At 71.8% G+C, this 56,388-nt stretch carries 54 protein-coding genes (2 of these 54 only partly in view); 24 read left to right on the forward strand and 30 right to left on the reverse strand.

Annotated elements, in window-relative coordinates; all coding sequences use genetic code 11:
• Window positions 1-247: the 5' end (the start) of a class I SAM-dependent methyltransferase gene (locus OP04_RS26115; protein WP_033342591.1), read on the reverse strand. 416 nt of this gene lie to the left of the window's left edge; 247 of the gene's 663 nt are visible here — the first part of the coding sequence; its start codon is at window positions 245-247; its stop codon lies off the left edge, out of view.
• An 81-nt stretch (window positions 248-328) separates the two neighbouring features.
• Between OP04_RS26115 and OP04_RS26120 the strand changes: the two genes are divergently transcribed.
• Window positions 329-1,489, forward strand: coding sequence for a PQQ-dependent sugar dehydrogenase (locus tag OP04_RS26120; RefSeq protein ID WP_033342484.1), 1,161 nt, complete (start codon window positions 329-331; stop codon window positions 1,487-1,489).
• A 44-nt stretch (window positions 1,490-1,533) separates the two neighbouring features.
• Here OP04_RS26120 and OP04_RS26125 read toward each other — a convergent pair whose 3' ends face one another.
• Window positions 1,534-2,667 (reverse strand): serine hydrolase domain-containing protein, encoded by a 1,134-nt coding sequence (locus OP04_RS26125; RefSeq protein ID WP_033342485.1) that lies wholly within the window; start codon window positions 2,665-2,667, stop codon window positions 1,534-1,536.
• 70 nt (window positions 2,668-2,737) lie between these two features.
• Window positions 2,738-3,934, reverse strand: a complete 1,197-nt coding sequence (locus OP04_RS26130) for a serine hydrolase domain-containing protein (RefSeq protein WP_085066776.1) — start codon at window positions 3,932-3,934, stop codon at window positions 2,738-2,740.
• Window positions 3,935-4,042: 108 nt separating this feature from the next.
• Between OP04_RS26130 and OP04_RS26135 the strand changes: the two genes are divergently transcribed.
• Together OP04_RS26135 and OP04_RS26140 are read left to right on the forward strand one after the other, a co-directional pair.
• On the forward strand, window positions 4,043-4,846 hold the full coding sequence (locus OP04_RS26135) for an SAM-dependent methyltransferase (RefSeq protein WP_033342486.1): 804 nt from the start codon (window positions 4,043-4,045) through the stop codon (window positions 4,844-4,846).
• Between the two features lie 9 nt (window positions 4,847-4,855).
• Window positions 4,856-5,635: an aldo/keto reductase gene (locus OP04_RS26140; protein ID WP_033342487.1), complete on the forward strand. Its 780-nt coding sequence runs from the start codon at window positions 4,856-4,858 to the stop codon at window positions 5,633-5,635.
• On the opposite strand, the gene OP04_RS26145 is transcribed toward OP04_RS26140, so the two are convergent.
• Together OP04_RS26145 and OP04_RS26150 are read right to left on the reverse strand one after the other, a co-directional pair.
• Complete coding sequence (locus tag OP04_RS26145; RefSeq protein ID WP_051799031.1) at window positions 5,632-6,960, reverse strand: glycosyltransferase family 2 protein; 1,329 nt, start codon at window positions 6,958-6,960, stop codon at window positions 5,632-5,634. The genes OP04_RS26140 and OP04_RS26145 overlap by 4 nt on opposite strands.
• Before the next feature lie 11 nt (window positions 6,961-6,971).
• The gene (locus tag OP04_RS26150) at window positions 6,972-7,898 is read right to left on the reverse strand and encodes a glycosyltransferase family 2 protein (RefSeq protein ID WP_085066778.1); all 927 of its coding nucleotides are present in this window, start codon (window positions 7,896-7,898) and stop codon (window positions 6,972-6,974) included.
• A gap of 540 nt (window positions 7,899-8,438) precedes the next feature.
• Here OP04_RS26150 and OP04_RS26155 point away from each other — a divergent pair.
• Both OP04_RS26155 and OP04_RS26160 read left to right on the forward strand, forming a co-directional pair.
• Complete coding sequence (locus tag OP04_RS26155; protein ID WP_033342488.1) at window positions 8,439-9,308, forward strand: LLM class F420-dependent oxidoreductase; 870 nt, start codon at window positions 8,439-8,441, stop codon at window positions 9,306-9,308.
• Between the two features lie 49 nt (window positions 9,309-9,357).
• Entirely contained in the window at window positions 9,358-10,752 is a 1,395-nt protein-coding gene (locus OP04_RS26160; RefSeq protein WP_051799034.1) for a M20/M25/M40 family metallo-hydrolase, read from the forward strand.
• Between the two features lie 112 nt (window positions 10,753-10,864).
• Here OP04_RS26160 and OP04_RS26165 read toward each other — a convergent pair whose 3' ends face one another.
• Together OP04_RS26165 and OP04_RS26170 are read right to left on the reverse strand one after the other, a co-directional pair.
• Window positions 10,865-11,986 (reverse strand): acyltransferase family protein, encoded by a 1,122-nt coding sequence (locus OP04_RS26165; protein WP_051799037.1) that lies wholly within the window; start codon window positions 11,984-11,986, stop codon window positions 10,865-10,867.
• Window positions 11,987-12,178: 192 nt separating this feature from the next.
• A complete protein-coding gene (locus OP04_RS26170; protein ID WP_157240350.1) occupies window positions 12,179-12,766 on the reverse strand; it encodes a hypothetical protein in 588 nt (195 codons plus the stop codon).
• 150 nt (window positions 12,767-12,916) lie between these two features.
• Here OP04_RS26170 and OP04_RS26175 point away from each other — a divergent pair, with 150 nt between their 5' ends.
• Window positions 12,917-13,423 (forward strand): hypothetical protein, encoded by a 507-nt coding sequence (locus OP04_RS26175; RefSeq protein ID WP_033342490.1) that lies wholly within the window; start codon window positions 12,917-12,919, stop codon window positions 13,421-13,423.
• A 16-nt stretch (window positions 13,424-13,439) separates the two neighbouring features.
• On the opposite strand, the gene OP04_RS26180 is transcribed toward OP04_RS26175, so the two are convergent.
• A complete protein-coding gene (locus tag OP04_RS26180; protein WP_033342597.1) occupies window positions 13,440-14,732 on the reverse strand; it encodes an FAD-dependent oxidoreductase in 1,293 nt (430 codons plus the stop codon).
• A 139-nt stretch (window positions 14,733-14,871) separates the two neighbouring features.
• On the opposite strand from OP04_RS26180, the gene OP04_RS26185 reads away from it, so the two are divergent.
• A complete protein-coding gene (locus OP04_RS26185) occupies window positions 14,872-15,804 on the forward strand; it encodes a serine hydrolase (protein ID WP_051799041.1) in 933 nt (310 codons plus the stop codon).
• Between the two features lie 59 nt (window positions 15,805-15,863).
• The gene (gene pcaF / locus OP04_RS26190) at window positions 15,864-17,066 is read left to right on the forward strand and encodes a 3-oxoadipyl-CoA thiolase (protein ID WP_033342491.1); all 1,203 of its coding nucleotides are present in this window, start codon (window positions 15,864-15,866) and stop codon (window positions 17,064-17,066) included.
• Window positions 17,067-17,350: 284 nt separating this feature from the next.
• Here the strand turns inward: pcaF and OP04_RS26195 are convergent, their stop codons facing one another.
• The 7 genes from OP04_RS26195 to OP04_RS26225 are packed head-to-tail and all read right to left on the reverse strand — an operon-like array spanning window position 17,351 to window position 23,419.
• On the reverse strand, window positions 17,351-18,151 hold the full coding sequence (locus tag OP04_RS26195; RefSeq protein WP_033342492.1) for an IclR family transcriptional regulator domain-containing protein: 801 nt from the start codon (window positions 18,149-18,151) through the stop codon (window positions 17,351-17,353).
• A gap of 11 nt (window positions 18,152-18,162) precedes the next feature.
• Window positions 18,163-19,302 carry a bifunctional 3-oxoadipate enol-lactonase/4-carboxymuconolactone decarboxylase PcaDC gene (gene pcaDC, locus OP04_RS26200; RefSeq protein ID WP_033342493.1) on the reverse strand — a complete coding sequence of 380 codons (1,140 nt, stop codon included), beginning with the start codon at window positions 19,300-19,302 and terminating at the stop codon, window positions 18,163-18,165.
• On the reverse strand, window positions 19,299-20,603 hold the full coding sequence (gene pcaB / locus OP04_RS26205; RefSeq protein WP_232323743.1) for a 3-carboxy-cis,cis-muconate cycloisomerase: 1,305 nt from the start codon (window positions 20,601-20,603) through the stop codon (window positions 19,299-19,301). The genes pcaDC and pcaB overlap by 4 nt, the downstream gene beginning before the upstream one ends.
• A 19-nt stretch (window positions 20,604-20,622) precedes the next feature.
• Window positions 20,623-21,159 (reverse strand): protocatechuate 3,4-dioxygenase subunit alpha, encoded by a 537-nt coding sequence (pcaG, locus tag OP04_RS26210; protein WP_033342495.1) that lies wholly within the window; start codon window positions 21,157-21,159, stop codon window positions 20,623-20,625.
• Window positions 21,152-21,859, reverse strand: coding sequence for a protocatechuate 3,4-dioxygenase subunit beta (gene pcaH / locus OP04_RS26215; protein WP_033342496.1), 708 nt, complete (start codon window positions 21,857-21,859; stop codon window positions 21,152-21,154). Before pcaH ends, pcaG begins: the two co-directional genes overlap by 8 nt.
• Before the next feature lies 1 nt (window position 21,860).
• Window positions 21,861-22,619, reverse strand: a complete 759-nt coding sequence (locus OP04_RS26220) for a CoA-transferase subunit beta (RefSeq protein WP_232323744.1) — start codon at window positions 22,617-22,619, stop codon at window positions 21,861-21,863.
• Complete coding sequence (locus OP04_RS26225) at window positions 22,616-23,419, reverse strand: CoA transferase subunit A (RefSeq protein WP_033342599.1); 804 nt, start codon at window positions 23,417-23,419, stop codon at window positions 22,616-22,618. Before OP04_RS26225 ends, OP04_RS26220 begins: the two co-directional genes overlap by 4 nt.
• 252 nt (window positions 23,420-23,671) lie before the next feature.
• Here OP04_RS26225 and OP04_RS26230 point away from each other — a divergent pair, with 252 nt between their 5' ends.
• From OP04_RS26230 to OP04_RS26245, 4 genes are read left to right on the forward strand one after another with little or no spacing between them, the layout of a single operon-like run.
• Window positions 23,672-24,643: an ABC transporter substrate-binding protein gene (locus OP04_RS26230; RefSeq protein WP_033342498.1), complete on the forward strand. Its 972-nt coding sequence runs from the start codon at window positions 23,672-23,674 to the stop codon at window positions 24,641-24,643.
• On the forward strand, window positions 24,640-25,410 hold the full coding sequence (locus tag OP04_RS26235; RefSeq protein WP_033342499.1) for an ABC transporter permease: 771 nt from the start codon (window positions 24,640-24,642) through the stop codon (window positions 25,408-25,410). Before OP04_RS26230 ends, OP04_RS26235 begins: the two co-directional genes overlap by 4 nt.
• On the forward strand, window positions 25,410-26,168 hold the full coding sequence (locus OP04_RS26240; RefSeq protein WP_033342500.1) for an ABC transporter permease: 759 nt from the start codon (window positions 25,410-25,412) through the stop codon (window positions 26,166-26,168). Before OP04_RS26235 ends, OP04_RS26240 begins: the two co-directional genes overlap by 1 nt.
• Window position 26,169: 1 nt before the next feature.
• On the forward strand, window positions 26,170-26,952 hold the full coding sequence (locus OP04_RS26245) for an ABC transporter ATP-binding protein (RefSeq protein WP_033342501.1): 783 nt from the start codon (window positions 26,170-26,172) through the stop codon (window positions 26,950-26,952).
• A 354-nt stretch (window positions 26,953-27,306) separates the two neighbouring features.
• Here the strand turns inward: OP04_RS26245 and OP04_RS26250 are convergent, their stop codons facing one another.
• From OP04_RS26250 to OP04_RS26265, 6 genes are all read right to left on the reverse strand, one after another.
• A complete protein-coding gene (locus OP04_RS26250) occupies window positions 27,307-28,767 on the reverse strand; it encodes an aldehyde dehydrogenase family protein (RefSeq protein ID WP_033342502.1) in 1,461 nt (486 codons plus the stop codon).
• Window positions 28,768-29,016: 249 nt separating this feature from the next.
• Entirely contained in the window at window positions 29,017-29,835 is an 819-nt protein-coding gene (locus OP04_RS50110) for a hypothetical protein (RefSeq protein WP_051799043.1), read from the reverse strand.
• Window positions 29,832-30,311 (reverse strand): hypothetical protein, encoded by a 480-nt coding sequence (locus tag OP04_RS50115; RefSeq protein ID WP_051799045.1) that lies wholly within the window; start codon window positions 30,309-30,311, stop codon window positions 29,832-29,834. Before OP04_RS50115 ends, OP04_RS50110 begins: the two co-directional genes overlap by 4 nt.
• Before the next feature lie 2 nt (window positions 30,312-30,313).
• A complete protein-coding gene (locus OP04_RS56520; RefSeq protein ID WP_051799047.1) occupies window positions 30,314-30,751 on the reverse strand; it encodes a calcium-binding protein in 438 nt (145 codons plus the stop codon).
• Window positions 30,752-30,941: 190 nt separating this feature from the next.
• On the reverse strand, window positions 30,942-31,448 hold the full coding sequence (locus OP04_RS26260) for a hypothetical protein (protein WP_033342503.1): 507 nt from the start codon (window positions 31,446-31,448) through the stop codon (window positions 30,942-30,944).
• A 270-nt stretch (window positions 31,449-31,718) separates the two neighbouring features.
• The gene (locus OP04_RS26265; RefSeq protein ID WP_198153980.1) at window positions 31,719-32,201 is read right to left on the reverse strand and encodes a MarR family winged helix-turn-helix transcriptional regulator; all 483 of its coding nucleotides are present in this window, start codon (window positions 32,199-32,201) and stop codon (window positions 31,719-31,721) included.
• Window positions 32,202-32,492: 291 nt separating this feature from the next.
• Here OP04_RS26265 and OP04_RS26270 point away from each other — a divergent pair, with 291 nt between their 5' ends.
• Entirely contained in the window at window positions 32,493-34,703 is a 2,211-nt protein-coding gene (locus tag OP04_RS26270; protein ID WP_085066781.1) for an alkaline phosphatase family protein, read from the forward strand.
• A gap of 112 nt (window positions 34,704-34,815) precedes the next feature.
• On the opposite strand, the gene OP04_RS26275 is transcribed toward OP04_RS26270, so the two are convergent.
• The 3 genes from OP04_RS26275 to OP04_RS26285 are packed head-to-tail and all read right to left on the reverse strand — an operon-like array spanning window position 34,816 to window position 36,795.
• Window positions 34,816-35,379, reverse strand: a complete 564-nt coding sequence (locus tag OP04_RS26275) for a DedA family protein (protein WP_033342504.1) — start codon at window positions 35,377-35,379, stop codon at window positions 34,816-34,818.
• Complete coding sequence (locus tag OP04_RS26280; protein ID WP_033342602.1) at window positions 35,376-36,155, reverse strand: MBL fold metallo-hydrolase; 780 nt, start codon at window positions 36,153-36,155, stop codon at window positions 35,376-35,378. Before OP04_RS26280 ends, OP04_RS26275 begins: the two co-directional genes overlap by 4 nt.
• Before the next feature lie 31 nt (window positions 36,156-36,186).
• A complete protein-coding gene (locus tag OP04_RS26285) occupies window positions 36,187-36,795 on the reverse strand; it encodes a TetR/AcrR family transcriptional regulator (protein WP_051799052.1) in 609 nt (202 codons plus the stop codon).
• Between the two features lie 80 nt (window positions 36,796-36,875).
• On the opposite strand from OP04_RS26285, the gene OP04_RS26290 reads away from it, so the two are divergent.
• The 4 genes from OP04_RS26290 (at window position 36,876) to OP04_RS26305 (ending at window position 41,965) form a co-directional block, all read left to right on the forward strand.
• Window positions 36,876-37,595: a GAP family protein gene (locus OP04_RS26290; RefSeq protein ID WP_033342506.1), complete on the forward strand. Its 720-nt coding sequence runs from the start codon at window positions 36,876-36,878 to the stop codon at window positions 37,593-37,595.
• 152 nt (window positions 37,596-37,747) lie between these two features.
• Window positions 37,748-39,670 (forward strand): endo-1,4-beta-xylanase, encoded by a 1,923-nt coding sequence (locus OP04_RS26295; protein ID WP_033342507.1) that lies wholly within the window; start codon window positions 37,748-37,750, stop codon window positions 39,668-39,670.
• Window positions 39,671-39,783: 113 nt separating this feature from the next.
• A complete protein-coding gene (locus tag OP04_RS26300) occupies window positions 39,784-40,776 on the forward strand; it encodes a diacylglycerol/lipid kinase family protein (RefSeq protein ID WP_232323745.1) in 993 nt (330 codons plus the stop codon).
• A gap of 73 nt (window positions 40,777-40,849) precedes the next feature.
• Window positions 40,850-41,965 (forward strand): YihY/virulence factor BrkB family protein, encoded by a 1,116-nt coding sequence (locus OP04_RS26305; RefSeq protein WP_085066793.1) that lies wholly within the window; start codon window positions 40,850-40,852, stop codon window positions 41,963-41,965.
• Window positions 41,966-42,119: 154 nt separating this feature from the next.
• Here OP04_RS26305 and OP04_RS26310 read toward each other — a convergent pair whose 3' ends face one another.
• Both OP04_RS26310 and OP04_RS26315 read right to left on the reverse strand, forming a co-directional pair.
• The gene (locus OP04_RS26310; RefSeq protein ID WP_157240359.1) at window positions 42,120-43,040 is read right to left on the reverse strand and encodes a hypothetical protein; all 921 of its coding nucleotides are present in this window, start codon (window positions 43,038-43,040) and stop codon (window positions 42,120-42,122) included.
• A gap of 112 nt (window positions 43,041-43,152) precedes the next feature.
• On the reverse strand, window positions 43,153-43,857 hold the full coding sequence (locus tag OP04_RS26315; RefSeq protein WP_157240362.1) for a hypothetical protein: 705 nt from the start codon (window positions 43,855-43,857) through the stop codon (window positions 43,153-43,155).
• A 151-nt stretch (window positions 43,858-44,008) separates the two neighbouring features.
• On the opposite strand from OP04_RS26315, the gene OP04_RS50120 reads away from it, so the two are divergent.
• Window positions 44,009-44,473 carry a MarR family winged helix-turn-helix transcriptional regulator gene (locus tag OP04_RS50120; RefSeq protein ID WP_051799056.1) on the forward strand — a complete coding sequence of 155 codons (465 nt, stop codon included), beginning with the start codon at window positions 44,009-44,011 and terminating at the stop codon, window positions 44,471-44,473.
• Window positions 44,474-44,742: 269 nt separating this feature from the next.
• On the opposite strand, the gene OP04_RS54820 is transcribed toward OP04_RS50120, so the two are convergent.
• Complete coding sequence (locus tag OP04_RS54820; protein WP_033342509.1) at window positions 44,743-45,336, reverse strand: hypothetical protein; 594 nt, start codon at window positions 45,334-45,336, stop codon at window positions 44,743-44,745.
• A gap of 282 nt (window positions 45,337-45,618) precedes the next feature.
• On the opposite strand from OP04_RS54820, the gene OP04_RS26330 reads away from it, so the two are divergent.
• From OP04_RS26330 to yicI, 5 genes are all read left to right on the forward strand, one after another.
• Window positions 45,619-46,644, forward strand: coding sequence for a LacI family DNA-binding transcriptional regulator (locus OP04_RS26330; RefSeq protein WP_033342510.1), 1,026 nt, complete (start codon window positions 45,619-45,621; stop codon window positions 46,642-46,644).
• An 80-nt stretch (window positions 46,645-46,724) separates the two neighbouring features.
• Complete coding sequence (locus OP04_RS26335) at window positions 46,725-48,026, forward strand: ABC transporter substrate-binding protein (RefSeq protein WP_033342511.1); 1,302 nt, start codon at window positions 46,725-46,727, stop codon at window positions 48,024-48,026.
• 64 nt (window positions 48,027-48,090) lie between these two features.
• Complete coding sequence (locus OP04_RS26340; protein WP_033342512.1) at window positions 48,091-49,002, forward strand: carbohydrate ABC transporter permease; 912 nt, start codon at window positions 48,091-48,093, stop codon at window positions 49,000-49,002.
• 2 nt (window positions 49,003-49,004) lie between these two features.
• Window positions 49,005-49,862 carry a carbohydrate ABC transporter permease gene (locus OP04_RS26345; protein ID WP_033342513.1) on the forward strand — a complete coding sequence of 286 codons (858 nt, stop codon included), beginning with the start codon at window positions 49,005-49,007 and terminating at the stop codon, window positions 49,860-49,862.
• A gap of 21 nt (window positions 49,863-49,883) precedes the next feature.
• Entirely contained in the window at window positions 49,884-52,160 is a 2,277-nt protein-coding gene (gene yicI, locus OP04_RS26350) for an alpha-xylosidase (protein WP_033342514.1), read from the forward strand.
• Between the two features lie 61 nt (window positions 52,161-52,221).
• Here the strand turns inward: yicI and OP04_RS26355 are convergent, their stop codons facing one another.
• The 3 genes from OP04_RS26355 to OP04_RS26365 form a co-directional block, all read right to left on the reverse strand.
• Window positions 52,222-53,391 carry a hypothetical protein gene (locus OP04_RS26355; RefSeq protein ID WP_051799058.1) on the reverse strand — a complete coding sequence of 390 codons (1,170 nt, stop codon included), beginning with the start codon at window positions 53,389-53,391 and terminating at the stop codon, window positions 52,222-52,224.
• Window positions 53,392-54,067: 676 nt separating this feature from the next.
• Window positions 54,068-54,550, reverse strand: a complete 483-nt coding sequence (locus OP04_RS26360; protein WP_051799061.1) for a hypothetical protein — start codon at window positions 54,548-54,550, stop codon at window positions 54,068-54,070.
• A gap of 63 nt (window positions 54,551-54,613) precedes the next feature.
• A complete protein-coding gene (locus OP04_RS26365; RefSeq protein WP_033342515.1) occupies window positions 54,614-55,378 on the reverse strand; it encodes a hypothetical protein in 765 nt (254 codons plus the stop codon).
• 192 nt (window positions 55,379-55,570) lie between these two features.
• Between OP04_RS26365 and OP04_RS26370 the strand changes: the two genes are divergently transcribed.
• A protein-coding gene (locus OP04_RS26370; RefSeq protein WP_033342516.1) for a citrate synthase 2 crosses the window boundary here: on the forward strand, window positions 55,571-56,388 show its 5' portion. It continues 277 nt past the right edge of the window; 818 of the gene's 1,095 nt are visible here — the first part of the coding sequence; it begins with the start codon at window positions 55,571-55,573; its stop codon lies beyond the right edge, outside the window.

Raw genomic sequence — 56,388 nt, forward strand, 5'->3', positions numbered from 1 at the left:
AGGCGAGGTCGAGAACGGTCTTTCCGCGTACGATGTCGGGAAAGTCCAGGATGTGGCGGGCCACGGCCTGCCCACCGGCCCACGCGAACGCCCAGAACGGCGGTGGCTGGGACTCGCCGGTGTGCGACTCCGTGTGCTCCCACAGGTCGATCGCGTCCTGCGCCAGGTGCAGCCGCACCTCGGGCACGAACGGCACCGGCGCGAGCCGGGTGTGGGCCAGCACGAACTCGGACGCGGACACGGCGATCGACTCCAGGGGCGAGCGGGGGAACCGAGCGCGGTTCCGGTGAACCGGGTAGGAAGTAGGAAACCACGCGGGAGGTCCGGCATGACGCAGCGGGTAGGGATCGGTCTGGGGCTGGCACTGGTGGTGGTGCTGGCGTCCGGCTGCGGCGGGGACGAGGCGCCCGAGGCGGCCGCCACCAGCGCGCCCCCGCCACCACCGGCCTCCGTGGACGCGCCCGCGCCGTCGCCGTCCGCCGCCCCGCCCGCGCCGGCCGGCCCGCCGGATCTGGCCGCGGCGCCGAAGGAGATGGCGAAGGGCCTCGACGTGCCGTGGGGCCTGACGTTCCTGGCCGACGGGTCCGCGTTCGTCGCGGAGCGGGAGACCGCGAAGATCAGGCACATCCCGGCCGGTGGCGGCGCCGCGACCGAGATCTACGAGGTGCCCGGCGTGGAGCCGGCCGGCGAGGGCGGGCTGCTCGGCATCGCGGTCAGCCCGGATTTCGCCACCGACCGCTGGCTCTACGTCTACTTCACGGCCGCGGACGACAACCGGATCGTGCGCGTCAAGGTCGACGCGGACCACAAGGGGGTCGGCGGCGAGCCGGAGGAGTTGTTCACCGGCATCGCGAAGGCGAACATCCACAACGGCGGCCGGATCGTGTTCGGCCCGGACGGGCTGCTCTACGTCGGCACCGGCGACGCGAACGTGAAGCCCCGCGCGCAGGACCCGCGCAGCCCGAACGGCAAGATCCTGCGGCTCACGCCCGATGGCAAGGCCGCGCCCGGCAACCCGACCGAGGGCTCGCCGATATTCTCGCTCGGCCACCGCAACGTGCAGGGCCTCGCCTTCGACCGGGAGGGACGGCTGTGGGCCACCGAGTTCGGGCAGAACCGGCTGGACGAGGTCAACCTGATCGAGGCCGGTAAGAACTACGGCTGGCCGGAGGTGGAGGGCGGCTCCAAGAACGCCGCGTTCGCGAACCCGAAGGTCACCTGGACCACCGCGGAGTCGTCGCCGTCCGGCATGGCGATCGCCGGGGACACGATCTACGTGGCCGCGCTGCGCGGCGAACGGGTGTGGACGATCCCGCTGAACGGCACGGACACCGGCGAGCCGAAGGCGGAGTTCCGCGAGAAGTACGGCCGGATCCGCACGGTCGCGGTCGCGCCGGACGGCGCGCTCTGGGTCAGCACGTCCAACACGGACGGCCGCGGCGACGTCCGTAACGGCGACGACCGTATCCTCCGCTTCCCGGCCTCGTAGGACCGGAACGTACCCCCGGCTGGGCTTTCCGGTCCTGTCCGGTTTTATCCGCAGAATGCGGCGTCGACGGTGCCGATCACGTGCTGGTGCCGCGATTCCTCCTGCGGCGTCGTGGTGAGCGCGACCGCGACCGCTCGCCCGTCCTCCGTGGCGCCGCCGCGCGTCTCGAAGCCGGGGATGTCCCCGCCGTGACCCCAGTAGACGCCGCCGCAGGTCAGCGGCGTGCTCGCCAGCCCGAGACCGTACCGGGCGCCGGGCCACAGGCCTGCCGACGCGTCCACCGTGGTGCGCATCTCGGCCAGCTCGGCCGGGCGGAGCAGCCCGCCGGACAGCAGTGTCCGGAAGAACGCGTTCAGGTCGCGCGGCGTGGCGATCATCTGACCGGCGGCCCAGCCCCAGGACGGATCCATCGCGGTCACGTCCACCCGCTCCGGCCCGTCGTAACCGCGCGGGTGCGGCGTGCGGATCGACTCGTCGCCGACGCCGGGGAAGTACGTCTCGCGCAGCCCGGCGCGGTCGATCACCCGCGTGGTGATCTGCTCGGCCAGCGGGCGCCCGGTCACCCGCTGGATCAGCAGGCCGAGCACGATGTACCCGGTGTTGCTGTACTTCCACGACGTGCCCGGCGCGAAGTCCGGCGCGTGCGCGAACGCGATGTCCAGCAACTCCCGCGGCTCCCGGTAGTGGTGCAGGCCGGTCGTGTACTCCTCGTCCGGGATGAGGTCGGTGTAGTTGGCCAGGCCGCTGGTGTGCTGCAGCAGCTGCCGGACCGTGATGTGCGCGCCGTCCGGCACCAGGCCCGGCAGGTACGTCTCGACCGGCGCGTCCAGCCGGACCGCGCCCTCGCCGACCAGCTGCAGCACGGCCACGGCCGTGAACGTCTTGGTGTTGCTGCCGATCCGGACGTAGCCGTCGACCGGCGGTGTCGCCCCGGTGCGCAGGTCCCCGGCCCCGGCGGTGTAGTCGCGGGTACGCCCGGCACGGTCCCGGACCGCGGCGATCGCGCCCGGGAAGCGGTCCGCCGTGACCAGCGAGTCCAGCCTGCGCTGCACGTCGTTCTTCGTGGCGGCCGCCGCCGGTGCCGGTGCGACCAGCGCGATGCCGCCGAGCAGTGCCAGCGACGCGGCGGTGCGTCCGAGGAGTGCCAGCGACGCGGCGGTGCGTCCGAGGAGTGTCATGCGACCAGCCTCGCCGTGCCGCACCCCGGAATCGATGGTGGTAGTCACCCTCTCCGGGGTAGGGGTTTCCCTACCCGCACATCGCCCGGTCGACGGCCGCGACCACGTGCAGGTGCTGCGCGCGCCCGTCCGGGCCGGCGGTGACCGCGACCTGGACCGCGCGGCCGTCGTCCCGGACGCCGCCGCGCGTCTCGAAGCCGGGCACATCGCCGCCGTGGCCCCAGTAGACGCCGCCGCAGCTCAGCGGCGTGCTGGTCAGGCCGAGGCCGTAGCGGACGCCGGGCCACATCTGGTCGTAGGTGTCCACGGTGGTGCGCATCTCGGCCAGCTCGACCGGGCCGAGCAGGCGGCCCTCGACCAGCAGCGCGCGGAAGAACGTGTTCAGGTCGCGCGGGGTGGCGATCATCTGGCCGGCCGCCCACGCCCACGACGGGTCGGACTCGGTGACGTCGTCGCGCGGATCGTCCTCGTAGCCGCGCGGGTGCGGCGCGCGGATCGACTCGTCCCGGGCGGCCGGGAAGTACGTCTCCCGCAGGCCCAGCGGTGTGATCACCCGGGTGCCGATCTCCTCCGCGACCGGGTGGCCGGTGAGTCGCTCGATCATCAGGCCCAGCACCACGTACCCCGTGTTGCTGTACTGCCAGCCCGCGCCCGGCGGGAACACCTGCCCCTGCGCGAACGCGATCTTGAGCAGCTCCTCCGGCGTGCGGTAGACGTGCCGGCGCTCGTCGAAGTCCTCGTCCTCCATGTGCTCGGTGTAGTTCGGCAGGCCGCTGGTGTGCTGCAGCAGCTGGCGCACGGAGATGTCCTTGCCGCGCGGCACCAGGCCCGGCAGGTAGGTCTGGATCGACCGGTGCAGCTCGACCCGGCCCTCCGCCACCAGCTGGAGCACCACCACCGCGACGAACGACTTGGTGTTGCTACCGATCCGCACGTAGCCGTTGACCGGCGCCGGCGCGCCCGTGGCCAGGTCACCGACGCCCGCGGTGTAGTCCCGCACGCCGCCGTCGCCCGGCTCCTGGACCGCCGCGATCGCGCCGGGGAACCGGTCCGCCGTGACCAGGCCGTTCAGACTCTGCTGAAACGCGTCCATCGGCACGGCCGGCGCGGGGATCTCCGGTCTGGGCTCCGGTCTCGGCTCGGCCACGGTGGGCGCGGCGCCGGCCACCGGGCGCTCCGCGCTCCCGGCCGGCGGCACGGACGCGGTCAGCGAAACGCCGGTGAGCAGCACGATCACCGCTGCGGGGATCCTCGCGCGCACGGTCATCCTGCAAGTGTGTCGTCCCGCGACACATTCTGGGTATGGATCACCACGCCGAATCGTGAACGCCGACCACCGTCGATGCGTTCCTCCGGGCAGGAGACGGGAGATCACGTGCAGACAGTCGACTGGGTGCCGGAGGGCGTGGACCTCGACCGGCCCAACGCGGCCCGCGTGTACGACTACTACCTCGGCGGCGCGCACAACTTCGCGGTCGACCGGCAGCTGGGCGACGAGGCGATCGCGCACTGGCCGGAACTACCGATGATCATGCGGGCCAACCGGGCGTTCCTGCGCCGCGCGGTCCAGTACCTGGCCGGGTCCGGCATCCGCCAGTTCCTCGACCTCGGCTCCGGCATCCCGACCGCCGGCAACGTGCACGAGGTCGCCCGCGCGGTCGACCCGTCCTGCACGGTGGCCTACGTGGACCGGGACCCGATCGCGGTCGCGCACGGCACCGCGCTGCTCAAGGGCGTGCCCGGCGTGGTCGCGATCCAGGCCGACCTGCGCGACCCGGCCGCGGTGCTCGCCCACCCGGACGTGCGCGCCACCATCGACCCGGACCAGCCGCTGGCCGTGCTGATGGTCGCGGTGCTGCACTTCGTGAGCGACGAGGACGACCCGGCCCGCATCGTGGCCGCGTACCGCGACGCGTCCGCGCCCGGCAGCGCACTCGCGATCTGCCACTCCACCCAGGGCGAGCGCGGCGACCGGGCCGCGGAGCACCGGCAGTTCTACACGCGGACCGCCACGCCGATGACCATGCGCTCCCGCGCGCAGGTGGCCGCGCTGCTCGACGGCTACGACCTGGTCGAGCCGGGCCTGGTCTACATGGCGGCGTGGCGGCCGGAGGAGGGTCTGCCGGCCCGGCCCGAGGTGTATCCCGGGCTCGCGGCCGTGGGGCACACATCGCGATAGATTGAGCACATGACGGTCCCTACGGTGACACTTCCGCTGCCCGACGGATCCACCGCCGAGATGCCGATGATCGGCTTCGGCACCTGGCGCACGCGCGGCGACGAGGCCTACACCGCGACCCGCGCCGCGCTCGACGCCGGTTACCGGCACATCGACACCGCCACCATGTACGACAACGAGGCCGAGGTCGGCCGGGCCCTGCGCGACAGCGGCGTCCCGCGCGAGGACGTCTTCATCACCACCAAGCTGCTGTCCGAGGACGCCGGGCGGGAGAAGCAGGCGCTCACCGGCAGCCTGCGCAAGCTCGGCGTGCAGCAGGTCGACCTCTGGCTGATCCACTGGCCGCCGGGCGGCCTGGCCGCGCCCGAGGTCTGGCGGGAGCTGATCGGCGCCCAGGACCACGGGTTCGTCCGGTCCATCGGCGTCAGCAACTACTCGCCGGAGCAGATCGACGAGCTCACCGACGCGACCGGGCGCCCGCCCGTCGTCGACCAGGTCCCGTGGAGCCCGGCCCGGCACGACGCCGCGCTGCTGGCCGACCTCCGGGCCCGCAACGTGGTGGTCGAGGGCTACGGCCCGATCAAGCGCACCCCGATGTCGGCGCCGGCGCTGCTGGAGATCGCGGCGCGCCACGGGAAGACGCCGGCGCAGGTGGTCCTGCGCTGGCACCTGCAGCACCGGATCGTCATCATCCCCAAGTCGGTGCGGCCCGAGCGCATCGCCGAGAACATCGACCTGTTCGGCTTCGCGCTCACCGACGCCGAGATGCAGACGCTGGACAAGCTCTAGATCCCGAGGTACCGCTCGGCCACCCGTCGCCGTCGTTCGTCCCGGAGCCCGGTCAGGTAGGCCCGGGGGCCCGCCCGCAGACCCGCACGGAACGCGTCCCGCAGCGGGGCCGGCGCGTCCGTGAGCGTCCGGGACTCGCGCAGCAGCCGTCGCATCAGGGCGGGGAGCTGCAGCGCCAGCACCGGGTCCGCCATCAGCAGCGCGGTGTAGGCCGCACCGATGCCGGTTCCGTCGCCGGCCAGGCGGTCGCGCACCGCGTCGAGGTCCCGGCCGGAGTCCTGTCGTACCAGCACGGCCGGCTCGTAGGCGATCGTGCCGCCGTGCAGCCTGACCTGCGTGAACGCGAGAATGTCCTCGGCCCGCACGGCCGGCGTCCCGGCGCCCAGCGCCACGTCCCAGCCGCCGATCCGCTCGAGCACGCCGGGGCGGAACACCATGTTGGTCCCGGCGCCCACCGGCGGCATCACGGCCAGCGGGTGCCGCAGGTGCTCCGTGGCCGGTCCGAACCGCGACGGCGCGAAGGACCGCCGGGTCAGCCGCTCCGCCCACAGCTGCGCCTCGGTCTCCAGCGATGCCGGCACGACCGCGCCGGTGATCACGTCCGCGTCCGGGTGGAGCAGGAGCGCGCGGGCTATCTCGGACAGCCAGTACGGATCCGGCACCGCGTCGTCGTCGATCCAGGCCAGGATCTCGCCCGGCGCGGCCCCGACCGCCCGGTTCCGCGCGTGCGACAGACCGGGGCGCGGCTCCCGGACGTGGTCCACGGTCACCCGGCCCGTCGTCGCGGCCGCGCGGGCCGCGTCCTGCACCAGCTCCACGACGTCGGTGGAGGGCTCGGCGCTCTCCACCACCAGGATCCGGAACCGCGGGTACTCCTGGGCCAGCAGGCCGTCCAGGCAGCGCGCCAGCAGGTCCGGCCGGTCGCGGGTGCACACCACCACGGTCAGCTCGGGCGGATTCGCGAGCACCGACACCCGTTCGGACAGATACGGGGGTACGACCCGGGGCACCAGCCCGTCCAGCGGGAGTGGACCGCGGCCGCTCACGCCGGCCGTCTCCAGCCGGCGGCGCACCGCCGCGCCGAGCTGCGCGTCGATCGCGTCCGCGAGCGACTCGGGGGAGAGCCCGCCGTCCGGGATCTCCAGCAGCAGCGTGCCGACCGGCTCGCTGAACACGCGGACCAGCAGCCAGGCGTGGGCGACCCGGCGCCCGTCCACGTCGACCGCGGGGATCCGCGGCAGCGGCTCGTGCAGTTCGATGTCGCGGACCAGCGCGGACCGGGTCAGACGCACCGGGCGCAGGATCCGCCGGATCGCGTGTTCCATGCCGGGGAGGCTCATCGGCGTACCCCGGCGGCGATCTTCCTGCGGTTGTCGGCGACCGACGGCCGGGGCACGGGCTGCCCGGTGGTCAGCTCGATCATGCTGCCCATCGCGGTCGCGGTCATGCCGGCGACCACGGCCCACGACCGGCGCAGCGAACCCGCGCGCATGTTGCGCAGCAGCGCGCCCCGGGACGTGCGCCGGTCGCGGCCGACGATGACCGCGGCCTGACCCTCGGCGAAGCAGCGGTGCAGGAAGAAGCGGAACGTCATGCGCTCCGGCCCGACCGGGTGATGGATGCGCGCGTCCGGCACGAACACCCACCGGCCGCTCTCGCTCATCCGCCGGCACAGCTCGTCCTCGCGGGAGTGCAGGCGGTCGCTGGCCCGGCCGTGGGACTCGGGGAAGCCGCCGACGGCCGCGAACGCCTCGCGGCGCACGGCCATGCTGGAACCCTCGGTCGCGGGCGTGACGCCGGCCGGCAGCGGGCTGTGCGTGGCGCCGACCGCCCACAGGTACTCGTCCGGGAACCAGTCCGGGCGGCGGCCGCTCCAGGCCGGGAGGATCGCGCCGCCGGCGCCGGTCACGGCCGGGTCCGCGAACGGCGCGAGCAGACCGGCCAGCCATCCCTCGTGGGCGCGCACGTCGTCGTCCAGGAACGCGACCAGCGGCGTGATCGCGTGGAACGCGCCGGAGTTGCGGGTGCCGGCCACGCCGCGGCGGAAGCGGTTGGCCAGCACGGTGATGCCGTCCAGCTCGTGCTTGATCTTGTCGAACAGCCGTGCGTTGTGGTCGACCACCACCACGATCTCGGCGGGCGCGGGCGTCTGTGCCTTCGCGGACTCGACGGCCTGGACCAGCGTGGTCCAACGGCGCTCGGTATGGCACGGGATGACCACCGTGACCGGGGAGACGTCGTCGGAGTTCACCGAGGGTGACATGCGGTTCCCTTCAACGGACCAGCGCCGTCGGGGGAGAGCGGCGTGGGTCCTGAACCTAGCCGCTGATCACGAAGAGTCAACCCGGTGGATCCGGGGGCTGGCTTCACGCGAGCCTTATAAGGCGCTTCACCAGGGGTTGTGTTCAGCCCCACCGGCCACGGGAGTCACGGTTTACACCGTTACGGAATGCGGGCGCCCGGGGCCGGACGAGGGCATGTCCGGTGCCGGTGACGACCGCCCCGGAGGGCCTGAAACGTGATTACGCAATGTCATGTTGTGGACTCGGCCACAAATCCTAAAAGTTACTGAGCGTGATCGGCGGGTTGCTGTCCAGCGGCGACCGGCCTGCACATAGGCTGCTTATGTGCAGGTCAAGCCGTGTGTCTGCGGGCATCCGAGAACCGCTCACGAGCACCTCCGCCGTGGGACGGACTGCGCTACCTGCGGACCGGAGAATTGTCCCCGTTTTCGGCGCCCGCGATGGTGGCGACGGCCGTAGTGTTGGCTGTCCGATCATCTGCTCGATAGAAGGGCGGCGTCGTGAAACTCGGCCTGCACATCTCCAACTTCACCTGGCCGGTCACCACCGACGAGCTGGCGCCGACGCTGGCCCGGATCGCCCGGGACGCGGACGAGGCCGGCTTCGACCGGATCAGCGTCATGGACCACGTCTGGCAGATCGCGGTGCACGGCCCGCCGGAGAACGACATGCTCGAGGCGTACACCACGCTGGGCTTCCTGGCCGCGCACACCAGCCGCGCCAAGCTGCTCACGCTGGTCACCGGCGTGGTCTACCGCGAGCCCGGCCTGCTCGCCAAGATCGTCACCACGCTCGACGTGCTCTCCCGGGGCCGCGCCATGCTCGGCGTCGGCGCGGCCTGGAACGAGGACGAGTCGCGCGGCCTGGGCCTGTTCTTCCCGCCGCTCAAGGAACGGTTCGAGCGGCTGGAGGAGTCGCTGCGGATCGTCCGGCAGATGTTCGACGGGCCGGAGGGGAGCTTCGAGGGCAAGCACTACACACTCGGGCGCACGCTCAACAACCCGCGGCCGATCGGCCCGCGCGTGCCGATCCTGATCGGTGGCGGCGGCGAGAAGAAGACGCTGCGGCTCGTCGCGCAGTACGCGGACTCCTGCAACCTGTTCCTCTCCGCGGAGACCGGGCACAAGCTGGAGGTGCTCAAGCAGCACTGCAAGGACGTCGGCCGCGACTACGACGAGATCGAGAAGACCTGCCTCTTCCGGTACGACCTGGGCGAGAACGGCTCCCGCGTCGACGAGACGCTGGAGGGGCTGGCGGCGGCGAGCCGGCTCGGCTTCACGGTCGCGCACGGCGGCGTCAAGAACCTCAGCGACCCGGCGACGCTGGCGCTCTTCCGCGACCGCGTGATCCCCGAGGCCTCGAAGATCTGAGCTGTCGCGGCGGCCCCCGGATATCCAGTCGAATCGATAGGATGCCGTTATGGGCATCGATTCCGTCGATCGACCGGGCGTGGGCCGCCGCGCCGTGCTGACCGCTGCCGCCGCCGTCCCCGCCGTGCTGGCCGTCCCGTCACCTGCCGAGGCTTCGGTCACCGGGCCGGGCAGACCCGTCGTGCCACAGCCGCCGGATGCGGAGTTGCGGCGTGCGCTGCGTGAGGTCTCGCCGGCCCGGATCGAGGCGATCGTCCGGAAGCTCGCGTCGTTCGGCACCCGGCACACGCTCTCCGTGCAGGACGATCCGGCCCGGGGCATCGGCGCGGCCCGCGACTGGATCTTCGAGGAGCTCGGCCGCTACGCCGCGGCCTCCGGCGGCCGGATGACCGTGCGCAAGCAGTCGTACACGCAGGAGCCCGCGAACCGGGTCCCGGTCCCCACCGTCATCACGAACGTGCTGGCCACGCTGCGCGGCGACGAGGAGCCCGACCGCGTCTACCTGGTCTCCGGCCACTACGACTCGCGCGTCACCGACGTCATGGACGCCACCTCCGACGCACCCGGCGCGGACGACGACGCGTCCGGCGTCGCGGTCTCCATGGAGCTGGCCCGCGTGTTCGCCACCCGGCACGTCAAGGCCACGATCATCTTCGCGGCCGTGGCCGGCGAGGAGCAGGGCCTCTACGGCGCCGCGCACCTGGCCGCCCAGCTCAAGGCCGCCGGCACGGATGTGCAGGGCATGTTCACGGACGACATCGTGGGCGCGCCCAACGAGCCCGGCGGCGCACACACGATCCGGCTCTTCGCCGAGGGCGTGCCCAGCTCGGAGACGCCCGCGCAGGCCGCGACCCGGCAGTCCGTCGGCGGGGAGAACGACTCCCCGGCCCGCCAGCTCGCCCGCTTCGCGCTCGGCACCGGGGCGAACAGGGACACCGGCATGGAGATCCGGGTGATCTACCGGCGGGACCGTTACCTGCGCGGCGGTGACCAGATCCCGTTCCTGCAGCAGGGTTACCCGGCGGCGCGCTTCACCGAGCCGCGGGAGGACTTCGCGCACCAGCACCAGGACGTCCGGGTCGAGGGCGGTGTGCAGTACGGCGACCTGCCAGAGTTCTGCGACTTCCCGTTCATCGCGCGGGTGGCCAGGGTGAACGGCGCCGTTCTCTGGTCGCTGGCGCAGGGGCCCGGCACGCCGAAGGGCGCCACCGTCGTCACCTCCAACCTGACCAACGACACCACGCTCCGCTGGCAGCCCGGTGCCGCGCGGTACGAGGTGGTCTGGCGCGAGACCACGGCGCCGGACTGGACACACGCGATCGACGTCGGTGCCGCCACCACCGCGACGGTCACGCTCTCCAAGGACAATGTGTTCTTCGGCGTCCGTGCGGTCGACGCGGCGGGGAAGCGCAGCCCGGTCGCGTTCCCGGTCCCGGGCGCGTGACCCGCGCCTGACGCGCGGCCCGTCGCCGCAAGCGTCCGCCCCCGCAGCCCGGACATCAAGATCGGGGCGTCCCTGATGTCGTGAGGAACGCCCCGATCACCTGAACGTCGGACTAGCGGGTGGCTGAGGCGGGGTCGAGTGCCGCCGAGCCGGAGTCGCCGGAGGACGGCGCCGCGTCGCCGGAGGAGGTCTCGGAGGTCGGCGCCGGGGGACGCCTGCGGGGGACCAGCAGCTTCATCGCAGGCTTCTCGACCAGCGTGAACAGCAGCCAGGCCGCGAACAGGGAGCCGGCCACCGACACGATGATCACGCCCGCGGCCGGCAGCGGGTCCCAGCCCTTGCCGCCGCGGTCCAGCAGCCGCAGCACGTTGCCGATCAGCGCCACGTGCACCAGGTAGAACGCGAACGACACCTCGCCGAGCCAGACCAGCACCGGCCACCGCCACGGCGAGCGGGCGCCGCTCAGGTCCGCCTTCGCGCCGCCGCCGATCAGGACCGTGTAGGCCACGGTGAGCAGCGCCATGTGGTAGCTGCCCGGGATCCAGAGCGAGCACGCCACGTAGATCGCCAGGAAGATCGCGGTCGAGGTCCACAGTCCGGGGCCGAACCAGTGGCGGCGGGTCAGCAGCACGCCGGCCAGCACGCCGGTCCAGAACTCCAGGCTGCGCACCGGCGGGAACATCTGGGTGAACCACCAGTGGTAGTGGTCCGGCACGAACTGGACCAGCGGGAACAGGCCGCCGTCGCCCTCCGGGTTGGAGATCAGCAGGATGAGCAGCGGCAGCGCGATCAGTCCGGCGTAGATCCAGCCGGTCGGGACGCGGCGCAGCGTCGGCAGCACGAACGGCAGGCACAGGTAGAAGAACAACTCGCAGCAGAGCGTCCAGCTGACCGAGTTGACCGTGTAGGCGTAGCCGTCCGCCCAGGGCCAGGTCTGCACCAGGAACAGGTTGGCCAGCACCGGTGTGAGGTCGAGCCGGTCGCCCCAGGCCACCATCACCAGCAGCACGATGAGGAACATGGCCAGGTGGTTCGGGTAGATCTTGGCGAGCCGCCGGCGCCAGAAGCCGAGCTTGGTGTCGCCGGGCCGGGCCGACCAGGCCAGCACGAAGCCGCTCAGCACGAAGAAGAACGAGACGCCGGACGCGCCCAGGCCGAAGATGCTGTCCCAGGCCTTGTGCCAGCGGTCCGGCTGGATCAGGTTCAGCGTGCCGACGTGGAAGCCGAAAACCATGAACGCGGCTACCCAGCGTAGTCCCGTCAATGACGGTAAGCGGGACAGTGGCGCCCGTGCCGTTTCCGCCGCCGGCACCGAGGTCACGCTGGTCATGCCGCACCCGCCATGTCGTGTCGCAGGATCCGGCTCGCGCCGGGCAATCTGCGAGACCTTACACAAAGGGTGAGAATGGAAGATCTTGGGGGCCGATCAATCCGTGGGGCAATATGTCCAGACCTCTCCGTAATCGGAAGGCTGGTCGCGGGCGGCCGTGTCGTCGCAGGAGAGGAAGCCCGCGTCGATGCTGTTCCACGTGGTGAGCGTGCCGGCGACCGGTGTGGAGCCCCCGCCGCAGGTGACCCGGAAGCCCGCCTTGACCACGGAGGTGCCGGAGTAGCCGAGCACCCAGCCCTTCTGTGTCGACCCCTCCAGCATCGTGCGGAGGCTCTCCAGCTCGGAGTCGGGCGACGAGGCCGCGCCGAGGCTCAGGTTGAGGTGCTCGCCGAGCGATCTGGCCAGCGTCGGGATCCAGGTGCGGTCCGTGCCGTCGCCGGTCACCTCCGGCGTGATCGGGCGGTCCACGAGATCCCGCCAGGTGGTGAGGTCGTCGTTCAGGAAGCGCGCGACCACCTGCAACAGCGTGGGCGTCGAGGCCGGCGCGTCCCAGGCGATCGTGCCGGTGTCCGGTGTGCAGGGCGGCGGTGCCGGGGAGGCCGAGGGACCCGGCGCGGGCGATCCGCCGCAGCCGGTGAGGAGCACGGCCGTGAGCAGCGCTGCGCACCTGCCGGGACTTCTCATCCACACAGAATTCCACCTCCCGGGGGTACGGGAGGGAGCATCGACGAGAGTGCATGGGTTCGGCTAGGCTGCCGGGGTCGGCCGGGCGACAGGGCATCCCCAGCGCCGCGGCAATCCGTGCCGTGGCGCGCAGACTGACGGAGGACAGTCATGCGCTGGACCAGCGGCTTGCTGGTGACGACGGCCCTGGCGACCGCGCTCATCGGCGCCCTTGCCGGTTGCGGCACCGCCCCCGGCTCGGCCACACCCGGCGTCGGCGGCTCGGCGCCCGCGCCGGTCGTGCCGAAGAGTGCGAACGTGGCGGAGGCGCTCGACACGGTCAACGCCCAGTTCGCGGCGATCAAGGCGGGTGACTGGGCCACGGCCTGGGACGCGTGGACGGACGCGGCCAAGGACGAGATCGCCAAGGACGTCTACGTGAGGACGAACGAGGCCTGCCCCGCGCTCACCGCGGCCGCGTTCGAGCTGGAGCGCGTCACCCCGATCGACGACACCACGGTCGACGTCGGCTGGCGGCGCGACGGCATCAGCGAGCACGGCACGTCCCGCCTGGTCGGGACCGTCTGGCAGTTCGACCCCGGCACCACGCTGGTGGAGTACGCGGCCGGTGCCGACGCGGCGATCGCGAAGCGCACCGAGGCCGGGGAGTGTAAGTAGCGTCGCGCGGCGGGCCTCACCGCCCGCCGCGCAGCACCCGCAGCACCGCGCCGGGCCGGAAGAGGTCGCCGGCCGGCCGCAGCAGGTGCTGGACCTCCAGCCACAGGCGCCGCACCTCCGGGTCGGTCACCGCGGCCCGGTTCAGCCGGGTGAGATAGGGCGTGAGCAGCGCGCCGCCACGCGGACGCCGGCCCTTCGTCTCCGGGTAGGCCAGGTCGGCGCCGGTCGAGAAACGCCACGGCGTCGCGCTGATCCGGGCGATCTCCGTGTAGAACTCCCGGGCGAAGCCGGCCGGCGCGCCGGGGTGCCCGTCCAGCAGGCGGCCGAGCGCGAGCGCGTGCAGCGCGGCGCAGGCCATGCCCTGCCCGTAGACCGGGTTGAAGCTGCAGAACGCGTCGCCGGCCGTCGCGTACCCCGAGGGCAGTTTGCGCAGTTTGTCGAAATGGCGTCGTCGGCTGGCCGGATATTTGTGCACCGTCACGTCGGTCAGCGGCTCCGCGCGTGCGGTCAGGTCGCCGAGCAGCGGCACCGGCAGCTTCCCCAGGCTGTCCTCATAGGAACCGAGGGAGTTGTGCACGCCCACGACCGAGATGATCCACCGGTCGCCCTCCAGTGGCCAGGCGATGCCGGTCAGCGTCTCGTGCGGCGCGACCGGCGAGATCAGGACCGCCTTGGCGCCGTCGGCGTCGCCGGGCGCGCGGGGGTAGACACGCGTGGCGTACTCCGTGTGGATGCGCACCTCCTCCTGGGCCGGCGCGGGGAAGCCCAGCTCCGCGAGCCAGCGGTCGGAGCGCGTGTTGCGGCCGCTGCAGTCCACGACCAGCTCCGCGGGCAGCCGCTCCCCGCTGTCGAGGCGCACGCCGCCCACGCCGTCGGCGGCGGGCAGCAGACCGGAGACCGCGGCCCCGGAGCGGACGGTCAGGTGCGGCAGCGCGAGGACACGGCGGCGGATCGTGTGCTCCAGCAGCGGGCGGCTGACCGAGAGGATGTCCAGCCCGACCGGGAAGCGCGGCCAGAACCGGCCCTCGCGGTGGACCAGCAGGTCGCCGGCCGAGTCCAGCAGGACCGCCCCGGCCGCGATCAGCTCGTCGCCGAGCCCGGGGAACAGCTCCTCCAGCGCGCGGCGACCGGAGATGAGCAACCCGTGTGCATGCGCTGACTGTGGGGTACCTCTACGGGTGGAGGGCTCATCGGGGAGACGGTCCCGGTCCACGACGGTCACCTCCGCGAAGCGGTCGGCGAGCGCGCGAGCCGCGCACAACCCCGCGATCCCGGCACCGATGACGATCGCGTTCGTTGGTTTGGACACGCTCCGCTCCTTAAACGTCGTCATTCCGTGACCGCTATCCATTATTGAACGTCGATTTTGATCACGAGGTACCGCCTTGACAGACTTCTTGGGACCGTTCTTGAGACGCCGTCGAGATACGACTGGCAGCGTTCCTGTCATGCCACGGAACTCCCTGCACCTGCTGCTGACCTCGGTCGCGGCCGCACTGGTCGTCGCCGGCTCGGCGCTGCTGCTGCCGGCGCTGAGCGGCAACGCCGCCTGGCTCCCGAGCGCGGAGGGCGCGGAGGGCCCGGGAGCGCCCGCGGCCGCGGCCGCGTCAGCCGACCCTGCGGCCGCGTCAGCCGACCCCGCGGTCGAGGCGCGCCGCGCGTGGGAGGCGAAGGGCGAGGGGCTGACCGCGGCGCTCACCGCGTACGCCCAGGGCGGCGCGGAGTTCGCGGTCACGCTGGTCGACAACCGCACCGGGCTCGCGTTCGACTACTTCGGCGACGAGTCGTTCGAGTCCGCCAGCGTCGCCAAGGTGGACATCCTGGCCGCGCTGCTGCTCCGGGCACAGGACGAGAACCGCGATCTGACCGCCCGGGAGCTGGAGCTGGCCACCCGGATGATCGGCGTCAGCGACAACGACGCGGCCACCACGCTCTACGCCGGGCTCGGTCAGGCGGCCGGCCTGACCGCGGCGAACGCGCGGATCGGCCTGTCCGGCACCGTGCCGGTGGACGACAGCTGGGGCCTGACCACCACCACACCGAACGACCAGGCCAGGCTGGTCGGCACGCTGCTCGGCGGCGACCTGTTCACCGGCTACTCGCGCGAGACCGCGACCGGCCTGATGACCTCGATCGACGAGAACCAGGACTGGGGCATCAGCGCGGCCGCGGCCGAGGGCGAGCGGACCGCGCTGAAGAACGGCTGGCTGAGCCGCGACACCGAGGACGGCGAGTGGATCGTCAACAGCGTCGGCCGCATCACCGGCGACGAGGCCGACCTGGTCCTGGTCGTGCTCTCGCACGGCAACGAGGGCTACCGGACCGGCGTCGACCATGTGGAGAAGGTCGCCACGATGACCAGGGAGCAGTTGGGCGTCTAGGCGGTACGCTGGACGCACTTGTGTGCGGATGACGAACACCTGATTCTCGGGAGGGTCTCATGGCCGAGGCGTACATCGTCGGTGGCGTACGAACCCCGATCGGCCGCTACGCCGGCGCGCTGGCCCCGGTCCGCCCGGACGACCTGGCCGCCCACGTCATCCGCGCGCTGCTGGCCCGCTTCGGCTCCGTCGACCCCGAGGCGCTCGACGACGTCGTCCTCGGCTGCGCCAACCAGGCCGGCGAGGACAACCGCAACGTCGCCCGGATGGGCGCGCTGCTCGCCGGGCTCCCCGTCGACGTGCCCGGCACCACCGTCAACCGGCTGTGCGGCTCCGGCCTGGACGCCGTCTCCTACGCGGCCCGCGCGATCCGCGCCGGCGAGGCGGACCTGCTGGTCGCCGGCGGCGTGGAGAGCATGAGCCGGGCGCCGTTCGTGCTGCCCAAGGCCGCTTCCGCGTTCTCCCGGTCGGCCGAGATCGCGGACACCACGCTCGGCTGGCGGCTGGTCAACCCGCTGATGGAGAAGCAGTACGGCATCGACTCGATGGGCGAGACCGCGGAGAACGTCGCCGCTGACCACGGCATCTCCCGCGAGGACCAGGACGCGTTCGCGCTCCGCTCCCAGCAGCGCGCGGCCGAGGCCCAGGCGAGCGGGCGGCTGGACCGGGAGATCGTTCCCGTCACGGTGCCGGTCCGGCGCGGCGAGCCGATCGTGGTCGCCACGGACGAGCACCCGCGCGAGACCGGCCTCGACCGGCTGGCGAAGCTGCCCACGCCGTTCCGGGCCGGTGGCACGGTCACCGCGGGCAACGCGGCCGGCGTCAACGACGGCGCGGCCGCGCTGCTCGTCGCCAGCGGTGACGCGGTCGCCCGTTACGGACTGACGCCGCTGGCCCGGGTGACCGGGGCCGCCACCGCGGGCGTACCCCCTCGGGTCATGGGCCTCGGTCCTGTCCCCGCGACCCGGAAACTGCTGGCACGGGCCGGTCTCACCGTCGCCGACCTCGACCTGATCGAGCTGAACGAGGCGTTCGCCGCGCAGGCGCTCGCGGTGCTGCGCGCGCTCGGCCTCCCCGACGACGCGCCCCACGTCAACCCGCACGGCGGCGCCATCGCGCTCGGCCACCCGCTCGGCATGAGCGGCGCGCGCCTCGCCCTGACGCTGGCCCTGGAGCTGGCCGACCGCGACGCCTCCCGCGCGCTGGCCACCATGTGCATCGGCGTCGGTCAGGGCATCAGCCTGCTCCTGGAGAAGCCCTAGCGGCGCCGCCCTCTGGTGATCCAGGCGTCATCGAAGTCGTTGGAACGACGTGAGTGACGCCTGGATCATGGTCGTGGTGCGGAAACACCAGATCATTTCCCGCTTCCGGCGTGGTGCGGCAGCGTTGCTCCCGCGGGCAAACCTCCGATGATCGGAAGACTCCGCCGGCGCTCCGCTTCCGACCGTCGGTCGGAGCCGGTTCCGCGGTGCTCCCGGGAACCCGGGCGCGGGACGCGTCGCGATCGGACCGTGCGGGGTCGCGATCGGACCGTGCGGGGTCGCGATCAGACCGCGCGGAGGGCGGGGGAGGAGCCGGTGACGCGGAGGTCGGACTCGATGCGGGCGGCCGCGGCCAGCAGCGGGGGGAGCAGGTCGCGGCGGAGCGCGTCGGTGGAGGTGCGGCTGGCGTGGACGGAGACGTTCACGGCCGCGACCACGCCGCCGTGGCGGTCGCGGACCGGCACGGCCATCGAGCGCAGGCCCTCCTCCAGCTCCTGGTCGACGATCGCGTAGCCCTGCGCCTGCACCCGGGCCAGCTCCGCCCGCAGCCGCGCCGCGTCCGTGATCGTGCGGGAGGTCAGCCGCCGCAGCTCCACGCGCGCGAGGTAGTCGTCCAGCACCCCGGCCGGGACCGCGGCCAGCAGCACCCGGCCCATCGACGTGACGTAGGCGGGGAAGCGCGTGCCCACGTTGATCGACACGGTCATGATCCGGCTGGTGGGGACGCGGGCCACGTAGACCACGTCGTCGCCGTCCAGCACGGACACGGACGAGGACTCGTGCACCTCCGCGGCCAGCCGTTCCAGGTGCGGCTCGGCGACCTCGGGGAGCGAGATGCTGGACAGGTACGCATATCCCAGCTCGAGCACACGCGGGCTGAGCCGGAACAGCCGCCCGTCCGTGTGCACGTAGCCGAGGTCGGTCAGCGTCAGCAGGAACCGGCGCGCGGCCGCCCGGGTCAGGTCGCAGATGCGCGCGACCTCACTGAGCGTCAGCTCCGGGTGGGCGGCGTCGAACGCCCGGATCACCGCCAGGCCGCGTTCCAGCGACTGGACGAAGTGGCCCTCCCGAGCAGTGTCAGTCACGCTGAGCCACCCTACCCCTCGTCCGCGAGGACCCGGCGCGCGACGGCCAGCGCGGCGTTGCTCGCCGGCACGCCCGCGTAGACCGCGGTGTGCAGCAGCACCTCGCCGATCTCCGCCGCGGTCAGGCCGTTGCGGCGGGCCGCGCGCACGTGCATGGCCAGCTCGTCGTGGCAGTGCAGCGCGGTCAGTACGGCCAGCGTGATCATGCTGCGGCTGCGCCGGTCGAGGCCGTCGCGGGACCAGACGTCACCCCAGGCGTACCGCGTGATGAAGTCCTGGAACGGCGCGGTCAGCGGCGTGGTGGCCTCGGCCGCGCGGTCCACGTGCGCGTCGCCGAGCACCTGGCGGCGCACGATCATGCCGGCGTCGCGGGGGTTGTCCGGGCGGGTCTCCAGGTGGTCCAGCAGCAGCGCGGTGACCGCGTCCGGGCGTTCCACGTTGGCCAGGTGCGCGGCCTCGGGCAGCACGGCCAGGCGCGCGCCGGGAATCCCGTCCACGATGACCTGCGCGTGCGACGGCGGCGTGGCCGGGTCGTCGCGTCCGGCGATCACCAGCGTGGGGGCGGTGATGCGCGGCAGGTCCGGGCGGAGGTCCAGGTGCTCGATGACGGCACAGCAGCGCGCGTACCCCTCGGGCGGGGTCTTGAGGATCATGCTCTTGAGGTCCGCGGCCAGGTCGGTGTGCCGCTGCGCGAATCCCGCCGTCAGCCAGCGGCCGAGCAGCGCGTCCGCGATCGCCCCGACGCCGTCCGCCCGCACGGTCCGGGCCCGCTCCGCCCAGCCCTCCGGCGGCCCCAACCGCGCGGACGTGCAGCACAACACCATCCGGTCCACCCGCTCCGGCGCGTGCGCGGCCAGCCACATCGCGGTCATCCCGCCGAGCGAGAGTCCCACGACGTGCGCCTTCGCGATGCCGAGCCGATCCAGCAGCGCCAGCGCGTCCCGCCCCAGATCCTCAAGGTCATAATCCCCCGGGGGTACGGGTGAGCGCCCGTTCCCCCGCGCATCACAGCGCACCACCCGGAACCGCCTGCTCAACGCCGGCATCTGCGGATCCCACATGTGCAGATCACTGCCCAGCGAGTTCAGCAGCAGCACCACCGGCGCCCCCACCGGCCCGTCGACCACGTGATGCAGTTCCACGGCCGTCATGCGTCACCCTTCGGGTGGTAGGAGAGGGCGCGGTCGACCAGCGCGCCGGCGCTGCCCAGGTAGGCCGCAGGGTCGAGGAGCGCGGCGACCTCGTCGCGGGACAGGCGGGCGGCGATGCGCGGGTCGTCGGCCGGCGAACCGCCGCCGCGGATCACGTCTGCCACCAGGTCGTGGGCGGCATCCTTGCCGACGGAGGGAGACAGCGCCGCCGCGATGCGCTCGGCCAGCAGCGCGCCGCCGGTCAGGTCCAGGTTGGCGCGCATGCGGGCGGTGTCGATCTCCAGGGTGCCGAGGCAGTCGCGCAGCCAGTGGGCGGCGGAGCCGGTGGCGCGCAGCAGGTCGGTGAGCGGCAGCCACTCCGCGTGCCAGGCGCCGGCCGCGCGCTGATGCTCGTGCGGCATGGCGGCGTAGAGCGTGGCGGCCAGGCCCGGGGCGCGCGCGGCGGAGGCGGCCGCGGAGATCGCGGCGATCGGGTTCGCCTTGTGCGGCATGGAGGAGGAACCACCACGGCCGCCGCCCTCGCGGACCTCGCCGACCTCGGTCTGCGCCAGCAGCACCACGTCCTGCGCGATCTTGGCGATCGTGCCGGCCGCGCCCGCGAGCGCCCCGGCCAGCTCCGCGATCCGGCCCCGGTCGGTGTGCCAGGGCAGGATCGGCTCGTTCAGCCCCAGCTCGTCCGCGAACGCACTGATCAGCACGATCCCGTCCTCGCCCGACCGGCCCTCCGTGAATGCGGCCAGCGTGCCCACCGCGCCGCCGAGCTGTGCCGCCGGAGTCCCGTGCCGCATGCGGGCCAGCCGGGCGCCGGCCGCGTCCAGCGCCGTCATCCACCCGGCCGCGACCAGCCCGAACGTCGTGGGCAAGGCCTGCTGCAGGAGCGTCCGCCCGGCCATCGGCGTGTCCCGGTGCGCGGCGGCCAGCGAGGCGGCCAGGTCCGCGGCCGAGGCCAGGTCCGCGCGCAACGGTCCGGTGGCGCGGTGCGCGACCAGCATGGCGGCCGAGTCGATGATGTCCTGGCTGGTCGCGCCGGCGTGCGCCTGCCGGGCCACGTCGGGCGGCAGCTGGGCGCGCAGCATGCGTACCAGCGGGACGACGGGGTTTCCGGCACCGGCCGCGTCGCGGGAGATCGCGGCCGCGTCGAAGCGCGCGGCCCGGCAGGCCTCCGTGATCGCGGCCGCGGCCGCGGGGGTGACCAGCCCGAGCCGGGCCTGGGCGCGGGCCAGCGCGGCCTCCGCGTCCAGCATCGCCTGCAGCCAGGCCTGGTCGCTCACGGCGTCGTGCACCGGGCCCGCGGACAGCACGCCCCCGAAAAGGCCGCGGTCAGATGGCGAAGAAGACGGTCTCATGGTCCCCCTGGAGCCGGATGTCGAACCGGTACCCGCCCGGCGCCGCGACCGCGACCAGCGTGGACCGGCGATGCTCCGGAACCGTGGCCAGCACCGGATCGGCCGCGTTCGCCTCCGCCTCGTCCGCGAAGTAGATGCGCGTCACCACCCGGTGCAGCAGGCCGCGGGCGAGCACCGAGACGTCGATGTGCGGCGCCTGCGGACGCCCCCCACGGTCCGGCACGATGCCCGGCTTCAGCGTGAGTATCGCCCAGTCGCCGGCGTCGTCGGTGGGACACCGGCCGAATCCACGGAAGCCGGTCTCCGGGCCGAACGCGCCGGCCGGGTCCGCCTGCCAGGTCTCGATCAGCGCGTCCGGCACGACCGCGCCGGTCCCGTCGAAGACCGTGCCGGCGAGCCGCACCGCGCCCGGCGTGCCGGGCGCGACCACCTCCGGGCCGTCGGGCCAGGGCAACCCGATCGAGAGGTACGGCCCGACCGTCTGCGACGGCGTCAGCCCGAGCTCAGTCATCGTGCGGCTCCTCCGTCGGCGTCCCGTCCAGCCCGGCCAGCACGATGTCGAAGCGGAAGCCGAGCGCCCACGAGTCCACGGTCGCGGACAGGTCGAACGTGGAGACCAGCCGCTGCCGCGCCTTCTCGTCCCGGATCGAGTTGAAGATCGGGTCGTAGGCGAACAGCGGGTCGTCCGGGAAGTACATCTGCGTGACCAGGCGCTGGGTGAACGCGCGCCCGAGCAGCGAGAAGTGGATGTGCGCGGGCCGCCAGGCGTTCGGATGGTTGCCCCACGGGTACGCGCCCGGCTTGACCGTTACGAACCGGTAGTTCCCGTCGGAGTCCGTCAGGCACCGCCCCACGCCCGTGAAGTACGGGTCCAGCGGCGCGTCGTGCTGGTCCCACCGGTGCTGGTACCGCCCGGCCGCGTTCGCCTGCCACACCTCGACCAGCGTGTGCGGGATCGGCCGGCCGTCCGCGTCCCGCACCTGGCCGTGCACGATGATCCGCTGGCCCTGGGCCTCGCCGCCGGGGGCGAGCGTCAGGTCGGAGTCCTCCGCGGAGACCCGGCCCTCGCCCAGCAACGGCCCGGTCACCTCGGTGAGCGTGTGCGGCAGCAGCACGAACTGCTCGCGCGGCGCCCGCAGCACCGTCGATCTGTAGCCGGGGGAGAGCAGCGGCGGATGCGTCGTACCGTCGTCGCGTCTGTAACTGCGCATGTCACGCCTCCTCGAGCGCGCGGAGCACGCTCAGCTCGGTCTCACTCGGCGGCTCGGTGGTGGTGAGGTCCGTCGCGATCCGCAGCTCCCAGCCGGTCGCGGCGCGGGCCTGGTCGCGGGTGACGCCGGGGTGCAGGTGGGTCAGCGTCAGCTCGCACGTCTCCGGGTCCGGCGCGAGGACGCCGAGATCCGTCACGACGAGCCGCGGGCCGGTGCCGCGCAGCCCGTGGCGCTCCCGGTCGCCCGGCCCGGCGCCGAAGCCGACCGAGGTGACGAAGTCGACCTTCTCCACGAACGTACGCCGGCTGTGCGTCACGATCACGATGACCTCGCGACAGGACGCCGCGATCTCCGGCGCGCCGCCGGCGCCGGGCAGCCGCACACGCGGATCCGCGTAGTCGTCGCCGATCACCGTCGTGTTGATGTTGCCGAACCGGTCGAGCTGGGCCGCGCCGAGGAAGCCCACGTCGATCCGGCCGGGCTGCAGCCAGTAGTTGAAGATCTCCGGCACGGAGACCACCGTGTCCGCGGTCTCGGCCAGGATGCCGTCGCCGATGGAGAGCGGCAGCCTGCCCGGTTTCGCGCCGATCGTGCCGGACTCGTAGACCAGGACCAGGCGGGGCGCGTGCGTACGCCGGGCCAGGTTCGCGGCGGTGCTGGGCTTGCCGATGCCGACGAAGCAGCGGTCGCCGTCCTTCAGCGCGCGGGCCGCCGCGACCGTCATCATCTCGCCGGCGCTGGCGTGTGCGGGGCGGGTCACGACAGCACCTCCGACCGCAGCCACGCCTGAAAAGCATCCCTGTCCCGCGAAATGTCGTCCCATGCCTGATAAAAGACGTTGTCTCGGTCGTAGTAGCCCATGGCGTACGACGGCCGGGCGCCGCCGGGGACGTGGGCCACGTAGTCGACGGTCCAGCCCGGCAGCACGATCGCGCCCGGCCGTGGCTCCAGCTCGTCGACGATCTCCTCGACCGTGACCAGGGACGTGCGGGAGGCGAGCACGACCTCCTTGTGCACGCCGGTGATGCCCCAGATCTGCACGTTGCCGTCGCGGTCCGCGCGCTGCGCGTGCACGATCGCCACGTCCGGGTTCAGCGCCGGCACCGCGGTCAGCACCTCGCCGGTGAACGGGCAGGTGATCGGCTTGATCGTGGCGGTCTGCGCGGGCAGGTCCGTGCCGGTGTAGCCGCGCAGCACCGCGAACGGCAGCCCGGCCGCACCGGCCGCATAGCGGTTCGCCATGCCGGCGTGGCTGTGCTCCTCGATCTCCAGCGGGGCCGGCCAGCCGTGCTGGGCCGCGTCCCGGAACCGGTGCAGCGAGCCCACGCCCGGGTTGCCGGCCCAGGAGAAGATCAGCTTGCGCGCGCACCCGGCGCCGATCAACTGGTCGTAGACGATGTCCGGCGTCATCCGGACCAGCGTGAGGTCGCGGCGTCCCTGCCGGATGATCTCGTGGCCCGCGGCCACCGGGATCAGGTGGGTGAAGCCCTCCAGCGCGATCGTGTCCCCGTCGTGAACCAGCCGGGCGACCGCGTCGGACAGCGTGGTGATCTCCCCCATGGCGCTCCCGATGTCGGCGAAGGTGTGCGTCCTGCGCACAAGAGTTCGTGGAACGAACGTAACGCCCGCCCCCGACCAGCGTCAACGCCATCTAAGCTGGCGGGTCGGTACGCATAGTGACGTAACAATATCGACGCGCGGGATTGACGTGGCCCAGGTCACGTCATACGTTCTCTCTGGGAACGTGTGTGCGTAATGCGCACAGGACATTGAGGCACAATACGGGGCAAAAACTCACCCGGGAGACTGCTCATGCGCCGCCGCTCTATCTTCAAGCTCAGCGCCGCCGCTGCGGCGCTCGCCACCCTCAACGCGTGCGGCGGTGCCTCGTCGGAGGAGCCGGGCGGCGACGCCGACGGCCCGAAGCAGGTGACGGTCGGCGTCATCCCGATCGTCGACGTGGCGCCCATCTACCTCGGCAAGGAGAAGGGCTTCTTCTCCGCCCGCGGCATCGACCTCAGCCTGGTCGCCGCGCAGGGCGGCTCCGCGATCGTGCCGGGCGTGCTCAGCGGCGAGTTCCAGTTCGGCTTCAGCAACATCACCTCGCTGATGATCGCCCAGACGAAGAACGTGCCGGTCAAGGTCGTGGCGAACGGCGCGGCCTCCACCGGCCAGGCCGGGAAGGACTTCGGCGGCGTCGCGGTGCGCAAGGGCAGTCCGATCACCTCCGCGTCCGCGCTGTCCGGGCGCCGGGTCGCGGTCAACACGCTGAAGAACATCGGCGACACCACGGTCCGCGAGTCGGTCCGCAAGGCCGGCGGCGACCCGGACGACATCGAGTTCGTCGAGATCGCCTTCCCGGACATGCCCGCCGCGCTGGAGAGCGGCCAGGTCGACGCGGCCTGGGTGGTCGAGCCGCAGCTGTCCACCGTGAAGGCCGCGGGCGCGACCGTGATCGCCTCCACCTTCACCGATACCGCGCCGAACCTGACGATCGCGGCCTACTTCGCCGGCACCAAGCTGATCGCGGACGATCCCGCGCTGGTCAAGGGCTTCACCGAGGCCGTCAACGAGTCGCTGGCGTACGCGGACGGTCACCCCGACGAGGTCCGCGCCGTGCTCAGCAGCTACACCAAGATCAGCGAAGAGGTGCGGTCCGCGCTGATCCTGCCGAAGTGGCCGGTCGAGATCAACCGGGCCTCGCTGGAGACGCTGGCCGGCCTCGGCGAGACGGACGGCATCTTCGGCGACGCCACGCCGGACCTGGGGAAGCTGCTGCCGTGAGAGGCCGCCTCGCGCTCGGCCTGGCCGGACTGGCGGGATTCCTGCTGATCCTGGAGGTGATCCCGCGCCTCGGCCTGGTTTCGTCGCGCTACCTCCCACCGGCCACCGAGATCGTGGGTGCGCTCGGCCGTGAGCTGGCCGAGACCGCGTTCTGGACCGCGCTGCGCGACACGCTCAACGGCTGGGTGCTCGGGTTGCTGATCGCGGCCGTCGCCGGCATCGCGCTCGGCCTGCTGATCGGCGCGGTGCCGCTGCTGCGCGAGCTGACCGCGTCCACGATCGAGTTCCTGCGCCCGATCCCGTCCGTCGCGCTCATCCCGCTGGTCGTGGTGCTGCTCGGCACCGGGCTCGAGTCCAAGCTGGTCCTGGTGGTCTACGCCGCGTTCTGGCAGATCCTCGTGCAGGTGCTCTACGGCGTGCGCGACGTCGACCCGGTCGCGGACGAGACCGCGCGCGCCTACGGTCTGGACCGGTCCGCGCGCATCGTCCACGTGCTCTGGCCGACCGCGCTGCCGTTCGTGATGACCGGCCTCCGCCTCGCCGCCGCCGTCGCGCTCATCCTCTGCGTCACCGGCGAGCTGGTCATCGGCGCGCCCGGCCTCGGCACCCGGATCGCGATCGCGCAGACCTCCGGCGCGGTCGCGGACATGTATGCGTTGATCGTCGTCACCGGCCTGCTCGGCGTCGCCATCAACGTGGGCGCGCGGGCCGTCGAGCGGCGCGCGCTCCGCTGGCACCAGTCGGTCCGGAGCGAGGCGGCGGTCTGATGCGCGTGCTGAAATGGACCGCGCTGCCGGTCGTGCTGATCGCGATCTGGTGGTTCGCGACCGCGGGCAGCGAGGAGTTCTACGTACCGCCGCTGCAGACCATCATCGAGTCCGCGCCGGACGTGTGGACGCTCGACCGCCTCCGCGCCGACGTGCTCCCCAGCCTGCTGCGCCTGCTGGCCGGCTTCACGCTCGCGCTGATCATCGGGATCGCGCTCGGCGTGCTGATCGGCGGCCGCCCGCGCGTGCGCGCCACGGTCGAGCCGGTGCTGGAGTTCCTGCGCGCGATCCCGCCACCCGTGCTGGTCCCGGTGATCATGTTGTTCGCCGGCATCGGCGACGGCATGAAGGTGCTGGTCATCGTGTCCGGCTGTGTCTGGCCGATCCTGCTCAACGCGGTCGAGGGCGTGCGCGCGGTCGACGGCGTGCTCACCGAGACCGCCCGCTCCTACGGCCTGACCGGCCCGGCCCGGCTCTGGCGGCTGACGCTGCCGGCCGCCGGCCCGCAGATCGTCGCCGGCGCCCGCCAGGCGCTCTCCGTCGCGATCATCCTCATGGTGATCAGCGAGATGTTCGCGGCCAGCTCCGGCATCGGCTTCACCATCGTCGAGTTCCAGCGCAGCTTCGCGATCCCGGAGATGTGGACCGGCATCATCGTCCTCGGCCTGCTCGGCGTGCTGCTCTCCGGCCTGTTCCGCCTGGCCGAGACCGCGATCCTGGGCTGGTACCACGGCCTGCGCCGCGCGCAGAAGGGTTGACATGCTGAACGTCGAAGGCCTCCGGAAGACCTACACCGGCGACGGCCGTGCCGTCGAGGCGATCCGCGACCTGACCTTCACCGTCCCGGACGGCGACCTGACCTGCCTGGTCGGCCCGTCCGGCTGCGGCAAGACCACGCTGCTCAAGTGCATCGCCGGCCTGCTCACCCCGTCCGGCGGCACGGTCACGCTGGACGGCACGCCGGTCACCGGCCCGCCGCCCGGCATGGCCGTCGTCTTCCAGGAGTACGGTCGCAGCCTCTTCCCCTGGATGCGCGTCGCCGCCAACGTGGAACTCCCGCTGCGCCAGAAACGCCTGCCCCGGGAACGCCGCCGCGAGCTGGTGCACGAGTCGCTGGCCGCGGTCGGCCTCGCCGACGCCCACGCCGCCTACCCCTGGCAGCTCTCCGGCGGCATGCAGCAGCGCGTCGCGATCGCGCGCGCCATCGCCTACGAGCCGCGCGTCCTGCTGATGGACGAGCCGTTCGCCGCCGTCGACGCCCAGACCCGCGCCGACCTCGAAGACCTGATCCGCGGCCTCTGGCAGCGCCTCGGCGTCACCGTCCTCTTCGTCACCCACGACATCGACGAGGCTGTCTACCTCGGCCGCCGCGTCCTGATCCTCTCCTCCTCACCCACGGTGATCCTGGAGGACCTCCCCATCGACCTCCCCGCCGAGCGGGACCAGCTCCACACCCGCGCCACCCCGCGCTTCACCGAGCTCCGCACCCACGTCTACCAGCAGATCCAGGCCGCGAAGAACACAGTTCACGCGGACCGGTAAACGCGTTCCCCCGCTTCCGGTGTGGTTGCGGCAGCGTTGCTCCCGCGGACGGCACCGGACCCCGCCCCTCGTGCGGTGGGTGGCGCGCCGCCCGCGTCGCGAAGATCAAGATCCAGTTCATGTTCCCGCTTCCGGCGTGGTCCGGCAGCGTTGCTCCCGCGGGCAAACCTCGCCGTCCGCCAAGACTCCGCCGGCGCTCCGCTGGTGGATCGCGGCGGGCCGGGACGAGGTCCAGGTGTCGTCCGGGTGCGCGGCGCGGGCGCCTGCATACCGGCGTTGTAGGTGGGCGTTCGCGCCGTGCGGCCAGGCGGTGCCCGGCCACGCCGCAGGCCGTCGGGATCCGCCACCCACGCCCTAGAACGGGAAGTGCTTGGGGCGCTGCTGGAGCGTGATCCAGCGGAGGTCGGTGAACGCGTCGATGCCGGCCCGGCCGCCGAAACGGCCGTAGCCGGAGGCCTTGACGCCGCCGAACGGGGCGATCGGCTCGTCGTCCACGGACTGGTCGTTGACGTGCACGATGCCGGTCTGCAGGCGCCGCGCCAGGTCGAGGCCGCGGGAGAGGTCGGAGGTGAGGACGCCGGCGGTCAGGCCGTACGGGCTGTCGTTGGCGATCGTGACCGCCTGCTCCTCGTCGTCGACCGTGATCACGGTGCAGACCGGCCCGAAGATCTCCTCCGCGTAGATGCGCATGTGCGGCTCCACGCCGGACAGCACGGTCGCCGGGTAGAGCGCCCCGGCCGGCGCGCCGCCGCCGGCCACCAGCTTCGCGCCCTGGGACACCGCCTCGTCCACCAGCCCGGCCACGCGTGCGGCCGCGGACTCGCTGATCAGCGGGCCGACCACGGTGGACGGGTCGGACGGGTCGCCGGCCGGGATCGCGGCGGCCTTCGCGGCGAGCAGCGCGATGAACTCGTCCGCGACCGCGCGGTGCACCAGCACCCGGTCCGCGGACATGCAGATCTGGCCCGCGTTCAGGTACGCCCCGAACGCGACCGCGTTGACCGCGTACTCCAGGTCGGCGTCGTCCAGCACCAGCACGGAGTTCTTCCCGCCGAGCTCCAGCACGGCCGGCGTGAGGTGGCTCGCGGCCAGCTCGCCGATCCGCCGCCCGACCGAGGTGGAGCCGGTGAAGTTCACCCGGCGCACCCGGGGGTCGGCGATCAGCGTCTCCGCGATCACGGCCGCGTCCGCCCGGTCGTTGGTGATCACGTTGAGCACGCCCGGCGGCAGCCCGGCCTCGTGCAGCAGGTCGGCCAGGTAGTGCGCGGCGACCAGCGGCGCGTCCTCGCCGGCCTTGACCACCACGGTGTTGCCGACCGCGAGCGGCGTGGCGATCGCGCGGGTGCCCAGGATGATCGGCGCGTTCCACGGCGCGAACGCGGCCACCACGCCGGCCGGCTGGCGCACGCCGAGCGCGAGCGCGTCCGGGTTGTCGGTGGCGAGCACCTCCCCGAGCGGTGTGCTGACCAGCGCGGCGGCCTCGCGCAGCATGCCGGTGGCCAGGCCGACGTTGAACATGGCCCAGCCGAACGGGCCGCCGGTCTCCGCGCCCATCAGCGCGGCGGCGTCGTGCGCGTGTTCCTCGAGCAAATCGGCGGCCCGGTTGAGGATCTTCCGGCGGACGGACGGCGGGGTGGCGGCCCAGGCGGGGAACGCGGCGTGGGCGGCGTCGACCGCGCGGGTCACGTCCGCGGGCCCGGCGGCGGCGACCAGCGCCAGCGGCGTACCCGTCCAGGGATTGAGGTCTTCGGTGGTGCGGCCGCCGGAGGCGGGAACGTGGTCGCCGTTTATCCAGAGATTGCGGGTGTCTGTCATGGGGGAGCGCTCCAAGTGTTCGCATTGCGCACAACAGTTACCCATATGAACGCTAGAGGTGGCCCACGTAACAGTCAAGAAACGCGGAAGACCCCGCCGATCGCGGGCCGATCGCTGCAGGGAGGCAGCAGTGATCGGTTCGCGACCGGCGGGGCTTCCGATGGCGCACCGGCCACCTCCGGGGCCACCGGAGAGTGAAGCCTGAGAGCCTGGTGCGCGCGCCGTACCGGGTGGTGCGGTGTTACCGGATCAGAGCGTGATGATCTTGATGTTGCTGAGCGTCACGTCGCCGCCCTTGCCCTCGGCGGAGCAGATGTTGATCTGCTTGACCTTGCCGGAGCCGTCCGTGGTGTTGAAGCAGAGGACGTAGTTGTTCGCGTCGCCGCCCTGGACCGTGACGTTGACGTTCTTCTGCAGGCCGCCGCCGTTGTAGCCCTTGACGTCGACGTTGTTCAGGCCCCACACGGCGCCGCCGCCGAACGTCGAGCAGTCGTCGCGCTGGTTGAGCTTGTCCGAGATGACGTTCCAGCACTTGGCGGACGCGCCGCCGTCGGTACCCTTCGGCACGCCGGCCCGGTCGATGACCGCGGACTGGATGGTCCGGGCGACGTTGCCCTTCTGCACGGTCACGTTGTTCAGGTAGACCTTGCCGCCCTTGGCGGTGGCCCAGCACTTGGTCATCTGACCGGTGCCCTTGGCGCGGTGGTTCTCGCACTTGTCGGCCGCGATGCCGACGCGGGCGGCCGCCCGGTCCAGCGAGGCGAGCGCGGACGCGTTGGCCTTCGCGGCGGACTGGGACACGATGATCTCGACGCCGCTGAGGCCGACCGAGCCGCCGGCCGCGTTCGCCTTGCAGTTGTTGAGCTGCAGCTTGTAGCCGGCCTTCTTGGCGATCGCGAGCGCGGACGCGACATTGCCGCAGACCACGGTCGAGTTGCCGTCGCCGCCCTTGATGGCGATGTCGGCGTCGGCGGCGGAGGCCGGCGACGGTGCGACGGTCATGGCCAGTGCGAGCGTCAGCACGCCGGATGCGACCGCGCCGATGCGCGTCAGGTTCTGCAGTCTCATGAAGTCTTCCCTGTGTTGGAGGCGGGGCCGGCGAGGGTCTGCACGGCGCCGGTGCTGAGGTCCTGCACGGTGACGGTGAAGCTGCGGGCGAGCGTGGGCTTGCAGTCCAGGCCGGTGATCACCGGTGGCTGGACGGAGAACCCGGCTACCTGCTCGCCGGCGCGTACGCCGTCGCCGTCTGCCTTGTGTTCGGAGACGACCTCGGTCTCGGAGGAGGCCTGCGAGTTGAGCGACACACCGTTGCCGATGCAGACGACGTCGATGGTGCCGATGGCCCGGATCGAGACCAGGCCGGTCGACCACGGCTTCGCTCCGGTCTCGCGGAACATGACCTTGAGCAGGGTGCCGTCCCACGTGGCGGTGTTCGTGCCGGCGAACGCGGGCGTCACGGCCACGGCCTGCGCCGGGGACGGCACCGCGATCAGAGCCGCCACGCCGCCGGTGACCAGGAGCGCGCCTATGCGGGAGATCGTCATCGTCATCCGCCCGTCACGTACTTGCGCTCGCAGCCGGAGTACCAGGCGTTCTTCGCCGGGCCGATGCACCGGTCACCGCCGGAGCCGCCGTCCGCCTTGCCGCCGTTGGGGCCGGCCACCAGCCGGTCGTCGTCCGCGCCGCCGTAGAGCGTGTCCCAGCCGGGACCGCCGACGAGGATGTCGTCGCCGGCGCCGCCGATCAGGGTGTCGTCGCCGGCGAGCCCGAGCAGGATGTCGTCGCCGCCGAAGCCGCAGATGACGTCCCTGCCCTTGGTGCCGATGAGCTTGTCGTCACCGGAGGTGCCGTTGATGGTGCAGGCCGGCCACGGCTTGGGCGCGGCCGGCGTCGCCGCCTGGGCCACACCGGGCGCGAACGCGGCGGCCATGAGAAGAGAGAACGAGGCGCCCGTCAGGAGGGCGCCCCGGGTCGGACTGGTCATCTCGCCATTCCTTCCGTGACTGCGGCACGAGGGGCGCGGCGTGCGCTGAGAGCCCGTGCACGCACTTGCCGACGAGTCGGAGGAGAACCTCACCTCGCGGGCGGCCCGGAGTGTGCCGCCGTGCTGCCCGCGAGGCGGGGGAGGACCGCAATGAGGTGAGGGGACCGGTCGCCCGGTCCCCTCAGCGAAATCAGCTGGTCTGGATGACCGTGAAGTCGACGTTGGTCAGCTTGACGTCGCCACCCTTGGCGTCCGAGATCGCGGCGCAGTCCTGGTAGTTCTTCGAGGACGCGGCACCGCTGAGCACGTTCGCGCAGGCCGCGTAGCCCACCGCGTCGCCACCGGCGATCTTGATGTCGGCGCTGTTGAGCTTCTTGCCCTTGCCGCCGGACGCGTCCTGGATCACGTTGACGTCGACGTCCTTGAGGACGACGCCGCCACCCTGCGCGGACGAGATGTTGCTGCAGGACTGGATCTTCGGCGGGGTCTTCTTCAGCTTGGCGTAGGTCTTCGCCACGTTGAAGCAGGCGCCGACGGCCTTGGCGTCGCCGCCCAGGATCGCGATGTCCGCCTTGTTGGTGGTCGAGGACGGCGTGCCGAAGCCGGCGGCGGCCGGGGCGGCGGCCACGGCGACACCGAACGCGGCGGTGGCGATCATCAGGGAGATGCGGCCGGTGGTGGCCATGGTGATCTTCATGGTGAGAGCTCCTGAAGTGCACGTGCCGGAATCGGTCCGACGCCGTCCCGAGGGAGTGCAGTAACCGGAGGTAACTGCGTGATCACCCGGGCATGGCAAACACTATTCAGCGCAGGCGCAAAGAGCCCGTATTTTCGCCATGTGTAGGCTGTCGCGTAATTTACACTACGATTTCGTAAAAAATCCGGCATGTCGGATACAAGAAACTAGGATGGATTGTTTACGCGGTGTAGTGCGCGACCGGCGCGGGCAGACAGGGCCTAGTACCCGCTAATCGCGGACCAAACCCTTTTGCGGCAACGAATCCGGCGCGCCGCCCAGCTTCTCCGCGACGCCCTCGTTGAACCGCTCCAGCAGGTCCGCGAACCGCTCCCGGTCCCGCGCCGGCCACGAATCGGTGAGATCCCGCAGCAGTTCCCGGCGCGCCGCGCGCATGCCGCGCAGCACCTCCGTGCCGTGCTCCGTGATCTGGATCAGCGCGGCGCGCCGGTCACCCGGGTCGGCCGAGCGGCTGATCAGGCCCTCGGCCTGCAGCGACTGCACCTGACGGGACACCGTGGAGACGTCCAGCCCGAACAGCGTGGCCAGCGCGGTCAGCCGCATCGGCCCGTCGTCGTGCAGGCGGCCGAGAATCGCGTACGCCGCGCGCTCCACGTGCCGCGCCACGCCGGGCAGGCGCACGTGGATCCGCTGGGTGCGCCGCACGAGCAGCGTCAGCTCGCGCTCGATGCGGTCCCGGTCGTCGTCGGTCATCGCGCCCATCCCTCGTGCCGCTGCGGTGCTCACCGCGGTGCCGTGCTGCTCGGGCAGGAGAGCTGTTGCCGCCACGAGGGCGCAGCCGCCGCGTCAGCCGAAGGTCAAGTGTGGCGGGCCCGCACCCTCACGACAAACCGGGCCGCCACGGTACGACCGGAGCCACCCCTCCCGCGTGCGGCGACCGCGCGTGGCCCCGCACAAGCGCGGGGACTGTGCGACCGATCACGATCGTGGCGGCCGCTCGCGCGTGCGGGGGCCGGGCGTGCGCACCTGTGCCAGAGTGCAGGAATGGCTCAGCGACCCGGCCTGCGCGACGTGCCGGCCGAACCGGGCCGCTTCCGGCTGGGCCTGCGCGTCCTGCGCGACTGGCGGCCCACGTTCCCCCGTTTCCGGGCGCTCGCGCGCGCGATGCTCACCTCGTTCGTGGTGCTCGCGGCCACGCTCTGGCTGCTGCCCGGCGTCAACGCCAGCGGCCTGGTCGCGCTGCTCTGGCTGGTCGCGCTGGTCACCGGCGTGGGCGCGCTGCTGCGGCCGCTGCTGCTGGTGCTCGCGACCGTGCTGGGCGGCCTCGGCGCGCTGCTGCTCGGCATCGTGGTGCAGGCGATCATCCTGTACGTCGCGCTGCGCCTGAACCCGGCCGGCGGCGGCACCGGGTTCGAGGTCGCGTTCGCCGCGTCCTGGATCGCGATCGCGCTGGCCGCGGTGGTCAACTGGGTGGTCGACGCCGGCACCGACGACACGTTCGTGCTGGAGAGCATGCGCCTGATGTCCCGCGTCCGGCGCAGCAATCCGCGTCCGGCGGACCACGACCGGGACGGCATGATCATCGTCCAGCTGGACGGCGTGTCCGCGCCGCTGCTGCGCTGGGCGGTCCGGGCCGGGAACCTGCCGAACATGGGCCGCTGGCTGCGCGACGGCACGCACCGGATGGCATCGTTCCACACCGGAGTGCCGGCCACCACGCCCGCGGTGCAGGCCGGCATCCTCTACGGCGACGTGCGCCAGGTGCCGGCGTTCCGCTGGTACGAGAAGGCGGAGCGCCGCCTGATGGTCACCAACCGCCCGCGCGACGCGGCCGAGATCGAGCGCCGCCTCTCCACCGGCCGCGGCCTGCTCCGGGACGGCGGCGTCAGCATCAGCAACGTGTTCCCGGGCGACGCGGAGACGTGCCTGCTCACGGTGTCCCGCGCGGCGCTGCCCGGCCCGTCCTCCGCCGGGTACGTCTCGTTCATGACGTTCGGCCTGGCCCGCGCGATCGTGCTGGGCTTCGGCGAGATCATGAAGGAGCTGTGGCAGAGCCGTCAGCAGCGCCGCCGTGACGTGCAGCCGCGCATCCGCCGGGGCGGCTACTACCTGCTGCTGCGCCCCGCGACGAACGTGCTGCTGCGCGACCTGAACGTGTCGCTGATCGCGGAGCAGATGGCGAAGGGCGCGCCGGTCGTCTACTGCGACTTCGTGGACTACGACGAGGTGGCGCACCACGCCGGGCCGGCCCGCCACGAGGCGCTGCACTCGCTGGAGGGCCTGGACCGGGTGGTCGGCATCCTGCACCGGCTGGCCGAGGACGCGTCCCGCAACTACCACCTGGTGCTGCTCTCCGATCACGGCCAGGCGCAGGGCGCCACGTTCCGGCAGCGGCACGGCGAGCGCGTCGAGGACGTGGTGGAGCGGCTGGTCCAGCGCGCCGGTACCGAGGCACCGACCGGCCCGGCCCGCTCCTCGACCGCGCCCGTGGAGCAGTGGGGGCCGGTGAACGCGCTGCTCACCGAGGCCGCGAACCGGTCCGGCCCGACCGCGGCGGCGACCCGGGCCGCGACCCGGAAGCGCTCCGAGGGCGGCGAGGTCACGCTCGGGCCGGCCGACGGCGGCCCGGACACGGACGGCGACCCGGAGTCCGTGGTGGTCGCGTCCGGGAACCTGGCGATGGTCTACCTGCCACGGCTGCCCGGCAAGGCCACGAAGGAGCAGCTGGACGCCGCGTACCCCGGACTGGTCGAGGATCTGGCCTCGCATCCGGGCGTGGGTGTGCTGGTCGTGGACGGGGAGGCCGGGCCGGTCGCGCACGGGTCCCGGGGGCGGCACCGGCTGTCGGACGGCGTGGTCGAGGGCGAGGATCCGCTGCTGCCGTACGGTCCGAAGGCCCGCGCCGACCTGCTGCGGCACCAGGGCATGGACCACGTCGGCGACCTGGTGCTGATCAGCCCGGTCGACGCCGCGACCGAGGACGTGGCCGCCTACGAGGAGCTGGTCGGCTCGCACGGCGGGCTCGGCGGCTGGCAGACCGAGGCGATGGTGCTGCACCCGGGCGCCTGGTCGCGCGAGACCGAGGAGTTCGACGGCCCCGACTCCGTGCACCGGCAGCTGTTGATCTGGCTGGAGAAGCTGGGCGTGCGCCCGCCGGAGCTCGCCGGCGACGAGGCGCCGATGCTGCCCGGGACGGCGGTGGCCGCACCGGCGTTTCCCGACGCGGCGACGGCGACCCGGAGCGATCGGCGATAAGCGCCGGGCCTTTCCGCTCCGGCGCCTCAGGGCGCCGAATGCTGACGTTCCGGGTGCGGAGCGCCCCCGGGCCGCAGGAGAGTTGTCTGCGCCCGCGTTCCCGGCACGGCGGCTACGCCGACGCCTCGCGACGGCGGTGTACCCACGTCGCCACCTGCGTGACCACCAGGACCAGCACGATCGCGGCCACCACGCCCTCCCACGGGCGCGGGAAGACCGTGCCGCCGAGCAGCCCGACCGCGGCGTAGACCGCGGCCCAGAGCACGCAGGCCGGCGCGTTCGCGTACACGAACGTCCGCCAGGTCACGCCGATCACGCTCGCGGCCAGCAGCATCGGGATCCGGCCGCCGGGCACCAGCCGGGAGACCAGCAGCACCGGCACCTCGCGGTGCTTCAGCTCGGCGCCCAGCTTGTCCAGCTTCTCGTTGCCGCGCAGCCAGCGCAGCCGCCGGGCCAGCTGCTCGCCACCCCAGCGGCAGGCCGCATAGGTGATCAGATCGCCGGTGTACGCGCCGAGCGCGCCCGCCAGCACCACGAACAGCACCATGATCGGGTTGTCGTGCGCGGCCAGCGCGGCCGCGCCGCTCACCGCCACGCCGGTCGGCACCACGGGCAGCACCGCACCGAACGCGACCAGACCGAACAGCGAGGCGAGCCCACCGAGCCCGACCGTCACGGCGCCCCGATCTCCACGGTCTCGCCGGGCGCGGGCAGGTGTGCGCGGACGTCCGGGATCAGCTGCTCCGCCGCGCGCACGAAGTCGCTGCCGGGGGAGTGGAACATGTGCGGCCGGACGCGGCCCATGCCCACCGGCCAGAACGTGCCGTAGTGGATCGGGATCGCCTCGGTCGCGCCGACGCGGCGGACCGCCTCCGCGCCGTCGGCCGGTCCGAGGTGCTGCGACGGGTGCAGGCTCGGGCCCCAGCCGCCGACCGGGACCAGCGCCAGGTCGACCGGGCCGAGCTCGGACATGCCGTCGAACAGGCCGGTGTCGCCCGCGAACCAGGTGCGGACCGCGCCCTCGACCACGAAGCCGAGCGCGTCGCCGCGGAGCCGGGACCAGGGCCCGCGTCCGCCGTCGTGGGCGGCGGGCACGGCGCGTACCCGCAGATCCTTGATCTTTGTCTCCTCGCCCGGCGCCAGCTCGACGCAGTTGCCGGAGTAGTGACTGCCCAGGCGGCGGTGGATGAGGCCGGCCGCGCCGCGCGGGACCACGAACGTCGTGTCCGCCGGTATGCGGCGCAGCGAGGGCACGTCCAGGTGGTCGGCGTGCAGGTGGGAGACGAGCACCGCGTCCGGCGCGCCGGGCAGCAGGGGCCGGGGGCCGCGCATGCGGCGCAGGTGGGCGAGCCGGTCGCCGAGCAGCGGGTCGGTGAGCAGCCGGACCCCCGAGTCCTCCAGCCAGACCGTGGCGTGCCCCCACCACGTGGCCCTTACCGCCGCGCCGTCCACGGTGCCCACCGTACGTGACCAGCGGCCGTGCTCACGTCAGGGGGAGGATCTTTCGGAGAGCGTTCGTGAGCTGGATACGGACCGTTTCCGGTGGCGTCCGTGAGGGGAACATCAGCGCCTGCAGCGAGAGTCCGTCCACGATCGTGTGCAGCAGCACCGCGTCCGCCTCCAGCCCGGGATCGGCGAGCGCGTCCGTGAGCAGCTCCGGCGGCGCGGTGCCGGTGAGCCCGGCGACGGAGAGCCGGCAGAGGTAACGGGTGCCCTGCCAGGCGGCCTCCCGGGTCGCGTCGATGCCGGGTGCCTGATAGGCGTGGTCCGCGATGGTCACGAAGACCAGCACCTCGACGCGGCGCTCCTCGTCCAGCGGCAGCAGCTCTTCCAGCACGGCCAGGACGCGGCCGAACGGGGTCAGCGAGTCGTCGTCGAGGTGCGTGCGGATGCGCTCCGGGACGCGCTCCATCATCAGCTGCGCGGCGAAGAGGAGCAGCTCGGCCTGGGTGGAGAAGTAGTGCCGGATCGCGCCGCTGGACCAGCCGGCCTCGGCCGCGATCGCGCGCACGGACGCCGCGCCGATGCCGCCCCGGCTGATCACCCGGAAGACGGCTCCGGCGAGCTCACGGCGGCGCTGGTCATGATCCACGATTCTCGGCACCCCTCTTTTTAGCACGGCTGTGTTACCTTGTTTTTCACACAGTCGTGCGAAATAAATCGGGGGAAGACGTGGATCTCGTGACGCTCGCCGGCCTGGCCGGGCTGGCGCTCATCGACAGCACCAGCATCGGCACGCTGGTGATTCCGATCTGGATGCTGCTGGCGCCGCGGGTGCGCGCCTCCCGCTTCCTGATCTACCTGGCCACGGTCGCGGTCTTCTACGCGGTCGTCGGCGTGATCCTGGTGCTCGGCGCGGAGGCGGCGACCGCGGCCTTCAGCGGGCTCGCGGATGCGCGCTGGGTCAGCTGGGTGCAGCTCGCCGCCGGCGTCGGGCTGTTCGCCTGGAGCTTCCGCTTCGACGGCAAGCGGCGGCGGGGCCCCGGCCGGGCGGACCGCTGGAAGGCGCGGCTCACCGGCGAGAACGCCACCGTCACCGCGATGATCGGCCTCGGCGTCGGCGCGGCCGCGCTCGAGGTCGCCACCATGCTGCCCTACCTGGCCGCGGTCGGCCTGATCACCTCGGCGGACCTGCCCGTCGCCGGCTGGCTGGTCACGCTCGCCGGCTACGTGCTGGTCATGATTCTTCCGGCACTGCTGCTCGGCGGCGTGCGCGCGCTCGCCCGCGACCGCATCGCGCCGCTGCTGGAGCGGCTCAGCACCTGGCTGGCCACGCACACCGAGGGCGCGCTCGGCTGGGTCCTCGGCATCGCCGGCTTCCTGCTGGCCCGCGACGCCGCGTTCCGCCTGGGACTGTTCGGCCTGATCGACAGGTGGTCCACCGGCGGCTGAGCCGGTAGCATCGATCACCATCGGTGGCTCGGCGGGCTCCACGCGCCCGCGAACCGCCCCGGACGGGAGCCCGGGGCGGTGTGCCGCACCACCGCCGGCATGCGGGCACATGCCGGGTCCGTGCTGATCCCACGCCTGAAAGGTTGCCCACTATGCGCGCATGGACGCGCCTCGCTCCCGTCGTCGCGGCCGGACTCGCCGCGGCGCTGCTCGTACCCCTGATGGATGCGCAGGCCGACGAGGCCGGCCCGGTCACGGTCGTGACCAGCACGTTCGAGGACGGCACCACCGGCGGCTGGGTGCCGCGCGGCGCGGAGGTCCTGAGCCACAGCACCACGGTCGCGCACGGCGGCACCGGCAGCCTCGCGATCGCCGGGCGCACCCGCACCTGGGAAGGCCCGGTGCTGGACGTGCTCGGCACGTTCGACAAGGGTGTCCGCTACACGATCTCCGTCTGGGTACGACTCGCCACCGGGTCCGACAGCGCCCGGCTGAGCGTCGAACGGCGGACCGGCGGCACCGCCTCCTACGACCAGGTCGTCGGCAACACCGCGCTCACCGCCGGCGCCTGGGTCAACCTGACCGGCACGTACACACTGGCCACGGACGTCGAATACCTCACGGTGTACGTGGAGACCGCCTCCGGCTTCGGCGACCTCCACCTCGACGACGTCACGATCTCCTACGTGCCGGACACGCCGATCCAGACGGACATCCCGTCGGTCAAGGACGTGGTCGCCGAGTTCCCGGTCGGCGCCGCGATCACCCCGGCCGCGCTGCTCGGCGAGCACGGGAAGCTGCTGGCCAAGCACTTCGACTCGATCACGCCGGGCAACGCGCTCAAGTGGGACGCCACCGAGCCGGCCGAGGGCACGTTCCGGTTCGCGGACGCGGACGCCATGGTCACGTTCGCGAAGGCACACGGCCAGGCGGTCCGCGGGCACACGCTGGTCTGGCACAACCAGACACCGGCCTGGGTCTTCCTGGACGCGAACGGCAACGCGATGACCGCCACGCCGGAGAACAAGGCACTGCTCCTGGCCCGGCTGGAGGCGCACATCCGCGGCGTGGCCGGCCACTACGGCGCGGACATCCCGGTGTGGGACGTGGTCAACGAGGTGATCGACGAGTCCCAGTCCGACGGTTACCGGCGCAGCAGGTGGTACGAGATCACCGGGCTGGACTACATCCGCACCGCGTTCCGGGTGACGCGCGAGGTGCTGCCGAACGCGAAGCTGTTCATCAACGACTACAACACCAACGTGCCGGCCAAGCGCGACAAGCTCCACGCGCTGGTGGCGCTGCTCAAGAGCGAGGGCGTGCCGGTCGACGGCGTCGGGCACCAGATGCACGTCAACATCGACTGGCCCTCGACCGCGGAGACCGAGGCGATGATCACGACGTTCGTCCCGCTCGGCGTGGAGCAGCAGATCACCGAGATGGACGTGTCGATCTACACCGGCAACGGCGAGTCGTTCCCGGCACCACCGGCGGACCGGCTGCTCAAGGTGGCCTACAAGTACCGGGACCTGTTCGCGCTCTACCGCCGGTACGCCACGGAGATCACGTCCGTGACCGTGTGGGGCCTCGCGGACGACGACACCTGGCTGGACACGTTCCCGGTGACGCGCAAGGACGCGCCGCTGCTCTTCGACACCCGGTTGCAGGCGAAGGACGCGTACTGGGGCGTGGTCGACCCGTCCAAGATCGGCACGACGACGCCGGCACCTACCCCCACCGGCGGCGCCACCGCGGGCGCCTGTGCCGTCACCTATCGGGTGACCGGGCAGTGGCAGGGCGGCTTCCAGGGCGACGTGAAGATCACCAACACGTCCGCGGCCGCGCTGAGCTCCTGGACGCTCGGCTGGAACTTCACCGCCGGCCAGCAGCTCAGCCAGCTCTGGGGCGGTACCGGCAGCCAGTCCGGCACCACGGTCACGGTCCGCAACGCGTCCTGGAACGGCACGCTCGCACCCGGTGCCTCCACCGGCGCCGGCTTCCTTGCGTCCTGGACCGGCACCAACCCGGCCCCGTCCGCGTTCACGCTCAACGGCACCGCCTGCACCAGCGCATGAACGGTTCCGGCGGGCCCGCGCCGGGCCCGCCGGACGCCACGATTCACCCCGGCGAGCTGTGGTGTACGCCCGTTGGGTCGCTCACGGCCGCGCGGTGTTGCACACTGTCGGCCGTGACGGAAGACAGCGGGCAACCCCACGCGCACCTGCGGGCAGCCGTGCCCCAGCCGGTGCGGACGGCCGTGGTGGTCAACCCGGTGAAGGTGGCCGACCTCGCCGAGCACAAGCGGCTGATCCGCGAGGGTCTGGAGCCGGCCGGATGGCCGGAGCCGCTCTGGCTGGAGACGACGCCGCAGGACCCGGGCGTGGGCCAGGCGCGGGCCGCAGTCGCGGCCGGCGCCGAGGTCGTGTTCGTGTCCGGCGGCGACGGCACGGTCCGGGCCGTGATCAGCGGGCTGGCCGGGACCGGCGTGGCCATGGCCGTGCTGCCGTCCGGCACCGGCAACCTGCTGGCCGCGAACCTGGGGCTGGAGGGCAACGTGGTCGCGGCCGTGCAGGTGGTGCTGGACGGCGGGCGGCGGCTGATCGACGTCGGCGAGGTGGACGGGACCGGCGACTGCTTCGCGGTGATGGCCGGCATGGGCTTCGACGCGCAGATGCTCGCCGGCACGTCCGAGCGGGCGAAGAAGCGGATCGGCTGGTTCGCGTACCTGTTCGGTGCCGCCCGGCACCTGCGCGACCGGCCGATGCGCGTGCGGATCAGGTTCGACGGCAACCGCGTGCTGGACCGCCGCGCGCGTACCGTGCTGATCGGGAACGTGGGCCGGCTCCAGGGCGGCGTGCGACTGCTGGTCGACGCCGAACCGGACGACGGCGTGTTCAACGTGGCGGTGGTGACCGCGCGCAGCCTCGGCCAGTGGGCGGTGCTGAGCCTCGGCATCCTGTACCGGTGGCGCCGGGTGCCGCGGATGGAGATGTATACCGCCTCCGAGGTGGAGATCCGCAGCAACCGCGCGCAGCCCCGGCAGCTGGACGGCGACCTGATCTCGCCGGACGAGGTGCTGCGCGTCCACCTCCGCCCGAAGGCGCTGGTCCTGTGCGTCCCCCGCCCGGAACGCTCCCGAGACCTCGCCGAGGGCGCGGACCGGGTCAAGGAACGCGCATGAGCGAGCTTGCGAGCGAATCAGCAGCTCAGTGCCGTAACTCATGTCGGCGCCGGAGCGCAGCGGAGGTGACGGCATGAGCAGCACGAATCAGGTCCCCGAGACGCAGCTCATGTCCGGGGACGAGCTCTCCGCGGACGACGCCTGGCGTGCGCTGCGCGTCTACGGCCGGTGGCACCTCTTCCACGACGCGTTCGTCCGGTTCCGCTACGGCGACGGGTTCAGCCACTCGCGCGCGTTCGCGCTGCAGCTGTGCCTGGCCGTGGTGCCGTTCCTGATCGCGCTGGCCGGTCTCGCCACCGACCTCGGCGTGGAGGAGGGCGGCCTGGTCGTCACGGACACGATCCTGGCGCTGACCCCCGGCGCCAGCCACGACGTGGTCAACGACCTGCTCACCGACGACGACGCGACCGAGGATGCGGGCGAGCTGGCGCTGACCCTCGGTCTGATCACCGGCATGGTCTCGCTCACCCAGTCGATGGCGCAGATCGAGCGCGGCGCGAACCGGATCTACGGCGTCGAACGCGACCGGCCCGCAGTGCTCAAGTACGCGCGCGCCGCGGTCGTGGCGATCTTCGCCGGTCTGCCCGCGCTCTTCGGCTTCCTCACGCTGGTCGCCGGCCGGCCGTTCGGCCTGTCGATCGCGGAGCGTTACCCGTGGGGCCAGGACTTCCTCGGCGTCTGGAACGTGGTGCGCTGGCCGGCCAGCCTGGCGCTGGTCGTCTTCGCGGTCGGCGTCATCTTCCGCTATGCGCCGCGCCGTCGCCAGCCCGGCCTGTCCTGGCTGCTGTTCGGCGCGGTGATCGCCACCGTGCTCTGGTGGGCGACCAGCCTGCTGCTCGCCGGATACGTCCGCTTCAGTGCCGGTTTCGGCGTCACCTACGGCCCGCTCACCGGCATCATCGCGCTGCTGCTCTGGGCGAACCTGACCGGGATCGCACTCTTCCTCGGCCTCGCGTTCGCCGCCCAGCTGGAGGCGGCCCGGGTCGGCGCGCCCGAGCCGGCCAAGCCCGACGAGTGGCACCCCTCGCCCAAGGACGGTCTCCCGCACGCGCCACGCCTCCCCGCCCAGCGCGCGAAGAGCATCAAAGCAGTCAAAGCCGCGAGGGTACGACGAAAGCCCGCCGGTTTCGCGGTCAAGCCCGACGGCCTCCGCAAGCCGATGCGCCCGCGTACACCCCCGCCGGAGTAGCCGCCCACCCGCCCGGTCGCTGCCCGGTGGCTCAGCGCGTCTCCGGTGAAGGCCCGGCGGCCCAGGGGGCGTCTTCCGGCGGCTGCGCGGTGGCTCAGGCGGCTGCCCGGTGGCTCAGGTGATTGTGCGGTGACTCAGGTGGCTGCGCGGTGGCTCAGCGGGTGTCTCCGGCGGGCGGCAGGATCGAGGCGGGGTCGGCGAACGGCCGGGCCAGGGCGTCGTCGGGGCCGGTCAGCAGCGCGCGCACGGCCCCGGCCAGGATGTCGGCGAGCTGGATCCGGGGCTCGTCCTCCGCGACCAGGAACCGGACCGCCGTCAACCGGCCGCCGCTCCAGTCCCGCAGGCGTGCCACGCGCGCGCCGGAGAGCGCGATCTGCCGGTCGTGGGCCATTGCCACGCCGTGCCCCGCGTCCCAGCGGGCCACCGCGGCGAGCACCGCCGGCGTCAGCGGATCGACGGCCGCACCCGCGGCTTCCGGGTCCGCGGCCAGCGCCTCCCGATAGGCGTCCGCCCGCCGTGCGGCGCTCGGCAGCGCTTCCCGCAGCTCGTCCATCACCCGCACCTCCGGGGCGTCGTCGTCGCGGAGGCGCGCGAGCGCGGCGAGGAACGGGGCCGCCGAGCCACGCCGTCGAAGGAGCGCGTTGGCCGCCTCCGGAAGCGTGCGGTCCGCCGCGGAGGCGGCGGGACGCGTCGCGTACCGGTGCAGCAGGGTGGCCTGTGGTTGCCGTCCCGGGCCTCGTGGGGCGAGCGTGCCGTCGCCGAGCAGCAGTTCCACCACGCGGGCGAGGACGTAGTGCGTCTTGTCCACCACGAAGACGGACGCGCGGCCCCGCAGCGGCGCCTCCGGGCCGAGGAACCACTCCAGCACGCCGCGATGTCTGGGCCTGAGCAGGTGGTTCGCCTTGTACTGGGTGGCGGGGGAGCGGATCCGCGCGCGCAGCTCGGCCAGGATCGCGGCCGCCTCGGGCGCGGAGATCAGGACGGACGCGTGCGCGAAGAGCGCGGTGGTCGACCCGACCAGGCGGTCACCCTCGTAGCCGGACTCGTCGCACACGATCTCCACCGCCCCGGCCACGTGCACACCCTGCCACGCACCCGGGCGGCACCCACAGCGCTTCTACCGTGGGCCGGCCGGCGCGAGGCGGACGGCGGCGGCCGTGGGCGGCGACGCGGCGCCCACAGCGCTTCTACCGTGCGCCGGCCAGCGCGAGGCAGACGGCGGCGGCCGCGGGCAGCGACAGGGACTCCGGCCAGCCGGGGCCGGCCGGTACGACCGGGACCGTGGGGTGGGCGGCCTCCATGGCGGCGCGGCGCGCGTCGTCGTCCGCGGACGCGGCCGAGGACCAGACCACCAGCTGCGCGGGCGCGGCCCGGGTGACCGCGGAGGAGAGCGCGGGCCAGGGCAGATCGGCGCCGAGCCGCCATGACTCGATGCCGTGCTCGAGCAGCACGACGGCCAGCGCGGACAGCGGCAGCTCGCCGGCGGCGCCGGGCTCGCCGGGCGCGGCCGCGAGCATCACGGTGGGGCGGCGGCCGGGCCGGGCGAGCCGGGTGAGGCGTGCGCCGAGCGCTGCCCGGATCCCGGCCGCGAGTGCCAGCGCCGGGGCGGCCCCGGTGACGGCCGCGAGCGCGGGCGCGCAGAGCGCGGTCCAGGTGGCCAGTGCGCCGTCCGTCTCCAGCGCGTCCGTGATCAGCCGCGCCACCGCCCGGTCGTCGACCCGGCCCGCCGCGGCCCACAGCCGGCGCGGCACGGCCCGCGGTCCGGGCACCCTGCCCGACGTCAACGGGCCGGACCGTGGCCTCGGCGTGCAGACCGGCGGCGCGGGGGCGCGGGCCGCCAGCGGTGAGCGGGGTAAGGGACAGGCGTTGCGGAGGTACGGCGTGGAGCTCACGGGTCGGTCCTCCGGGGCGTCGGCGGCGTCGTGCGATGGTGATGGCCGGGTGCGGCGCACGCCGTACCCACGCAGGGTTTTAAGATTGTGAATTGGTTTTAAAAGCGATCGATCCTAATTTCGTAACATCCTAGCGAAGAGGTGGCAACCGGTGGCGGATGGCCGTGACGTGATCGCGGCGCTGGAGCGGATGAAGCAGTCGCACCTGACGATGCATCACGCGGTGGCGCGGCGGCTGGACATCAATCCGACCGACGCCGAGGCGATCGCCCATCTGGTCGCGGACGAGCCGCTCACCCAGGAGTCGCTGCGGGCGCGCCTGCTGATCAGCAAGAGCGCGATGACCGCGCTGGTGGACCGGCTGGAGCGGTCCGGCTTCCTGGTCCGGCACGCGAATCCGGCGGACCGGCGCTCGACGCTGCTGACCGTGTCCGGGTTCGCGCGGCAGGGCTGGCACAACGGCACGGCGAAGGTGGTGGACGCGATCGGCCCGGTGGCGGCGGCGCTCGGGCCGGACGCCGCCGCCGTGGTGGCCGAGTTCCTCGACCGGGTCACCGAGCTGCAGCTCGGGCTCGCGGACGAGGTGATGCGGTTCCGGCTGGAGGCGCGGGAGTAGCTCGTCGGCGGCCCGGTCCAGGAACGACCGCCGGCTCGCGTCGCCGGCCTGGACCACGGCCACGTGGCTGAAGCCGGCGCCGACGAACCGCTGGATCGCGGCGACGTGCCTGCCCGCGTCCGGGCCGCAGGTGACGGCGTCGCCGTACTCCGCGGCCGGCGCCGCGGAGGAGTCCCCGGAGATCGCGATCGCCATCGGCACGTGCTCCTCCGGGCCGGTGAACCGTGCGTGATCCAGGCGTCGCACGACGCCTGGATCGCCGGTGGGTTCTACAGGCGCGGGATGACCCGGTCCGCGACCATCTTGGCGACGCGCAGGTTCTGCGCGTCGTCGCCGACCCGGGCGTAGACGTCGAGCTGCGTGTCGCCGGCGAGCACGAAGAGGTGCCCGGACTGGGTGAACGCGCTGTCACCGACGCCGGCCACGGCATCGCCGGCCTTCGCCTGGATCTTGAAGTCCGCGGCGGTCGTCCCGGTCACGAAGATCGCCAGCTGGCCCTCGGAGAGCTGCCACTGGCAGTACCGGGTGGCCGCGGTCTTGTCCAGGCCGTCCTTGTCGATCTGCGAGATCTGCCGTGCGGTGAGCGCGATGACCTCGGCCCGGTTGAGCAGCTCGCACGGGTCGCCGATCGAGTCGCCGGTGTTCTTGGCGCCGCCCGGCAGGCTCGGCAGCGTGGGCAGCGACTTCGGCAGGCCGGTCGGCGTGGGCACGGCCGATGCGGCGGAGGCGGGCGTCGGCGCCGCGGTGGTGGCCGGCGGCGCGGCGGGCTCCGGGTTCTCCGTGCTGACCAGGATGCAGCCGGAGAGGGCGGGGACGGCGAAGACGGCGGCGGCAAGCAGCGGAAGGGCGCGGCGTCGGAACATCTCTGACTCTCCGGAGGGCTGGATCGGCGTGTGAACCTGAGCGTCGTGCATCGTCGCAGGTCGTGGCCACTTCAAGGCCGATCGCGGCACATTTCCGGGAGTCCGGCGGCCCATGGAACCGCTCCCATCGCAGCTCGGTAACGGTGAGGAAATCTCGGAGTCACGCTGTTGACATGACGTACGTCTCAGTCGTAGCTTTCGACTCGAAGCGTTTCGACTAACCGCTTCGATAGCTCTGACCTGCAGAAACACGAGATCCGCGGAGGTGGCACGATGGCTTCGATGGCCGACGTCGCCCGCCGTGCCAACGTCGCGGTCAGCACCGTGTCGTATGCGCTGAACGGCACCCGCCCGGTCGCCAAGGCCACCGCGGAGCGCATCCGCAAGGCCATGGACGAGCTCGGCTACCGGCCGAACGCGCTGGCCCGCGGCCTGGCCAGCAAGCGCAGCCGCAACGTCGCGCTGATCTTCCCGATGCTGGAGCGCGGCCTCGGCCTGACCGAGATGGAGTTCGTCAGCGCGGCCGCGGAGACCGCCGGCGACCTCGGCTACCACCTGGTGCTCTGGTCCACGCCGCTCGGCGACACCGACCTGCTCACCAAGCTGACCCGGCAGGGCCTGGTCGACGGCGTGGTGATCATGGAGGTCCACCTCGAGGACGCGCGGATCGAGATGCTCCGGCGCAACGGCGTGCCGTTCTGCATGATCGGCCGGACCGGCGACAACCGCGACGACCCGTTCGCGGACATCGACTTCGAGAGCACGGTCCGCGACGCGGTGGCGCACCTGGCCGGGCTCGGGCACCGGTCGGTCGGGTTCGTCAACCACTCGCAGCGTTCCTTCGACACCGGCTACGGCCCGTCCGTCCGGGCGGCGCGCGCGTTCGAGGAGGCGGCCGCGGCCGCGGGTCTGCACGGCTTCAGCCGCTTTTGTGACGACTCGCCCGCGGCCGGCCGGGAAATCTGGCGCGACATCACCGCGGCCGAACCGGGCGTGACCGGCCTGATCGTCATGAACGAGCGGGCGAGCGCGGGCGTTCTCGCGGCCATCCTCCAGCAGGGGGGCCGCGTACCAGAGGATTATTCGGTACTTTCGGTCGCTTCCTCCGCGCGGGTCTCCGAGATGACCTACCCGCCGCTGACCACCTACCACCCGCCCGCGGCGGAGTTGGGACGGCTCGGCGTGCAGGTGCTCATCGACCGGCTGGAGGGGCGCGAGGTTCCCCTCGTACAGCAGTTGATTCCCTGCCGGCTGGTGCTGCGCGACAGCACCGGCCCGGCAGCACGACCCCACGGGGCCGGGAGCTGAGTTCCCGGTTCCGTACCGCAAGAGGCACCAGGTCTTATCCACTCACCACAGGCACCACAAGCTCCACCAGGAGGACGGCAATGTTCCGTACCAGGAAGATGGGGGTTGTCGCGGCCGCGCTGGCTGTGACCGCTTCCCTCGGTCTCGCGGCCTGCGGCGGCGACTCCGGCGATGAGGGCGATAGCAAGACGCTCAAGCTGTGGCACTACGAGAGCCCGGCCAGCGGACTGGGCATCGCCTGGACGGAGGCGATCAAGCAGTTCAAGGCATCGCACCCGGGCGTCGAGGTCGTCTTCGAGGAGAAGGGGTTCGAGCAGATCCGGCAGAACGCCGGCATGATCCTGAACTCGAACGAGGCTCCGGACATCATGGAGTACAACAAGGGCAACGCGAGCGCCGGTCTGCTGTCCAAGCAGGGCCTGCTGACGGACATGTCCGAAGAGGTCACCAAGCGCGGCTGGGACGCGAAGACCCCGGCCAGCATCGCCATCACGTCCAAGTACGACCAGGACGGCATCATGGGCGGCGACAAGTGGTACGGCGTCACGAACTACGGCGAGTACGTGATGGTCTACTACAACAAGGACGAGTTCAAGAAGCTCAACCTTGAGGTCCCGACCACGCTGGCCGAGTTCGAGACCGTGATGCAGAGGTTCAAGGACGCGGGCAAGACGCCGCTCGCGGTCGGCGGCGCGGAGTACCCGGCGCAGCAGATCTTCTACCAGCTGGCGCTCTCGCAGGCGAACACGTCGTTCGTCGACGACTACCAGCTCTACAAGAACAAGGTCAACTTCCAGGGCCCGGAGCTGACGAACGGCGCGAACAAGTTCGCCGAGTGGGTCAGCAAGGGCTACATCGCGAAGGACTCGGCCGGCGTCAAGGCCGAGGACATGGGCGTCAGCTTCATCCAGGGCAACGCCCCGATCCTGATCTCCGGCTCCTGGTGGTACGGCCGCTTCAGCGAGGAGATCAAGTACGACTGGGGCACGTTCCTCTTCCCCGGTAACAAGCTGAACGCCGGCTCCGGCGGCAACCTCTGGGTCATCCCGAGCAGCTCGAAGAACAAGTCGCTGGCGTACGACTTCATCGAGATCACCATGAAGCCGGAGATCCAGAACCTGATCGGCAACTCCGGCGGTGTCCCGATCGGGGCCGACCCCGCGGCGATCACGGACGCGAAGAACAAGGAACTGATCGAGAACTTCAACGCGATCAACACCGCCAACGGCCTCGCGTTCTACCCGGACTGGCCCGCACCGGGCTACTACGACGTGCTCGTGGGCGGCATGCAGAACCTGATCAACGGCTCCAAGACGCCGCAGGCGGTCCTGGACGAGATCGCCACGCCGTACAACGACAACCTCGCAAGTCTCGGCAAGTAGCACGGGATCGCGCCGGCGGCCGGAACAGGCCGCCGGCGCGTCAGTGAAAGGCACCCCCCACACCATGGCCAACACCAGGTCCCGGCAGGGCGGCAAGAGCGGTTACCTGCTCTTCCTGCTCCCCGGCGTGCTGCTCTTCACCGCGGTCATCGTCATCCCGCTCCTGATGAACATCGGGATCAGCTTCACCCGCTGGCAGGGCATCGGCAACCCGCAGTGGATCGGGCTGGAGAACTACGACCGCCTGATCCACGACGCCAACTTCTGGGCGTCCTTCCGGAACATCATCTACATCATCGTCGCGATGGTGATCATCCCGACGCTGATCGGCCTGTTCCTCGCGGCGGTCCTGTTCGACTACGTCGGCAAGAAGATCGGGCCGGGCGCGGCGAGCGCGTTCCGGTCCGGCCTCTACCTGCCGCAGGTGCTGCCGGTCGCGGTCACCGGCATCGTCTGGGGCTGGCTGCTCAACTCCAGCACCGGCGTCTTCAACTCCATCCTGGAGAAGATCGGCCTCGGCTTCCTGGCCCAGAACTGGCTCGGCGACCCGAAGTGGGCGCTGTGGTCGGTCATGTTCGTGATGGTGTGGGTCCAGCTCGGCTACCCGGTCGTGATGTTCATGTCCGGCCTGCAGCGCGTCGACCCCGAGCTCTACGAGGCGGCGGACCTCGACGGCGCGGGCTGGTGGCAGAAGTTCACCCGGATCGCGATCCACCTGATCAAGCCGGAGATCTACGTCGTGCTGGTCACGACGACCATCTCCGCCCTCAAGATCTTCGGCCAGATCTTCGTGCTGACCCGCGGCGGTCCGGGCAACTCCACCCTGGTCCCGTCCTACTTCGCGTGGCAGAACTTCTTCGAGAAGTTCAACGCGGGGTACGGCGCGGCGATCTCCACGGTGCTGACGCTGATCATCATCGTGCTGACCTATGTCTTCCTGCGCATCCAGACGGCCGACGAGCGCCGGGAGGCCTGATCATGACGTCCTCTGAAACGGTCAAACCCGCGAAGCCCGGCGGCCTCGCCACCAAGACGCTGGTCCTCACCGGCCTGACGATCTTCACCGGCCTGGTGCTCGCGCCGTTCCTGGTCGTGCTGCTCAACGCGTTCAAGTCGAGCGAGGACTACAGCCAGGGCGGCCCGCTCTCGCTGCCGTCCGCGATCTACTTCCAGGGCATGATCGACTTCTGGAACCGGGTGGAGTTCGGCGAGAAGCTGTGGAACAGCTTCCTGATCAGCGCCTCGGTCGCAGTGCTCGCGGTGATCATCTCGGTGCTCAACGCCTACGCGATCGGCATCGGCCGGCTCCGCGGCCGCACCGCGTTCCTGATGTTCTTCCTGCTGGCCAACCTGCTGCCGCAGGAGGCGCTGGTCTACCCGCTGTACTACCTGTCGAAGCAGTTCGACCTCTACAACACCCGGCTCGTCGTGATCATCATTCTGACCGCGATCCAGGCCGCGTTCGGCACCTACCTGCTCTCCAGCGTGTTCCGGGACTTCCCGCCGTCGCTGCTGGAGGCCGCGGCGCTGGACGGCGCCGGCAAGTTGCGCACGCTGATCCGGGTGGTCGTGCCGACCAGCTGGCCGACGCTCTCGGTGCTGTTCACGTTCTTCTTCATCTGGACGTGGAACGAGTTCTTCCTGCCGCTGATCTTCCTGATCGACAACGACCTGCAGACCGTGCCGCTGGCGCTGGCCGTGCTCCAGGGGCAGCGCGAGGTCGACATCACCACCACGGCCGCGTCCGCGCTGCTGGGCATCGTGCCCGCGGTCCTGTTCTTCCTCATCTTCCAGCGCACGCTGACCCGCGGGGTCATGTCGGGCGCGGTCAAGTAAACCCACCGGAGGACCTGCGACATGAAGTTCAGCAACGGCTACTGGCGGATGCGGGACGGGGTGACCCCGCTGTACCCGGCCGAGGTCCGCGACGTCTCGGTGACGCCGGACGCGCTGACCGTCTACGCGCCGACCAAGAGGATCGTCACCCGGGGGGACACGCTCAACCTGCCGCTGCTGACCGTCACGGCGACCTCGCCCGCGCCGGACGTCATCTCGATCAAGACGACCCACTTCGCGGGACGGCGTCCCCGTACCCCCGAATTCGCTCTTGATCGTGCCGGGACGCACGTCGAGATCACCGACGACGAGCAGTTCGCCGCGCTCACCAGCGGCGGCCTCACCGCGCGGTTCCACAAGGGCGACCAGTGGAAACTCGAGTTCGTGGCGGACGGGCGGGTGCTCACGTCCAGCGGCTTCAAGAACCTGGCCGCGCTGGACGTGGACGGTGACGGCTCCTACGTGCGGGAGCAGTTGCTGCTCAACGTGGGCGACACCGTCTACGGGCTCGGCGAGCGGTTCGGGCCGCTGGTCAAGAACGGGCAGACCGTCGACATCTGGCAGGAGGACGGCGGCACCAGCAGCGAGCAGGCGTACAAGAACGTCCCGTTCTACCTGACCAACGCGGGGTACGGCGTCTTCGTCAACTACCCCGGCGGCGTCTCGTTCGAGGTCGCGTCCGAGTCGGTGTCCCGGGTCGGTTTCTCCGTTCCCGGCCAGGAGCTGGAATACCTGGTCATCTACGGGCCGACGCCGAAGGACGTCCTCCGGAAGTACACGTCGCTGACCGGGAAGCCGGCGCTGCCGCCGGCCTGGTCGTTCGGCCTGTGGCTGTCCACGTCGTTCACCACGGACTACGACGAGGAGACGGTCAACACGTTCGTCTCCGGGATGGCCGACCGTGACCTGCCGCTCTCCGTCTTCCACTTCGACTGCTTCTGGATGCGCGAGTTCCACTGGACCGACTTCGAGTGGGACCCGAAGGTCTTCCCGGACCCGGTCGGCATGCTCAAGCGGCTCAAGGATCGCGGCCTCAAGATCTGTGTCTGGCTGAACCCGTACATCGCGCAGCGTTCCGCGCTCTATGCCGAGGGCGCTTCACGCGGATATTTCCTGAAAACGTCGGACGGCGACGTCTGGCAGTGGGACCTGTGGCAGGCCGGCATGGCGCTGGTCGACTTCACCAACCCCGAGGCCCGCACGTGGTACGCCTCGAAGCTGCGCGGCCTGCTCGAGCAGGGCGTCGACGCGTTCAAGACGGACTTCGGCGAGCGGATCCCGGTCCGCGACATCGTCTGGCACGACGGATCCGACCCGGAGAAGATGCACAACTACTACACGCACCTCTACAACAAGGTCGTGTTCGACGTGCTCACCGAGGTCCGCGGCGAGGGCGAGGCCGTGCTGTTCGCGCGCTCCGCGACCGCCGGCGGCCAGCAGTTCCCGGTGCACTGGGGCGGCGACTGCGAGTCCACGTTCGAGGCGATGGCGGAGAGCCTGCGCGGCGGGCTGTCGCTGTCCGCGTCCGGCTTCGGGTTCTGGAGCCACGACATGGGCGGCTTCGAGGGCAAGCCGCACCCGGCCGTGTTCAAGCGGTGGATCCCGTTCGGCCTGCTCAGCTCGCACAGCCGGTTGCACGGCAGCCAGTCGTACCGGGTGCCGTGGGAGTTCGACGACGAGGCGGTGGACGTGCTGCGCACGTTCACCACGCTGAAGGCGCGCCTGATGCCGTACCTGTTCGGCCAGGCCGTGCAGGCCCACGAGCAGGGTGTGCCGGTGATGCGCCCGATGGTCGTCGAGTTCCCGGACGACCTGGCGACCACGCACGTCGAGCGGCAGTACATGCTCGGCGACAACCTGCTGGTCGCGCCGGTCTTCAGCGAGGGCGGCGACACCACGTTCTACACGCCGGCCGGCGAGTGGACGCACCTGCAGACCGGCGAGACGTTCTCCGGGCCCGCGTGGCACCGGCGCACGGTCGGCTTCGGCGAGGTCCCGGTGCTGGTCCGGCCGGGCTCGGTGCTGGCGCTCGGCGACGTGGACGACCGCCCGGACTACGACTACGCGTGTGGCGTGACGCTCGCGATCTACGAGCCCGTGGACGGCGCGGAGGTCTCGGTCTCCGTCCCGGCGATCGACGGCACCGAGGCCGCACGCTTCACGGTCGTGCGTGACGGCGGCACGGTCACGGTGACCCGGGTGTCCGGTGATCCGTTGCCGTGGCGGATCCGGCTCGGCCACGCCGGCGATCCGGTGGAGCTCTCCGCGGAGACGTCCAGCCACGTCCTGGCGCTTTGAAGATTTTCGGAAACAGCAGCGGGGGTACGGGCATGCCCGTACCCCCGCTGGATTTTGATCTTTACTTCAGCACGCCGCCGAGGTAGGCGTAGCTGCCGTAGCCGCTGCCCGGCGCCCACTGCGACTTCGCGTAGAGCGCGTTGTCGGTGCCGCGGACCAGCACGGAGACGCGCCAGTCGTGGTTGCCGGCCGTCTCGATCTCGTTGGTCAGCACGCCGCCCAGCGAGGCCCAGTCGGACCAGGACGAGCTGCCGTTGCCGGACTGGATCCGCGTGTAGAGCGCGTTGTCCGTGCCCCGGACGAAGACCTGCAGCTTGTTGTTCTTGTTGATGATCGCCGCCGCGTTGCTGGTCAGCACGCCGCCGAAGCTGGTCCACTCGGTCCAGTCGTTGCTGTTCGGCGAGAGCTGCCGGCGCGACCACAGCGCGTCGTCGTCACCCTTGGCGAAGACCTGGATGCGGCTCTTGCCGTCCAGCACCGCGGTGGTGTCGCTGGTCAGACCGCCGCCGAGCGACTTCCACGGCGTCCAGCTACCGCTGTTCGCGGAGGTCTGGCGGCGCGACCACAGCGCGTCGTCCGTGCCACGGGCGAAGATGTTCAGACGCTGGAGCTTGTCGAACGAGACCGAGGTCTCGCTGGTGATCTTGCCACCGAGCGACTGCCAGCTGGTCCAGGTGGTGCTGTTCTGGTCCTTCTGACGCTTGCTCCAGACCGCGCCGTCCGTGCCCTCACCGAAGACGGTCAGGCGGCGGTTCTGGTCCGCGGCCACGGTCGGGTCGCTGTTCAGCACGCCGCCCAGGCTGGTCCAGGAGGTCCAGCTGTTGCTGTTCGGCGAGGTCTGACGCTTGGTCCAGATCGCGTTGTCGGTGCCGCGCGCGAACACCTGCAGGCGCTGCGACGCGTCCACGCCGACGCGCGGGGCGCCGGTGACGACGCCGCCCAGGCTCGCCCAGTTGGTCCACGAGCTGGAGCCCGGACTCGTCTGCGTCTTCACGAACACGGCGTCGTTGGTGCCGCGGGCGAAGACGGACAGACGGCCGTTGCGGTTGAGCGCGGAGTCGACCCTCGGGGCCTCGGCCGGCGCGGCGCTGCGGGCCGAGATCGGCTTCGCGGTGCCGAGCGGCGTGACCGCCTGGGCCGGAGCCGCGGCGAAACCGCCGCCGAGCAGCGTGAACGCGGTGGCCGTGACAATGGCGCTCCGTACACGTCGGGTTGCTACTGCACCCTCCATGACGTTTCTCCTTCCGATTCAGGTGGCACGCCGGACCGAACCGTCGAAAGGCGACGGATGGTGGAGGTCCGAGGTATCGCGTGCCCCCGGTTCTGGTTGGTGGCGGTCGGTCCGATACGCGCGTAAAGCCCGATTTGACCGACCACAACGGAGCGTAATTGGCGAAATGCGGTGGGGTGCGGAATTGCATGCGCCGCCACGCCGGGAAGGTTGTCGCGTAAGCGACAGTTCACAAAAAAGGGTGAAATAGCGGGATGTTAACGGCTGGTAGGCCGTGACGTTTCGGTTGATTCGCGGTGCGTGTGGCCACGGTGGGCAGGGCGTGCGTGCTAAGGGCGTCGCTCAATGCGGACGTGGGTATATTTATGCCTATTCAGCGGGATATAGGGTTTGCGGTGATCGGCATTCGGGTAAGGCCGTCGCCGATCTGTGGCCGGTGGGGTCCGCTGGTGTTGCCGACCGCGGCGGATCGGCTCCGGGCGACGGGCGGAGCGTGGCCGCGCGATCGGCGCGGTCCCCTGCTTTTGTTCGCCGGCCACGGCGGCACCGGCTCCTCGCGACGAGCGGAGCGCCGGCGGAGCCCGACGCGGGGTGTGCCCGTGGGAGCAACGCTGCCGGACCACGCCGGAAGTGGGACATGAATTGGATCTTTAATTTGATCTGCCGGCGCCGCGCCTCACTCCTTCTGCGCGACGTTCTCCCGTTCCAGGCGGCGGATCAGCCGGTGCGCGATGAGCAGTGGCAGCACGCCGAAGACGCCGAAGGACATGTCGACCAGCGTCCAGCCCCAGGGAATGCCGCGGATCGGCCCGCAGATCGCGGCCAGCGGAATGATCCCGGCGCACGCGATCATTCCGAACTGGATCACCCAGATGTTGCGCACCGGATCGCGCCACGGCCCGGCGAACGCCACCGCGATCACCAGATGCGCGAAGGCCGGCCAGTCCGCCGCGTACATGACATAGGGATATCGGTCGTTCGTGTCGATCAGGCCGTCCCGGACCTGTGTGATCCACTCCGCGAGCGGCCCGGTCCACTCCGGGATCATCGGCGCGAGCAGGCGCAGCTCCGACTCCACCGGAAACGCGGTGAGACCGCTCAGGACCAGCGCGACAATGAAGAACGTCAACCAGGCGCGGATGCGCGTCAGCGTGCTCACGCCGCGACGCTATGACCGCTTTCCCGCGGATCGGCGACCCTTCACCGGACCTGCACGGAGCCGCTACGACGTCATCAATTTCGCGGCCAGCGCGACCGGTGTCAGATCACCGCCGCGCAGGTCCGCGGCCGCGGCCGGCTCACCGATGTTCTCCAGGTGGTCCGCGGCGGTCCGCAGCGCCCGCGCGTCGCCGCTGAGCAGCTTGCGGGCGATGTGCGTCTGCGCGGGCGTCATCTTCGCGAACGCGCACATGTCCAGCGCCGCCATCACGCCCTCGTCCAGCGAGCCCTCCATCGCGCGGCGTGTGCCGATCTCCAGCAGCCACTTCGGCCACCACGCGTACCGGCCGACCAGCGCGCCGTACCGGATGGCCTCCTCCGGCGGGCGCCCGGCCGCCAGCAGGTCGACCGCGAGCGCGGTGTCGAACCGTTCGAAGCGCAGCGCGGTCATCGCCAGCAGCAGCATGGACGGCGCGCCGAGCAGCGGTTCCGCGGACGAGGCCGCGCCGGGGTAGTCGCCGTTGACCGCGCTGCTGATCACCCAGGCCTCGGCCAGCCTGGTGCTGTCCGCGTCCACCCGGTCGAGCGTGCCGCGCAGCCGGGAGCGGGCAGCCTGGGCATCATCGGCGAGGTGCGCGTCCAGCGGGCGCAGGAGGTGGCGGTTCACGGTGGCGGCGGCCAGCTCGACCTCGCGGCGTACCAGCGGGTTCGACACCCTGGGGGACAGCGCGGAGGTCAGCTCCTCCAGGAAGAAGGGCGCGTCGAAGCGGTCGGTCGTGGCGAGCAGCTCCGCCCACCACCCCACCGGATGCGGGGCGATCTCCTCCATTCGCCCAACTATATGGCGAAAAATCATCAGCTATGGGGTAAAAGCCTCAGGGTCGGTTACTCGGGTCGTGGCTTGGGTCACGTAACGTATCGCCCGGCGGTAACGTACGGAAAACTCCGACGAAACGACGGTTTCCCGCCGGGTGCGCAACCGCGGGTGAGTCCGTCCGCTGCGCGGCTGTGAGGAGGGACCATGACCCCGTTCAAGCCCGGTCTCGAAGGCGTGATCGCGTTCGAGACGGACATCGCGGAGCCCGATCGTGAGGGCGGCTCGCTCCGCTACCGCGGCGTGGACATCGAGGACCTCATCGGCCAGGTCTCGTTCGGCAACGTGTGGGCGCTGCTCGTCGACGGCGAGTTCGGCCCCGGCCTGCCGCCGGCGGAGCCGTTCCCGGTCCCGGTCCACTCCGGCGACATCCGCGTCGACGTGCAGTCCGCGGTCGCCATGCTCGCGCCCTACTGGGGGCTGCCGCAGCTGCTCGACGCCACCGACGAGCAGGCCCGCGCCGACCTGGCCCGCGTCTCCGTCACCGCGCTGTCCTTCGTCGCGCAGTCCGCGCGCGGGCTCGGCCTCCCGGCCGTACCCCAGAAGGAGATCGACAAGGCGGACACCGTGGTCGAGCGCTTCATGCGCCGGTGGCGCGGCGATCCCGACCCGCGGCACATCAAGGCCATCGACGCGTACTTCATCTCCGCCGCCGAGCACGGCATGAACGCCTCCACGTTCACCGCGCGCGTCGCGGCGTCCACCGGCGCCGACGTCGCCGCCTGCATCTCCGCCGCGATCGGCTCGCTCTCCGGCCCGCTGCACGGCGCCGCCCCGACGCGGGTGCTGCAGATGCTGGAGGCGGTGGAATACTCCGGCGACCCGGCCGGCTACGTCCGCGGCGTCCTCGACCGCGGCGAGCGCCTGATGGGCTTCGGCCACCGCGTCTACCGCGCCGAGGACCCCCGTGCCCGCGTGCTCCGCCGCACCGCCAAGGAGCTGGGCGCGCCGCGGTACGAGCTGGC

Origin of the sequence: Catenuloplanes japonicus (assembly GCF_000717135.1) — a bacterium.
GTDB classification, from domain to species: domain Bacteria; phylum Actinomycetota; class Actinomycetes; order Mycobacteriales; family Micromonosporaceae; genus Catenuloplanes; species Catenuloplanes japonicus.

Bases quoted from the DNA above. Each gene is read 5' to 3' on its own strand.
- OP04_RS26120 (WP_033342484.1), top strand. From the start codon at position 329: ATGACGCAGCGGGTAGGGATCGGTCTGGGGCTGGCACTGGTGGTGGTG.
- OP04_RS26125 (WP_033342485.1), bottom strand. From the start codon at position 2,667: ATGACACTCCTCGGACGCACCGCCGCGTCGCTGGCACTCCTCGGACGC.
- OP04_RS26130 (WP_085066776.1), bottom strand. From the start codon at position 3,934: ATGACCGTGCGCGCGAGGATCCCCGCAGCGGTGATCGTGCTGCTCACC.
- OP04_RS26140 (WP_033342487.1), top strand. From the start codon at position 4,856: ATGACGGTCCCTACGGTGACACTTCCGCTGCCCGACGGATCCACCGCC.
- OP04_RS26145 (WP_051799031.1), bottom strand. From the start codon at position 6,960: ATGGAACACGCGATCCGGCGGATCCTGCGCCCGGTGCGTCTGACCCGG.
- OP04_RS26150 (WP_085066778.1), bottom strand. From the start codon at position 7,898: ATGTCACCCTCGGTGAACTCCGACGACGTCTCCCCGGTCACGGTGGTC.
- OP04_RS26160 (WP_051799034.1), top strand. From the start codon at position 9,358: ATGGGCATCGATTCCGTCGATCGACCGGGCGTGGGCCGCCGCGCCGTG.
- OP04_RS26165 (WP_051799037.1), bottom strand. From the start codon at position 11,986: ATGGTTTTCGGCTTCCACGTCGGCACGCTGAACCTGATCCAGCCGGAC.
- OP04_RS26170 (WP_157240350.1), bottom strand. From the start codon at position 12,766: ATGAGAAGTCCCGGCAGGTGCGCAGCGCTGCTCACGGCCGTGCTCCTC.
- OP04_RS26175 (WP_033342490.1), top strand. From the start codon at position 12,917: ATGCGCTGGACCAGCGGCTTGCTGGTGACGACGGCCCTGGCGACCGCG.
- OP04_RS26185 (WP_051799041.1), top strand. From the start codon at position 14,872: ATGCCACGGAACTCCCTGCACCTGCTGCTGACCTCGGTCGCGGCCGCA.
- pcaF (WP_033342491.1), top strand. From the start codon at position 15,864: ATGGCCGAGGCGTACATCGTCGGTGGCGTACGAACCCCGATCGGCCGC.
- pcaDC (WP_033342493.1), bottom strand. From the start codon at position 19,302: ATGACGGCCGTGGAACTGCATCACGTGGTCGACGGGCCGGTGGGGGCG.
- pcaG (WP_033342495.1), bottom strand. From the start codon at position 21,159: ATGACTGAGCTCGGGCTGACGCCGTCGCAGACGGTCGGGCCGTACCTC.
- pcaH (WP_033342496.1), bottom strand. From the start codon at position 21,859: ATGCGCAGTTACAGACGCGACGACGGTACGACGCATCCGCCGCTGCTC.
- OP04_RS26225 (WP_033342599.1), bottom strand. From the start codon at position 23,419: ATGGGGGAGATCACCACGCTGTCCGACGCGGTCGCCCGGCTGGTTCAC.
- OP04_RS26230 (WP_033342498.1), top strand. From the start codon at position 23,672: ATGCGCCGCCGCTCTATCTTCAAGCTCAGCGCCGCCGCTGCGGCGCTC.
- OP04_RS26240 (WP_033342500.1), top strand. From the start codon at position 25,410: ATGCGCGTGCTGAAATGGACCGCGCTGCCGGTCGTGCTGATCGCGATC.
- OP04_RS26245 (WP_033342501.1), top strand. From the start codon at position 26,170: ATGCTGAACGTCGAAGGCCTCCGGAAGACCTACACCGGCGACGGCCGT.
- OP04_RS26250 (WP_033342502.1), bottom strand. From the start codon at position 28,767: ATGACAGACACCCGCAATCTCTGGATAAACGGCGACCACGTTCCCGCC.
- OP04_RS50110 (WP_051799043.1), bottom strand. From the start codon at position 29,835: ATGAGACTGCAGAACCTGACGCGCATCGGCGCGGTCGCATCCGGCGTG.
- OP04_RS50115 (WP_051799045.1), bottom strand. From the start codon at position 30,311: ATGACGATCTCCCGCATAGGCGCGCTCCTGGTCACCGGCGGCGTGGCG.
- OP04_RS56520 (WP_051799047.1), bottom strand. From the start codon at position 30,751: ATGACCAGTCCGACCCGGGGCGCCCTCCTGACGGGCGCCTCGTTCTCT.
- OP04_RS26260 (WP_033342503.1), bottom strand. From the start codon at position 31,448: ATGAAGATCACCATGGCCACCACCGGCCGCATCTCCCTGATGATCGCC.
- OP04_RS26265 (WP_198153980.1), bottom strand. From the start codon at position 32,201: ATGACCGACGACGACCGGGACCGCATCGAGCGCGAGCTGACGCTGCTC.
- OP04_RS26270 (WP_085066781.1), top strand. From the start codon at position 32,493: ATGGCTCAGCGACCCGGCCTGCGCGACGTGCCGGCCGAACCGGGCCGC.
- OP04_RS26295 (WP_033342507.1), top strand. From the start codon at position 37,748: ATGCGCGCATGGACGCGCCTCGCTCCCGTCGTCGCGGCCGGACTCGCC.
- OP04_RS26305 (WP_085066793.1), top strand. From the start codon at position 40,850: ATGAGCAGCACGAATCAGGTCCCCGAGACGCAGCTCATGTCCGGGGAC.
- OP04_RS54820 (WP_033342509.1), bottom strand. From the start codon at position 45,336: ATGTTCCGACGCCGCGCCCTTCCGCTGCTTGCCGCCGCCGTCTTCGCC.
- OP04_RS26330 (WP_033342510.1), top strand. From the start codon at position 45,619: ATGGCCGACGTCGCCCGCCGTGCCAACGTCGCGGTCAGCACCGTGTCG.
- OP04_RS26335 (WP_033342511.1), top strand. From the start codon at position 46,725: ATGTTCCGTACCAGGAAGATGGGGGTTGTCGCGGCCGCGCTGGCTGTG.
- OP04_RS26340 (WP_033342512.1), top strand. From the start codon at position 48,091: ATGGCCAACACCAGGTCCCGGCAGGGCGGCAAGAGCGGTTACCTGCTC.
- OP04_RS26345 (WP_033342513.1), top strand. From the start codon at position 49,005: ATGACGTCCTCTGAAACGGTCAAACCCGCGAAGCCCGGCGGCCTCGCC.
- yicI (WP_033342514.1), top strand. From the start codon at position 49,884: ATGAAGTTCAGCAACGGCTACTGGCGGATGCGGGACGGGGTGACCCCG.
- OP04_RS26355 (WP_051799058.1), bottom strand. From the start codon at position 53,391: ATGGAGGGTGCAGTAGCAACCCGACGTGTACGGAGCGCCATTGTCACG.
- OP04_RS26365 (WP_033342515.1), bottom strand. From the start codon at position 55,378: ATGGAGGAGATCGCCCCGCATCCGGTGGGGTGGTGGGCGGAGCTGCTC.